This is a genomic window from Streptomyces sp. NPDC006207 (assembly GCF_040613835.1).
Taxonomy (GTDB): domain Bacteria; phylum Actinomycetota; class Actinomycetes; order Streptomycetales; family Streptomycetaceae; genus Actinacidiphila.
Genome location: NZ_JBEXSX010000010.1, coordinates 1 through 56,454, shown reverse-complemented (window position 1 = coordinate 56,454; position 56,454 = coordinate 1). Strand labels below are relative to the sequence as shown.

At 71.8% G+C, this 56,454-nt stretch carries 54 protein-coding genes and 1 pseudogene (1 of these 55 only partly in view); 14 read left to right on the top strand and 41 right to left on the bottom strand.

The genetic code is table 11. The features are described 5' to 3' along the window. From ABZ312_RS10395 to ABZ312_RS10385, 3 genes are all read left to right on the top strand, one after another. On the top strand, window positions 1-988 hold the 3' portion of the coding sequence (locus ABZ312_RS10395) for a radical SAM protein (protein ID WP_500328188.1). Its footprint begins 335 nt before the window's first position; the window shows 988 of its 1,323 coding nt (coding positions 336-1,323); its start codon lies beyond the left edge, outside the window; its stop codon occupies window positions 986-988. Further along, the gene (locus ABZ312_RS10390) at window positions 989-1,441 is read left to right on the top strand and encodes a flavodoxin family protein (RefSeq protein WP_500328189.1); all 453 of its coding nucleotides are present in this window, start codon (window positions 989-991) and stop codon (window positions 1,439-1,441) included. Window positions 1,442-1,517: 76 nt separating this feature from the next. Further along, window positions 1,518-2,900 (top strand): FAD-binding oxidoreductase, encoded by a 1,383-nt coding sequence (locus ABZ312_RS10385; protein WP_500437214.1) that lies wholly within the window; start codon window positions 1,518-1,520, stop codon window positions 2,898-2,900. Between the two features lie 26 nt (window positions 2,901-2,926). On the opposite strand, the gene ABZ312_RS10380 is transcribed toward ABZ312_RS10385, so the two are convergent. The 12 genes from ABZ312_RS10380 to ABZ312_RS10325 all read right to left on the bottom strand — a co-directional run bounded on the left by ABZ312_RS10380 (window position 2,927) and on the right by ABZ312_RS10325 (window position 14,056). Next, window positions 2,927-3,328, bottom strand: a complete 402-nt coding sequence (locus ABZ312_RS10380; RefSeq protein WP_500328192.1) for a YccF domain-containing protein — start codon at window positions 3,326-3,328, stop codon at window positions 2,927-2,929. Between the two features lie 117 nt (window positions 3,329-3,445). Then, window positions 3,446-4,306, bottom strand: a complete 861-nt coding sequence (htpX, locus tag ABZ312_RS10375) for a zinc metalloprotease HtpX (protein ID WP_500328193.1) — start codon at window positions 4,304-4,306, stop codon at window positions 3,446-3,448. Between the two features lie 119 nt (window positions 4,307-4,425). Then, a complete protein-coding gene (locus ABZ312_RS10370) occupies window positions 4,426-5,934 on the bottom strand; it encodes an NADH-quinone oxidoreductase subunit N (RefSeq protein WP_500356553.1) in 1,509 nt (502 codons plus the stop codon). Continuing rightward, window positions 5,934-7,505: a complex I subunit 4 family protein gene (locus ABZ312_RS10365; protein WP_500356555.1), complete on the bottom strand. Its 1,572-nt coding sequence runs from the start codon at window positions 7,503-7,505 to the stop codon at window positions 5,934-5,936. Before ABZ312_RS10365 ends, ABZ312_RS10370 begins: the two co-directional genes overlap by 1 nt. A 3-nt stretch (window positions 7,506-7,508) precedes the next feature. Further along, window positions 7,509-9,509 carry an NADH-quinone oxidoreductase subunit 5 family protein gene (locus tag ABZ312_RS10360; RefSeq protein ID WP_500437212.1) on the bottom strand — a complete coding sequence of 667 codons (2,001 nt, stop codon included), beginning with the start codon at window positions 9,507-9,509 and terminating at the stop codon, window positions 7,509-7,511. Then, a complete protein-coding gene (gene nuoK / locus ABZ312_RS10355; protein WP_500437210.1) occupies window positions 9,506-9,892 on the bottom strand; it encodes an NADH-quinone oxidoreductase subunit NuoK in 387 nt (128 codons plus the stop codon). The genes ABZ312_RS10360 and nuoK (ABZ312_RS10355) overlap by 4 nt, the downstream gene beginning before the upstream one ends. Then, window positions 9,892-10,452 (bottom strand): NADH-quinone oxidoreductase subunit J family protein, encoded by a 561-nt coding sequence (locus ABZ312_RS10350; protein ID WP_500328199.1) that lies wholly within the window; start codon window positions 10,450-10,452, stop codon window positions 9,892-9,894. The genes nuoK (ABZ312_RS10355) and ABZ312_RS10350 overlap by 1 nt, the downstream gene beginning before the upstream one ends. Then, window positions 10,449-11,009, bottom strand: coding sequence for a NuoI/complex I 23 kDa subunit family protein (locus ABZ312_RS10345; protein ID WP_500328200.1), 561 nt, complete (start codon window positions 11,007-11,009; stop codon window positions 10,449-10,451). The genes ABZ312_RS10350 and ABZ312_RS10345 overlap by 4 nt, the downstream gene beginning before the upstream one ends. Further along, on the bottom strand, window positions 11,009-11,971 hold the full coding sequence (nuoH, locus tag ABZ312_RS10340; protein WP_500328201.1) for an NADH-quinone oxidoreductase subunit NuoH: 963 nt from the start codon (window positions 11,969-11,971) through the stop codon (window positions 11,009-11,011). The genes ABZ312_RS10345 and nuoH (ABZ312_RS10340) overlap by 1 nt, the downstream gene beginning before the upstream one ends. Further along, a complete protein-coding gene (locus ABZ312_RS10335) occupies window positions 11,968-13,083 on the bottom strand; it encodes an NADH-quinone oxidoreductase subunit C (RefSeq protein ID WP_500437208.1) in 1,116 nt (371 codons plus the stop codon). The genes nuoH (ABZ312_RS10340) and ABZ312_RS10335 overlap by 4 nt, the downstream gene beginning before the upstream one ends. Next, window positions 13,080-13,697, bottom strand: a complete 618-nt coding sequence (locus ABZ312_RS10330) for an NADH-quinone oxidoreductase subunit B (RefSeq protein ID WP_500437206.1) — start codon at window positions 13,695-13,697, stop codon at window positions 13,080-13,082. Before ABZ312_RS10330 ends, ABZ312_RS10335 begins: the two co-directional genes overlap by 4 nt. Further along, complete coding sequence (locus tag ABZ312_RS10325) at window positions 13,688-14,056, bottom strand: NADH-quinone oxidoreductase subunit A (RefSeq protein WP_326572910.1); 369 nt, start codon at window positions 14,054-14,056, stop codon at window positions 13,688-13,690. The genes ABZ312_RS10330 and ABZ312_RS10325 overlap by 10 nt, the downstream gene beginning before the upstream one ends. Window positions 14,057-14,258: 202 nt before the next feature. Between ABZ312_RS10325 and ABZ312_RS10320 the strand changes: the two genes are divergently transcribed. Next, complete coding sequence (locus ABZ312_RS10320; RefSeq protein ID WP_500437204.1) at window positions 14,259-15,422, top strand: sensor histidine kinase; 1,164 nt, start codon at window positions 14,259-14,261, stop codon at window positions 15,420-15,422. Between the two features lie 57 nt (window positions 15,423-15,479). Here the strand turns inward: ABZ312_RS10320 and ABZ312_RS10315 are convergent, their stop codons facing one another. After that, window positions 15,480-16,979 carry an MFS transporter gene (locus tag ABZ312_RS10315; protein ID WP_500437202.1) on the bottom strand — a complete coding sequence of 500 codons (1,500 nt, stop codon included), beginning with the start codon at window positions 16,977-16,979 and terminating at the stop codon, window positions 15,480-15,482. Between the two features lie 159 nt (window positions 16,980-17,138). On the opposite strand from ABZ312_RS10315, the gene ABZ312_RS10310 reads away from it, so the two are divergent. From ABZ312_RS10310 to ABZ312_RS10290, 5 genes are all read left to right on the top strand, one after another. Next, complete coding sequence (locus ABZ312_RS10310) at window positions 17,139-17,870, top strand: TetR/AcrR family transcriptional regulator (RefSeq protein ID WP_500329532.1); 732 nt, start codon at window positions 17,139-17,141, stop codon at window positions 17,868-17,870. A gap of 152 nt (window positions 17,871-18,022) precedes the next feature. Next, a complete protein-coding gene (locus ABZ312_RS10305; protein ID WP_499516914.1) occupies window positions 18,023-19,336 on the top strand; it encodes a sensor histidine kinase in 1,314 nt (437 codons plus the stop codon). 242 nt (window positions 19,337-19,578) lie between these two features. Further along, the gene (locus ABZ312_RS10300; protein WP_500329546.1) at window positions 19,579-20,238 is read left to right on the top strand and encodes a response regulator; all 660 of its coding nucleotides are present in this window, start codon (window positions 19,579-19,581) and stop codon (window positions 20,236-20,238) included. Window positions 20,239-20,496: 258 nt separating this feature from the next. Next, window positions 20,497-22,422, top strand: coding sequence for a 2-oxoacid:acceptor oxidoreductase subunit alpha (locus ABZ312_RS10295; RefSeq protein ID WP_500357911.1), 1,926 nt, complete (start codon window positions 20,497-20,499; stop codon window positions 22,420-22,422). Then, window positions 22,415-23,500, top strand: coding sequence for a 2-oxoacid:ferredoxin oxidoreductase subunit beta (locus ABZ312_RS10290; RefSeq protein ID WP_500329528.1), 1,086 nt, complete (start codon window positions 22,415-22,417; stop codon window positions 23,498-23,500). Before ABZ312_RS10295 ends, ABZ312_RS10290 begins: the two co-directional genes overlap by 8 nt. Window positions 23,501-23,564: 64 nt before the next feature. Here the strand turns inward: ABZ312_RS10290 and ABZ312_RS10285 are convergent, their stop codons facing one another. Then, window positions 23,565-23,960 (bottom strand): winged helix-turn-helix transcriptional regulator, encoded by a 396-nt coding sequence (locus ABZ312_RS10285; protein WP_499513353.1) that lies wholly within the window; start codon window positions 23,958-23,960, stop codon window positions 23,565-23,567. Between the two features lie 105 nt (window positions 23,961-24,065). Between ABZ312_RS10285 and ABZ312_RS10280 the strand changes: the two genes are divergently transcribed. Together ABZ312_RS10280 and rarD are read left to right on the top strand one after the other, a co-directional pair. Continuing rightward, entirely contained in the window at window positions 24,066-24,923 is an 858-nt protein-coding gene (locus tag ABZ312_RS10280; protein ID WP_500329526.1) for an SDR family oxidoreductase, read from the top strand. A 146-nt stretch (window positions 24,924-25,069) separates the two neighbouring features. Further along, window positions 25,070-26,065, top strand: a complete 996-nt coding sequence (gene rarD / locus ABZ312_RS10275) for an EamA family transporter RarD (protein WP_500329524.1) — start codon at window positions 25,070-25,072, stop codon at window positions 26,063-26,065. 61 nt (window positions 26,066-26,126) lie between these two features. Here the strand turns inward: rarD and ABZ312_RS10270 are convergent, their stop codons facing one another. Continuing rightward, the gene (locus ABZ312_RS10270; protein WP_500329522.1) at window positions 26,127-26,741 is read right to left on the bottom strand and encodes a CGNR zinc finger domain-containing protein; all 615 of its coding nucleotides are present in this window, start codon (window positions 26,739-26,741) and stop codon (window positions 26,127-26,129) included. 65 nt (window positions 26,742-26,806) lie between these two features. Here ABZ312_RS10270 and ABZ312_RS10265 point away from each other — a divergent pair, with 65 nt between their 5' ends. Beyond that, the gene (locus ABZ312_RS10265) at window positions 26,807-27,256 is read left to right on the top strand and encodes a VOC family protein (protein ID WP_500357909.1); all 450 of its coding nucleotides are present in this window, start codon (window positions 26,807-26,809) and stop codon (window positions 27,254-27,256) included. A gap of 105 nt (window positions 27,257-27,361) precedes the next feature. Next, complete coding sequence (locus ABZ312_RS10260; protein WP_500329519.1) at window positions 27,362-27,919, top strand: flavodoxin family protein; 558 nt, start codon at window positions 27,362-27,364, stop codon at window positions 27,917-27,919. A gap of 10 nt (window positions 27,920-27,929) precedes the next feature. Here ABZ312_RS10260 and ABZ312_RS10255 read toward each other — a convergent pair whose 3' ends face one another. From ABZ312_RS10255 to ABZ312_RS10170, 18 genes are all read right to left on the bottom strand, one after another. After that, the gene (locus ABZ312_RS10255) at window positions 27,930-28,802 is read right to left on the bottom strand and encodes an ABC transporter permease (RefSeq protein ID WP_500329517.1); all 873 of its coding nucleotides are present in this window, start codon (window positions 28,800-28,802) and stop codon (window positions 27,930-27,932) included. Next, window positions 28,789-29,754, bottom strand: a complete 966-nt coding sequence (locus ABZ312_RS10250) for an ABC transporter ATP-binding protein (RefSeq protein ID WP_499513346.1) — start codon at window positions 29,752-29,754, stop codon at window positions 28,789-28,791. Before ABZ312_RS10250 ends, ABZ312_RS10255 begins: the two co-directional genes overlap by 14 nt. 40 nt (window positions 29,755-29,794) lie before the next feature. Further along, window positions 29,795-31,081, bottom strand: coding sequence for a LolA family protein (locus tag ABZ312_RS10245; RefSeq protein ID WP_500437200.1), 1,287 nt, complete (start codon window positions 31,079-31,081; stop codon window positions 29,795-29,797). Between the two features lie 264 nt (window positions 31,082-31,345). After that, window positions 31,346-32,332 (bottom strand): polyprenyl synthetase family protein, encoded by a 987-nt coding sequence (locus ABZ312_RS10240; protein WP_500329545.1) that lies wholly within the window; start codon window positions 32,330-32,332, stop codon window positions 31,346-31,348. A gap of 389 nt (window positions 32,333-32,721) precedes the next feature. Continuing rightward, a complete protein-coding gene (gene nuoN / locus ABZ312_RS10235; protein WP_500329514.1) occupies window positions 32,722-34,374 on the bottom strand; it encodes an NADH-quinone oxidoreductase subunit NuoN in 1,653 nt (550 codons plus the stop codon). Further along, entirely contained in the window at window positions 34,371-35,966 is a 1,596-nt protein-coding gene (locus ABZ312_RS10230; protein ID WP_500329512.1) for an NADH-quinone oxidoreductase subunit M, read from the bottom strand. The genes nuoN and ABZ312_RS10230 overlap by 4 nt, the downstream gene beginning before the upstream one ends. Next, window positions 35,966-37,864: an NADH-quinone oxidoreductase subunit L gene (nuoL, locus tag ABZ312_RS10225; RefSeq protein ID WP_500329510.1), complete on the bottom strand. Its 1,899-nt coding sequence runs from the start codon at window positions 37,862-37,864 to the stop codon at window positions 35,966-35,968. The genes ABZ312_RS10230 and nuoL overlap by 1 nt, the downstream gene beginning before the upstream one ends. Window positions 37,865-37,876: 12 nt before the next feature. Next, window positions 37,877-38,176, bottom strand: coding sequence for an NADH-quinone/ubiquinone oxidoreductase subunit 4L family protein (nuoK, locus tag ABZ312_RS10220; protein WP_499513341.1), 300 nt, complete (start codon window positions 38,174-38,176; stop codon window positions 37,877-37,879). After that, the gene (locus tag ABZ312_RS10215) at window positions 38,173-38,979 is read right to left on the bottom strand and encodes an NADH-quinone oxidoreductase subunit J (RefSeq protein WP_500357905.1); all 807 of its coding nucleotides are present in this window, start codon (window positions 38,977-38,979) and stop codon (window positions 38,173-38,175) included. The genes nuoK (ABZ312_RS10220) and ABZ312_RS10215 overlap by 4 nt, the downstream gene beginning before the upstream one ends. Further along, window positions 38,976-39,632 (bottom strand): NADH-quinone oxidoreductase subunit NuoI, encoded by a 657-nt coding sequence (gene nuoI, locus ABZ312_RS10210; protein WP_500329508.1) that lies wholly within the window; start codon window positions 39,630-39,632, stop codon window positions 38,976-38,978. The genes ABZ312_RS10215 and nuoI overlap by 4 nt, the downstream gene beginning before the upstream one ends. Continuing rightward, entirely contained in the window at window positions 39,625-40,923 is a 1,299-nt protein-coding gene (nuoH, locus tag ABZ312_RS10205; protein ID WP_500329544.1) for an NADH-quinone oxidoreductase subunit NuoH, read from the bottom strand. The genes nuoI and nuoH (ABZ312_RS10205) overlap by 8 nt, the downstream gene beginning before the upstream one ends. 35 nt (window positions 40,924-40,958) lie before the next feature. Next, window positions 40,959-43,460: an NADH-quinone oxidoreductase subunit G gene (locus tag ABZ312_RS10200; protein WP_500329506.1), complete on the bottom strand. Its 2,502-nt coding sequence runs from the start codon at window positions 43,458-43,460 to the stop codon at window positions 40,959-40,961. Beyond that, window positions 43,457-44,788, bottom strand: a complete 1,332-nt coding sequence (gene nuoF, locus ABZ312_RS10195; protein WP_500329543.1) for an NADH-quinone oxidoreductase subunit NuoF — start codon at window positions 44,786-44,788, stop codon at window positions 43,457-43,459. Before nuoF ends, ABZ312_RS10200 begins: the two co-directional genes overlap by 4 nt. 2 nt (window positions 44,789-44,790) lie before the next feature. Then, window positions 44,791-45,618: an NADH-quinone oxidoreductase subunit NuoE gene (gene nuoE, locus ABZ312_RS10190; protein ID WP_500329541.1), complete on the bottom strand. Its 828-nt coding sequence runs from the start codon at window positions 45,616-45,618 to the stop codon at window positions 44,791-44,793. Window positions 45,619-45,644: 26 nt separating this feature from the next. Beyond that, window positions 45,645-46,979, bottom strand: coding sequence for an NADH-quinone oxidoreductase subunit D (locus ABZ312_RS10185; protein WP_500329505.1), 1,335 nt, complete (start codon window positions 46,977-46,979; stop codon window positions 45,645-45,647). After that, window positions 46,976-47,713, bottom strand: coding sequence for an NADH-quinone oxidoreductase subunit C (locus ABZ312_RS10180; RefSeq protein ID WP_499513336.1), 738 nt, complete (start codon window positions 47,711-47,713; stop codon window positions 46,976-46,978). Before ABZ312_RS10180 ends, ABZ312_RS10185 begins: the two co-directional genes overlap by 4 nt. Next, window positions 47,710-48,264, bottom strand: coding sequence for a NuoB/complex I 20 kDa subunit family protein (locus ABZ312_RS10175; protein WP_018558792.1), 555 nt, complete (start codon window positions 48,262-48,264; stop codon window positions 47,710-47,712). The genes ABZ312_RS10180 and ABZ312_RS10175 overlap by 4 nt, the downstream gene beginning before the upstream one ends. Before the next feature lie 15 nt (window positions 48,265-48,279). Beyond that, complete coding sequence (locus tag ABZ312_RS10170; protein WP_089226370.1) at window positions 48,280-48,639, bottom strand: NADH-quinone oxidoreductase subunit A; 360 nt, start codon at window positions 48,637-48,639, stop codon at window positions 48,280-48,282. 555 nt (window positions 48,640-49,194) lie between these two features. Between ABZ312_RS10170 and ABZ312_RS10165 the strand changes: the two genes are divergently transcribed. Beyond that, the gene (locus ABZ312_RS10165) at window positions 49,195-49,977 is read left to right on the top strand and encodes a C40 family peptidase (protein ID WP_500437197.1); all 783 of its coding nucleotides are present in this window, start codon (window positions 49,195-49,197) and stop codon (window positions 49,975-49,977) included. A gap of 318 nt (window positions 49,978-50,295) precedes the next feature. On the opposite strand, the gene ABZ312_RS10160 is transcribed toward ABZ312_RS10165, so the two are convergent. The 8 genes and pseudogenes from ABZ312_RS10160 to ABZ312_RS10125 all read right to left on the bottom strand — a co-directional run. Beyond that, a complete protein-coding gene (locus tag ABZ312_RS10160; RefSeq protein ID WP_500437195.1) occupies window positions 50,296-50,694 on the bottom strand; it encodes a hypothetical protein in 399 nt (132 codons plus the stop codon). A 303-nt stretch (window positions 50,695-50,997) separates the two neighbouring features. Further along, the gene (locus tag ABZ312_RS10155) at window positions 50,998-51,357 is read right to left on the bottom strand and encodes a DUF4180 domain-containing protein (protein ID WP_500437193.1); all 360 of its coding nucleotides are present in this window, start codon (window positions 51,355-51,357) and stop codon (window positions 50,998-51,000) included. Continuing rightward, window positions 51,350-51,814, bottom strand: a complete 465-nt coding sequence (locus ABZ312_RS10150; RefSeq protein WP_500357902.1) for a helix-turn-helix domain-containing protein — start codon at window positions 51,812-51,814, stop codon at window positions 51,350-51,352. Before ABZ312_RS10150 ends, ABZ312_RS10155 begins: the two co-directional genes overlap by 8 nt. 129 nt (window positions 51,815-51,943) lie before the next feature. Further along, window positions 51,944-53,233 (bottom strand): geranylgeranyl reductase family protein, encoded by a 1,290-nt coding sequence (locus tag ABZ312_RS10145; RefSeq protein WP_499513331.1) that lies wholly within the window; start codon window positions 53,231-53,233, stop codon window positions 51,944-51,946. Window positions 53,234-53,367: 134 nt separating this feature from the next. Further along, window positions 53,368-54,057 (bottom strand): class I SAM-dependent methyltransferase, encoded by a 690-nt coding sequence (locus ABZ312_RS10140; protein ID WP_499513330.1) that lies wholly within the window; start codon window positions 54,055-54,057, stop codon window positions 53,368-53,370. Window positions 54,058-54,139: 82 nt separating this feature from the next. After that, window positions 54,140-54,544, bottom strand: a complete 405-nt coding sequence (locus ABZ312_RS10135) for an imidazolonepropionase-like domain-containing protein (RefSeq protein WP_500329495.1) — start codon at window positions 54,542-54,544, stop codon at window positions 54,140-54,142. A gap of 8 nt (window positions 54,545-54,552) precedes the next feature. Continuing rightward, entirely contained in the window at window positions 54,553-55,752 is a 1,200-nt protein-coding gene (gene mqnC, locus ABZ312_RS10130; protein WP_500329493.1) for a cyclic dehypoxanthinyl futalosine synthase, read from the bottom strand. A 53-nt stretch (window positions 55,753-55,805) separates the two neighbouring features. After that, a pseudogene (locus tag ABZ312_RS10125) lies at window positions 55,806-56,454 on the bottom strand (hypothetical protein); the annotation flags it as partial.

Below are 56,454 nucleotides of genomic sequence, written 5' to 3'. Positions count from 1 at the left end.
CGGCCTCTACCTCGACGGGGTGCGCATCGCGGACGTCGGCCTGCCGCCGATGCCGGCGTACTACCGGCACACGCTGGAGAACGGCAAGTCGGTGATGGAGGTCGCGCCGACGATCCAGTGGGGCTACCTGATCTATCTGACGGTCTTCCGCGTGTGCCAGTACTTCGGCGCCAAGGAGGAGTGCCAGTACTGCGACATCAACCACAACTGGCGCCAGCACAAGGCGGCCGGACGCCCCTACACGGGTGTGAAGCCGGTCGAGGAGGTGCTGGAGGCGCTGGAGATCATCGACAAGTACGACGAGACGAAGTCCTCCACCGCCTACACCCTCACCGGCGGGGCGATCACCTCCAAGGTCGCCGGGCGGGACGAGGCGGACTTCTACGGCCACTACGCGAAGGCCATCGAGGAGCGCTTCCCCGGCCGCTGGATCGGCAAGGTCGTCGCGCAGGCGCTGCCCAAGGGGGACGTGCAGCGCTTCAAGGACTACGGCGTGCAGATCTACCACCCCAACTACGAGGTGTGGGACCGCCGTCTGTTCGAGCTGTACTGCCCGGGCAAGGAGCGTTACGTCGGCCGGGACGAGTGGCACCGCCGCATCCTGGACTCCGCGGAGATCTTCGGCCCGCGCAACGTGATCCCCAACTTCGTCGCGGGCGTGGAGATGGCCGAGCCGTTCGGCTTCGGCAGCGTCGGGGAGGCGATCGACTCCACGGCGGAGGGCCTGCGCTTCTTCATGTCGCGGGGCATCACGCCGCGCTTCACCACCTGGTGCCCGGAGCCGACGACCCCGCTGGGCAAGGCGAACCCGGAGGGCGCGCCGCTGGAGTACCACATCCGCCTGCTGGACGTGTACCGCGCGACGCTGGAGGAGTACGGGCTGAGCTCGCCGCCCGGGTACGGCCCGGCCGGCCCCGGCAACGCGGTGTTCTCGGTGAGCTCGTTCATGGACAGCCTGCCGGCGTCCGCGCCGGTCGGAGTGAGCTGAGTGCCGACCCTGCTGATCGTGCATCACACGCCGTCGCCGAACCTCCAGGCGATGTTCGAGGCGGTGGTCGCCGGCGCGACCACCGACGAGATCGAGGGCGTGGACGTCGTGCGGCGGGCCGCCCTCGCGGCGACCGCCTCCGACGTGCTCGCGGCGGACGGCTACGTGCTGGGCACGACGGCGAACCTCGGCTACATGTCGGGGGCGCTCAAGCACTTCTTCGACCAGGTCTACTACCCGTGCCTGGACGGCACGCGGGGCCGCCCGTTCGGCTACTACGTGCACGGCGGCAACGACGTGACGGGGACGGTGCGGGGGATCCGGTCGATCACCACGGGCCTGGGCTGGGAGCAGGCGGCGGCCGAGGTGACGGTCACCGGGGAGCCGTCCAAGGCCGATCTGCAGGCCTGCTGGGAGCTGGGCGCGACCCTGGCAGCCGGGTTGGCGGACTGACCGCGCGGGCCCGGCGCCGACGTGCCGGGCCCCTGCCCCCGTCCTACCGTGGAGGTGGAGAGAGGGGGCAGCACCGATGGCACCCCGGGTCCTGGACGACGCGACCCTGGACGCCCTGCGCTCCGGCTTCACGGGCGAGGTCGTCGCACCGGGCGACCCGTCCTACGACGAGAGCCGCACGCTCTTCAACGCGATGATCGACCGCAGGCCGTCCGTGATCGCCCTGTGCGAGACGGTGGAGGACGTCGCCGCGGCGATCCGCTTCGGACGGGAGCGCGGGCTGGAGGTCGCCGTCCGCGGCGGCGGGCACGGTGTCGCCGGGAATGCCCTGACGGACGGCGGCGTCGTCGTCGACCTGCGGCGCATGCACGCGGTCGTCGTCGACCCGGGGGCGCGCACGGCACGGGTCGGCGGGGGCGCCACGATGAGCCACCTGGACCGGGCGACGCAGCCGTACGGCCTGGTCACCACCGGGGGCCGGGTGTCCACCACGGGCGTGGGCGGCTTCACCCTCGGCGGCGGATCGGGGTGGCTGGAGCGCGCGTTCGGGCTGGCCTGCGACAACCTGGTGGAAGTCGAGCTGATGACGGCGGACGGCACCATGGTGCGGGCCGCCGAGGACGAGAACCCGGAGTTGTTCTGGGGGTTGCACGGGGGCGGCGGCAACTTCGGCGTCGCCACCTCTCTCACGTTGCGGCTGCACCCGCTGCCCGCGGTCACCGTGGCCCTGCTGCTGTGGCCGCCGGACGCCGGCCCCGAGGTGCTGTGCGCCTACCGCACCCTGCTGGCGTCGGCGCCGGACGAGATGGGCGGGGGCCTGCTCTTCCTCACCGGGCCTGCGGAGGAGTTCGTCCCGGAGCACATGGTGGGCGCGCTCACCTGCGCCGTCCTGGTGACGTACGCGGGCACCGGGGACGCGGCGCGCGAGGTGCTGGAGCCGCTGCTCGCGCTCGGCCCGCAGGGCCGGCTGGTGACGGAGCTGCCGTACGCGGACCTCCAGTCCATGTTCGACGACCCGCCGGGCTACCGGAACTACTGGTCGGCGGAGTACCTGGACGACTTCCCCGACGAGGCCGTGGACCGCTTCTGCGCCCGGGCCCGGGACATGGTGGTCCCCTCCCCCTCCCAGCACGTGCTGTTCCCCGTGGGCGGCGCCGTGGCGCGTCCTCCGGCCGACTACCCGCTGCCCTGGCGCCGGGCGCCGTGGGTCGTGCACCCGTTCGGCCTGTGGGCGGACCCGGCGGACGACGAGCGGGCCCGGCGGTGGGCGCACGGCATCCGCGCCGACGTGCGGCAGTGGTCCTCCGGCGCGGTCTACCTCAACTTCATCGGCGACGAGGGCGAGGGCCGCGTGATCGCCGGGTTCGGCGCGCACAACCTGGGGCGGCTGGCCCGGGTCAAGAGGGAGTACGACCCGCAGAACGTCTTCCGCCTCAACCACAACATCGAGCCGGACTGACCCAGGCCGCCGGGAGCGAGGGCGGCTCAGCGGGTGGCGTACGGGGCGTCGACGGGGACGATCTCGCGGCCGAGCGGCACCAGGGAGATCGGCACCATCTTGAAGTTCGCGATGCCGAACGGGATGCCGATGATCGTCAGGCAGAAGCCGATGCCCGCGAGCACGTGGCCGATGGCGAGCCAGATCCCCGCGAGGATCAGCCAGATGATGTTCCCGAGCAGCGACCCGACGCCCGCGTCACGGCGTTCCACCGTGGTGCGGCCGAAGGGCCACAGCACGTAGTTGGCGATCCTCAGGGACGCGATCCCCCAGGGGATGGTGATGATGAAGATGAACATCAGCAGGCCCAGCAGGGCGTAGCCGATGGCCATCCACAGGCCCCAGATGATCAGCCACACGACGTTCAGGACGATGTTGACCGCCTTCATTGCCCAAGCCTCCCATGCGTCCGGGGGCCCCGCCCGTCAGGAGGACGGGAGCCGCCGCTCCGTCAGCCGTCCTGCACAGGGCCCGTACCCGCGGGCGGGCCGGGCCGCACGTGGGCGTCAGCGGCGGTGGCCGGCCATCTCCTCCAGGCGGGCGATGCGCTCGCCCATCGGGGGGTGGGTCGAGAAGAGCTTGGACACGTCGCCGGGGCGGAACGGGTTGGCGATCATGAGGTGGCTGGTGGTCTCCAGCCGGGGTTCGGGCGGCAGCGGGGCGCGCTTGGTGCCCGTCTCCAGCTTGCGCAACGCCGAGGCGAGGGCGAGCGGGTCGCCGGTGAGGCGGGCACCGGAGGCGTCGGCCTCGTACTCGCGGGAGCGGCTGACGGCGAGCTGGATGAGGGAGGCGGCGACCGGGCCGAGGATCATCATGAGGAGCAGGCCGAACAGGCCCGGGCCCTCGTCGTCGTCGGAGCGGCCGATGGGGATCAGCCAGGCGAAGTTGACGAGGAACATCACCACGGAGGCCAGGGCACCGGCGACGGACGAGATGAGGATGTCGCGGTTGTAGACGTGGCTCAGCTCGTGGCCGATGACGCCGCGCAGCTCGCGCTCGTCGAGGAGGCGCAGGATGCCCTCGGTGCAGCACACGGCGGCGTTGCGCGGGTTGCGGCCGGTGGCGAAGGCGTTGGGGGCCTCGGTCGGGGAGATGTAGAGCCGCGGCATGGGCTGCCGCGCGGAGGTGGAGAGTTCGCGCACCATGCGGTACAGCGCCGGCGCCTCGAACTCGCTGACCGGGCGGGCGCGCATGGAGCGCAGTGCGATCTTGTCGCTGTTCCAGTAGGCGTAGGCGTTGGTCCCGAGGGCTACGACGAGTGCGACGATCAGTCCCGTACGGCCGAAGAAGCTGCCGATGACCAGGATGAGAGCCGACATTCCGCCCAGGAGCGCGGCGGTCTTCAGGCCGTTGTGCCGGCGGTGCACGGTACACCCTCCAAGGTGTGCATCGGGAGGACCTTCTCTCCTCGTCCAAGGAGAACCTCCCGTAGGGGCCAACGCCACCGGAGGGGCGTTAGTTCCCTTGTGCACCTTCTTCGGGGTGCTCAGAGCAGGGTGTCGGAGGCGAAGCGGAGGATGAGCTGGGGTGCGCCGGACAGGACGATCCCGACGACGGCGGTGAGCGCGATGGCGGCGCCGAGCGGGCGCGGGGTGCCGGCCGGGCGGGCGGTGGCGGCCGGTTCCGTCCCGGGCTTCGCGAAGAGCAGGACCGTCCACCGAAGGTAGTAGACGAGTGCGATGACGACGTTGACGGCCATGACGGCGGCCAGCCAGCCGAGGTCCGCGTCGACGGCCGAGGAGAAGACGGCGACCTTGGCGAACAGGCCGATGACGCCGGGCGGCAGGCCGGCCAGGCAGAGCAGGAAGAAGGCCATGGCCAGTGCGGCGAGCGGGTGGCTGCTGTGGAGGCCGCGGTAGTCGGTGAGGCGGTTCTGCGGCGCGGTGCGGGCGACGAGCGCGGCCACGCCGAAGGCGCCGAGGTTCACCGCGCCGTACATCAGCGCGTACGCGAGGGTGGTGCCGACCTGGTGGTCGGGGTCGGTGTACGCCGCGGCGGCGATCGGGACCAGCAGGTAGCCCGCCTGGCCGATGGACGACCAGGCCAGCAGACGGACCGCGCTGCGCGGGCGGTCGGGGCGCTGCACCAGGGCGGCGACGTTGCCGACGGTCATGGTGAGGGCGGCCAGGACGGCGACGGCGGGGCCCCAGACGTGCGCGTACGGCCGGAAGGCGACGACGGTCACGAGGATGAGGCCGGCGAACCCGGCGGCCTTGCCGACGACCGACAGGTAGCCGGCGACCGGGAGCGGGGCGCCGGTGTAGGTGTCGGGCACCCAGAAGTGGAAGGGCGCGACGGCGAGCTTGAAGGCGAAGCCGACGACGGTGAGGGCGGCGCCGGCGGCGGCGAGGGTGTCCAGGCGGGGGTCGACGCCCTGCAGTCCCTTGGCCATGGCCTCCAGGTGGAGGGTTCCGGTGGCGGCGTAGACGAAGCTGACGCCCAGCAGGGTGACGGCGGTCGCGGCGACCGAGGACAGGAAGAACTTCAGGGCCGCCTCGCTCGACAGCCGGTCGCCGCGGCGCAGGCCGACCAGGGCGAACGACGGGAGGGTGGTCACCTCCAGGGCGATCACGAGGGTCGCCAGGTCGCGGGAGGCGGGCAGCAGCGCGGCCCCGGAGGCCGAGGAGAGCAGCAGGAACCAGAACTCGCCGGCCGGCAGCTCGTCGAGGGTGTGCACCGACAGCAGGGCCGCGACGAGCGCTCCGGCCAGGACCAGCAGCTGCACCACGAGGGTGAAGTGGTCGGCGACGTAGGAGCAGTCGGCGGGGCTGCCGACGAGGCAGAAGGTGGTGCGGTCGCCGTCCAGCAGCGGCAGCAGGCTCAGCCCGGCCAGCACGAGGCCGGCCAGGGTGATCCCCACCAGCGGCTGCTTGCGGCCGTCGGGCAGGAAGAGGTCGGCGACCAGTACGACGAGCGCGGCCGCCGCCACGATGGCGGGCGGGGCGATCGCGGCCCAGTCGACCGACTGGACGACGGAGGTGGCGAGGGTGCTCATCAGCTGCCTCCGAGCAGGGTGCGCACGGCCGGGTCGGTGAGGCCGAGCAGGGCGGCGGGCCAGAGGCCCGCGAGGACGGTCAGGACGACCAGCGGGGTCCAGGCCGCGAACTCGTAGCCCCGGACGTCGGCGAGGGCCGGCGCGGCGTGGACGGTGTCGCGTTCGCCCATGCAGACGCGGCGCACGACGAGGAGGAGGTACGCGGCGGTGAGCAGGGTGCCGAAGGCCGCGACCGCGGTGAAGACGAGGTAGGCGCCGCGGTCCAGGCCCGGGGCGGGCTTGAAGGAGCCGAACATCGCGAGCATCTCGCCCCAGAAGCCTGCCAGGCCCGGCAGGCCGAGGGAGGCGACGGCGGCGAAGGCCAGCAGGCCGCCCATGCGGGGGGCCTTGCCGTACAGCGCGGCGCCGGTCTGCCCCGCGAGGCCGTCGAGGTCGGTGGTGCCGTAGCGGTCCTTGAGGGCGCCGACCAGGAAGAAGAGCAGGCCGGTGATGAGTCCGTGGGCGATGTTGGCGAAGAGTGCGCCGTTGACACCGGTGGTGGTCAGGCTGGCGATGCCGAGCAGCACGAAGCCCATGTGGCCGACGGAGCTGTACGCGATGAGGCGCTTGAGGTCGCCTCCGGCGCCGCGGCGGGCCAGGGCCAGGCAGGCCAGCGACCCGTAGACGATGCCGACGACCCCGAAGGCGGCCAGGTAGGGCGCGAAGGTCTGCATGCCCTCGGGGGCGATGGGCAGCAGGATCCGCACGAAGCCGTACGTGCCCATCTTGAGCAGGACGCCGGCCAGGAGCACCGAGCCGACCGTGGGGGCGGCGGTGTGGGCGTCGGGGAGCCAGCTGTGCAGCGGCCACATCGGGGTCTTGACGGCGAGGCCGAGGCCGATGGCGAGGACGGCGACCAGTTGCGTGGAGTGACTGAGAGCTGCTCCGGGGCCACTGTCAGTGGCGAGTGCCACCATGTCGAATGTGCCCGCCTTCAACCCGATGAGGAGCAGGCCGAGCAGCATGATCACGGAGCCGAGCAGTGTGTAGAGGATGAAGCGCAGGGCGGACTTCTCCCGGTTCTCGCCGCCCCAGCGGGCGATGAGGAAGTACATCGGGATGAGGACCGTCTCGAAGGCGAGGAAGAAGAGCAGCAGGTCGAGCACGGCGAAGGTGGCGAGCGTGCCCGTCTCCAGGAGGAGCAGGAGCGCCACGAAGGCCTTCGGGGACGGGCCCGCGGGCATCTTGAAGTAGCTGTAGAGCGCGCAGAGGAAGGTCAGCAGCGCGCTCAGGACGAGGAGGGGGAGGCTGATGCCGTCGATGCCGAGGTGGATGCGGATGCCGAGGGCCGGGATCCAGCTGATGTCGGTGCTCGCCTGCATCGTCGCGGGGTGGTCGTGGTCGAAGCCCACGGCGAGGACGATGCTCAAGGCGAGGACGAGACCGGTGACGGTGACGCCGTGGCGCAGCACGGCCTGGTCGGGGTCCTTCCCCCGCAGACCGGGCGGAGGCGGCAGCAGGGCCGCCGCGGCGCCGAGCAGCGGCAGGACGACGGCGGCCGCGAGGACGTACTGGAGGACGGTGTCGTTCACGGCTCACGCTCCGACGGCGACGAGGACGGCGAGGATCACGGAGCCGGCCAGCAGCACGCTGATGTAGGTCTGCACGTTGCCCGTCTGGGTGCGGCGCACGAGCGCCCCGAGCAGCCGGGGCAGTCCGCCCGCGCCGCGGACGTACGTCTCGACGACCTCGCGGTCGAGGAAGCGGACGAGGCCGGAGGCGGCGAGCACGGGACGGACGAAGAGCGCCGCGTACAGGGCGTCGAGGCGGAAGCCGTGCGCGGCGGGCTCGAAGAGCGGGCCGAGGAGCAGGCGTCCGGGGTCGCCGGGGTCCCGGGCGGCGGCGACGTCACCGTAGACCTGTTCGTGGGTCTGCGAGGCGGCGGCCTCGGTGAGCGCCGGCTCCTCGTCGGCCGCCGCGGGGACCAGGGCCCCCATGGGCGCGCCGCGGCGGGTCGCGGTGGCCTGCCAGGCGCCGTAGGTCGCCAGGATGCCGACGACGCCGAGGCCGACGCCGAGGATCGAGGTGACCAGGGTCGGGGCGAGCTCGTTGCCGTCGAGCCAGGCGGGGAGGTCGAAGAACTTCGGCACGAGGGAGACGGCACCGAAGGCGAGGGTGGGGATCGCCAGCACCCACAGCACGGCGGTCATGACGGCCGGTTCCTTGCCGTGGGCCTGGGGGGCCGCGGCGCCCTGGCCGCGGAAGGCCAGGAGGAACAGGCGCGTGGCGTAGCCCGCGGTGAGCACGGCGGTGACCAGCGCGGCGACCAGGACGAGCCAGCCGACGGCCGACGGGACGCCCTCGGCGTGGCCGGAGGCGGCGTGCTCGGCCGCCCGCAGCACCGACTCCTTGGAGAAGAAGCCGGAGAAGGGCGGGATCGCGGCCAGGGCGGCCAGCGCGATGCCCATGGTCCACATGGCGTCGGGGACGCGCTTGCCGAGGTCTCCCATGCGGGACATCGCGGCCAGCGAGTTGGTGCCGGCGGCGTGGATGACGACGCCGGCGGCGAGGAAGAGGAGGGCCTTGAAGGCACCGTGCGAGACCAGGTGGAACACGGCGGCGCTGCGGTCGCCGACGGCGAGGGCAGCGGCCATGTAGCCGAGCTGACCGATCGTCGAGTAGGCGAGCACGCGTTTGATGTCGTCCTGGGCGAGCGCGGCCAGACCGGAGCCGATCATGGTGACGGCGGCCAGCACGCCGAGCACCGCGAGGGTGACGGTGGAGGCCTCGAAGACCGGCAGCAGCCGGGCGACGAGGTAGATGCCGGCCGCGACCATCGTGGCGGCGTGGATCAGCGCGGACACCGGGGTGGGGCCGGCCATCGCGTCGGGCAGCCAGGTGTGCAGCGGGAACTGCGCCGACTTGCCGGCGACACCGGCGAGCAGCAGCAGGCCGACGAGGGTCGGGTGCGCGATCCCGCCGTGGGTGGCCGTGGTGAGGATGCCGTTGATCCGGAACGTCCCGGCGTCGGCGGCGAGCGCGAAGACGCCGATCAGGAAGGGGACGTCGCCGAGCTTGGTGACCAGGAAGGCCTTGAGCGAGGCGGCCCGGGCGACCTCGGTCTCCCAGTAGTGGCCGACCAGGAAGTACGAGCAGATGCCCATGACCTCCCAGCCGACCAGCAGCACCATCAGGTCGCCGGTGTAGACGACCAGGAACATGGCGGCGGTGAAGAGGGAGACCAGGGCGGAGTAGGAGGCGTAGCGCGGGTCGTGGCGCAGGTAGGCCGTGGAGTACAGCTGCACGCAGGTGGCGACCAGGCCGACGAGGACGGCGATGAGGACCGCGAAGCCGTCGAGGTGCAGGGCGAGGTCGATCGGTACCGAGCCGGTCGGCGTGAGCCGGGTCGCGGCGTCGGTGGCCGGGCCGCTGCCCTGGCGTACGGCGACGACCACCGCCAGCACGAAGGCGGTCGCGGTGGGCAGCACGGCCAGCGGCCGGACGAAGCCGGGGGCGGTGCGGCCGAGCAGCAGACCGCCGACGGCGCCGAGGAAGGGGAGGAGGGGGACGAGGACGGCGAGGGTCGTCAGGGTCACGCTGCGGCCTCGGCCTTCTCTTCGGGTGCGGAGGGCCCGTCCCCTTCGCCCTGCGGGTCGTGCGGGTCGTGCGGGTCGTGCTCGGCGAGGTCGGTGAGGCGGTCGACGTCCGAGCTGCCCCGGTTGCGGTACACCAGCAGGACGATGGCGAGGCCGATGCCGATCTCGGCGGCGGCGATGACGATGACGAACAGCGTCAGCGCCTGCCCGGCGTGGAGGGTGTCGCGGAGCCAGACGTCGAAGGCGACCAGGTTGAGGTTGACCGCGTTCAGCATCAGCTCGACCGACATCAGGACGAGGATCGCGTTGCGCCGGGCGAGGACGCCGTACAGGCCGACGGAGAACAGGAGGACGGCGAGGACGGCGGGATAGGCGAGATGCATCAGCGCTGCTCCCCCGGCTGCTGACGGGACTGCTTGCGGGACAGGACGATCGCACCGACGAGCGCGGCGAGCAGGAGCACCGACAGCGCCTCGAACGGCAGCACCCAGTGCTGGAAGAGGATCCGGCCGGTGACCTTGGTGGAGCCCTGCGCGGCGCCGTCCACGTCGATCCAGGTGGCCCGGAAGGCGTCCACCACGACCCACACCAGCGTGCCCGCGGCGGCGACGGCCACGGCCAGCGCCGCGATCCGGTTGCCCGAATCGGCGTCCGGGGAGCGGCCGATGGGCGCCTTGGTGAGCATCAGCCCGAACAGGACGAGCACCACGACCGACCCGACGTAGATCAGCACCTGCACCCAGGCGATGAACTCGGCGGTGAGCAGCAGGTATTCGACGGCGACGCCGCCGAGCGCGACGACCAGCCACAGCGCGGCGTGCACCAGCTGCTTGGTGGTGACGCTGACGACGGCGGCGGCGAGGGTCGCGACGCCGACGAGGAGGAAGACGATCTCGACCCCGGTCGGGGACAGGAAACCGGGGTGGGCCGCGGAGAGGTTCACGCGTCTCCCCCCGGCTGCCCGGCCTCGGCGGCGGCGACCGCGGCGGCGGCCTTCTCCGCGGCCTTGCGGGCGGCACCGAGCTCCTTGGGCTCCTCGGCGGCCGGGTCGAGCGGCGGCGGGGCCGGCACCGTCCACATCCACTCGCGCAGCTTGTCGCGCTCGTGGGTGAGGTCGAGGATGTCGGTCTCCGCGTACTCGAACTCCGGCGACCAGAACAGGGCGTCGAAGGGGCACACCTCGATGCAGATGCCGCAGTACATGCAGAGCGAGAAGTCGATGGCGAAGCGGTCCAGCACGTTGCGGCTGCGCTCGCGGCCGCCGGGGGTGACGGCGGGCACCGTCTCCTTGTGGGAGTCGATGTAGATGCACCAGTCGGGGCACTCACGGGCGCACAGCATGCAGACCGTGCAGTTCTCCTCGAACAGCGCGATCACACCGCGGCTGCGGGGCGGCAGCTCGGGCTGCACCTCGGGGTACTGCGCGGTGTGCGAGCGCCGGGTCATCGTGCGCAAGGTGACGGCGAGGCCCTTGGCCAGGCCGGAACCGGGGATGCCCATCAGGAGATCACCACCTTCACCACGCCGGTGAGCGCGATCTGGGCCAGGGCGAGCGGGATGAGGACGGTCCAGGCGAACCTCTGCAGCTGGTCCTCGCGCAGGCGCGGGTACGTGACCCGGAGCCAGATGACGACGAAGGCCAGGACCGCGGTCTTGAGCAGCGTCCACAGCCAGCCGAGGCTGCCGGACCAGGGGCCGTGCCAGCCGCCGAGGAACAGGACGGTGGTCAGGCCGCACAGCACGACGATGCCGGCGTACTCGGCGAGCAGGAACAGGGCGAAGCGCATGCCCGTGTACTCGGTGTAGGCACCGAAGATGATCTCGGAGTCCGCGACGGGCATGTCGAAGGGCGGCCGCTGGAGTTCGGCGAGGCCGGCGGTGAAGAACACGAAGGCGCCGATCAGCTGCCACGGCGTCCACCACCAGGCGTACGCGTCGACGATGCCGGGCAGCGAGAGCGTCCCGGCCGCCATGGCGACGGACGCGGCGGCGAGCAGCATCGGCAGCTCGTACGACATCAGCTGCGCGGCGGTGCGCAGACCGCCGAGGAGGGAGAACTTGTTGGCGGAGGCCCAGCCGGCCATGAGGGAGCCGAGCACGCCGACGCCCATGACGGCGAGCACGAAGAACAGGCCCGCGTCGATGTCCTGGCCGACGAGTCCGCCGGGGCCGACCGGGATCGCGACGATGACCAGGAGGTAGGGCAGCAGCGCGACGGCGGGCGCGAGTTGGAAGATCTTCCGGTCCGCGTCGGCCGGGACCACGTCCTCTTTCTGCGCGAACTTCACGCCGTCGGCGACGAGCTGGGCCCAGCCGTGGAAGCCGCCGGCGTACATGGGTCCGAGGCGGCCCTGCATGTGGGCCATGACCTTGTGCTCGGTCTGGCCGACGACGAGGGGCAGGACGAGGAAGGCGACGAGCACGGCGAGCAGCCGGAGGATCACTTCGAGGGCGTCGCTCACGGTGTGCTGCCTCCTTCTGCGTCGTCGTTGCCGGGGGTGTCCGGGGTGGTGCCGGGGGTGTCGGCGTCCGCGGTGGGCCGAGCGGGTCCGCCGTCCCGGCCCTCGTCCGGTGCGGTCGCGGGTTTCGCCGGTTCCGGCTGCGCTTCCGCTGCCGGGGCGGGTTTGGCGTCGGGCTGCGCTTCCGCTGCCGGGGCGGCGGCCGGTTCGGGGTCGCGGGGGACGTCCCAGGGCGCGTCCGGGGTGCGCTTGCGGGGCGTCGCGGGCTCCGCAGGAACCGCGGAGGTCCCGGGAGCCGCCGGGCTCCCGGCGGTGCCGGCCTGGCTGACGGAGCCGTCGCCCGCCGAGCGGGTGCGGCGCGGGGTGGCGGCAGGGGCCGCGGCGGGGGTCTGGCTCGCGGAGCCCTCGGTGACGCTGCGGGTGCGCCGGGCGGGACGCTCCGCGCCGCCCGCCGCACCGGCGGCTCCGGCGGCACCGGCCGCGCGCGGGGTCCGGGCGGGCCTCGCCGGGGCGGGCGGCAACTGCCCCTTCAGCGGTCCCCACTCGTTGGGGTCGGGCACGCCCGGCGGCAGCATCTGGCGGCGCTTGGGGCCGCCGTGCGCTGCTCCCGCCGCAGGCTCCCCCGGCTCCTTGGCGCCCGGCCACGCCTTCGCCACACGCGCCGCCAGCACGAAGTCCTTGCGCAGCGGATGCCCCTCGAAACCCTCGGGCAGCAGCAGCGGCACCAGGTGCGGGTGGCCGGTGAAGTCGACACCGAACATCTCGTGCGTCTCGCGCTCGTGCCAGGCGGCGCCCGCGTAGACGCCGACGGCGGTCGGCAGGGCCGGGGCCTCGTGCGGGACGGTCGTACGGATCATCAGGCGCCGAACGGAGCCGACCGCGGGGGCCACCACGTGGGCGCAGACCCGGAACCCGGTGCCGCCTTCGTCGACGGCGCTGAGCCAGTCGAAGAAGGTGCAGCCGAGGGTGTCCCGGGCGGCCCGCAGGGCGTCGGTCCAGGAGGCGGCGGGGACGTCGACGGTCAGCAGGCCGTACGCCTCCTCCGCCGTGGCCTCGGCGCCGAAGACCTCGGCGACGGCGTCCGGCTCGGGGAGCCGGTCGAAGGGCGTGGTCACTTCGCGGCCTCCCCGGGCGGCGGCGGGGCCTGGACCAGGCCGCTGCGCAGCGCTGCGGTGGACGCGGGCGGGGTGCCCCCGTCGCTGTAGCGCTCGCCGAGCGACTCGCGGGCGATCTTCTCCTGGAGCTTGAGGATGCCCTGGAGCAGCGCCTCGGGCCGCGGCGGGCAGCCGGGCACGTAGACGTCGACGGGGATGATCTGGTCGACGCCCTTGGTCACGGAGTACGAGTCCCAGTAGGGGCCGCCGCAGTTGGAGCAGGCGCCGAAGGAGATGACGTACTTCGGCTCGGGCATCTGCTCGTACAGGCGCTTCACGGCCGGGGCCATCTTGTCGGTGACGGTGCCCGAGACGATCATGAGGTCGGCCTGGCGCGGGCCGGGCGCGAAGGGGATCACGCCGAGCCGGATGAAGTCGTGCCGGGCCATGGACGCGGCGATGAACTCGATGGCGCAGCAGGCGAGCCCGAAGTTGAAGACCCACAGGCTGTAGCGGCGGCCCCAGTTCAGGACCACCTTCATCGGCTCGGGTGCCAGCCGCGCGAGCGTACCGAGGCGGCGCGGCTCCGGCAGGTACTCGGGAGTGCTCACATCGGTCACATCGGTCACGTCCATTCCAGGACGCCCTTCTTCCAGGCGTAGAGCAGACCGACGGCGAGGAAGCCGAGGAAGACGAACATCTCGACCAGCGTGGTGCCGCCGTACCCCTCGGCGGCGAACACCGTCGCCCAGGGGAAGAGGAAGATCGCGTCGACCGCGAAGACGACGTACAGGAAGGAGTAGACGTAGTAGCGGATCTGGGTGTGCGCCCAGCCCTCGCCGACGGGGTCGACGCCGCACTCGTACGTGAGCATCTTCTCCTGCGTCGGCACGACGGGCCGCAGCAGGCGACCGGCCCCGAAGGCCACGGTCACGAAGAGCACCCCGAGCACCGCGACCAGTCCGACGACCGAGTAGCCGTGGAAGTAGTCCACGTCCGTCCGCCCCTCGTTTCTCGTCGTAAGCGCGTTGTCCAGCGATCCCGGTGGATCTTTAGACGATCTGTACGAACGGAGTCTAGGCCCTGCCTCCCGGAGCGGAACCACCCGTCCTGACCGGTGGTACGGATAACCCCACCTTTTCCTGGCAGGCGCACCCCATGGCGGTGGCCGCCCGGTCCCCGGCAGGCTTGGCGTCATGACCATCAACTCCCAGCGCGGGGAAGCCGCCCCGCTGCCGCCGGCGCGCTTCGCCTTCGACGCCGTGACGTGGAAGGAGATCGCGTATCTCCTGGCGAACCTGCCCGTGGACCTCGTGGGCTTCGTCTACGTCGCCGTCGTGCTCTACCTCGGCGTCGGGCTGTCGGTGACCGTGGTCGGCCTGCCGCTGCTGGCGCTGGGACTGGCCGGGTGCCGGCTGCTGGGGCGGCTGGAGCGGATACGGGCGCGCGGCATGCTCGGGGTGGCCGTGGACGAGCCCCGGTCGCTGCGTCCCGGGCGGATGGGGTTCTTCCCCTGGCTGTGGACCTCGCTGAAGGACCCCGTGGGGTGGCGGCACGCGCTGTACTTCTTCATCCGGCTGCCGTGGGGGATCGCGACCTTCACCGTCGCCTTGACCTCGCTCTTCGTGGCGTGGCCCGTGCTGCCGTTCATCGCCCGGGGGCTGGCCAACGCGGACCGCGCGATGGTCCGCGGCCTGCTGTCGCCCTCCGACGAGCTGGAGCGGCGGATCGCCGAGCTGGAGTCGGACCGCGGCACGGTGGTGGACACCGCCGCCGCCGACCTGCGCCGCATCGAGCGCGACCTGCACGACGGGGCCCAGGCCCGGCTCGTGGCGCTCGCCATGGACCTGGGCCTGGCCAAGGAGAAGCTGCAGGAGGACCCGGAGGCGGCGGCGAGGATGGTCGGCGACGCCCACGGCGAGGTGAAGCTGGCCCTCCAGGAGCTGCGCGACCTGGCCCGCGGCATCCACCCGGCCGTCCTCACCGACCGCGGCCTGGACGCCGCCCTGTCCTCGGTGGCCGCCCGGTGCACGGTGCCGGTGCAGGTCCAGGTGGACCTGGCGGGCCGGCCGGCGCCGGCGATCGAGGGCATCGCGTACTTCACCGTCTCCGAGCTGCTGCAGAACATCAGCAAGCACAGCGGGGCGCGCCGGGCCGTCGTCGAGCTGTGGCGCTCGGACGGCCGGCTGATGATCCAGGTCCGCGACGACGGGCGGGGCGGGGCGAGCGCGTCGGACGGCGGCGGGCTGGGCGGTCTGGCCGAACGGCTGGACGCGGTGGACGGCCTGCTGGTGATCGACTCCCCGGCCGGCGGCCCGACGACGGTGACGGCCGAGCTGCCCTGGCGCGACCGGGGCTGAGCCGCGTGCGGGAAGGCCGGTGCCCTCCAGCGACGGCACCGGCCTGCCGTGCTTGCGTCAGGCGGCGAGTTCCGCCTCCTGCGCCGGGGTGGTGGAGGGCTCGGGCCTGCTGTCGCGCATGACCAGGGCAGCCAGCAGGGCGGCGGCGAGGACGCCGATCGCGCTGATGGTGAAGGTGGCCGACATCGAGGCGGTGAACGCCTCCCGGGCCGCGCGGACCATCCCGCTGTCGCCCTGGGCGACGGCCAGCGCGCCGGCGATGGAGTGCCTCGCCTCCTCGGGGGTGCCGGCGGGCATCTGGCGGGCGAAGCCGCTCGCCAGCAGCGAGCCGAGGATCGCGATGCCGAGCGCGGTACCGGCCTGCTGGATGGTGTCGTTCAGGGCGGAGCCGACCCCCGCCTTCTCCGGGGGGATGGTGGCCATGAGGGCGCCGACGGCGGCCGGCATCGCCAGGCCCGCGCCGAGGCCGAGCAGGCCGAGGGCGGCCGCCGGGACGGCGAAGCCGGTGCCGGCCGAGACGGTGGTCAGCAGCGCAAAGGAGGAGGCCATGACGAGCATGCCGCCAAGGATCAGCAGGCGGTTGCCGATCCGCGCGGCGAACGTGGTGCCCAGGACGTTGCCGGCCAGCGCGGCGACGGCCAGCGGCACGAAGGCGACACCCGCCTTGACCGGCGAGTAGCCCAGCACGAACTGCAGGTACTGGGTGAGCACCAGCAGCAGGCCGCCGTTGCCGATCTGGACCAGGGTCAGCGAGAGCGAGCCGCCGCTGAAGTTGCGGTGCCGGAACAGGACCAGGGGGACCATCGGCGCGGAGGTGACGTTCTCCCAGACCACGAAGGCGCCGAGGGCGAGGACGGCGACGGCCAGGGTGATCCCGGAGCGGCCGCCGAAGGCGCCGTGCTGCGGGAGCTCGATGATCCACCAGACCAGGGCGGTCATGCCGGCCGCGGACAGCACCGCGCCGAGCGGGTCGGGCTTGCTCCACGGGCCCTTGGACTCCGGCATGAGGGTGACGCCGGCGGCGACGGCGAGCGCGAGCACCGGGACGTTGATCAGGAAGATCGCGTGCCAGGAGAAGTGGTCGATCAGCACGCCGCCGAGCACCGGGCTGCCGACCAGGCCGAGCATCGACACCGAGCTCCACGCCGCCATGGCCCTGCCGCGCTCCTCCTCGTCGAAGACGGTGATGAGGATCGACAGCGTCGAGGGCATGATCAGCGCGCCGCCGACGCCCATCGCGACCCGTACGGCGATGACCTCTCCGGGGCTGGTGCAGAAGGTGGCCGCCAGGGAGGCCGCCCCGAAGAGCAGCAGCCCGACGAGCATCACCTTCCGGCGCCCGAACCGGTCCCCGAGGCTTCCCGAAGCCAGCAGGAGACCGGCGAAGACCAGGATGTAGGAGTCGAGGATCCACTGCGTGTCCTGGGCGCTCGCGCCGATGTCCCCGGTCATCGCGGGCACCGCCACGGTCAGCGCCATGCTGTCGACCACCAGCACCAGCGAGCTGAGGCACAGCACGATCAGGATCCACCAGCGGCGGGGGTTGCGGGTCTCCATGGGGCGTCCTTTCGGGCATCGGCTCCGATGCGTACACCGTTCCTTCGGTGCGAACACTGTACGCACGGCGGAACGGTGTGCGCAACACTCGCTCCTGTACGCTGAATGCGAACGCCGTACGCAGCAATCCGCCCGCACCCCGGTACCCCAAGGAGCGCCATGGCCGCCAGGACGAAGCCGAGCCCGATCCCGTCCGTGTGGGCCCGGCAGCAGCGCGAGGCCGACCAGCCCGCGCTCAGCCGCGGCGCGATCGTCCGCGAGGCGATCGCCATGCTGGACGCCGAGGGCGTCGAGGCCCTCAGCATGCGCAAGCTGGGGGCCCGACTGAACGCCGGCGCGACCTCCCTCTACCGGCACGTCGCGACCAAGGACGAGCTGATGGAGCTGGCCGTCGACGAGGTCGCCGCCGAGATCGCCGTCCCCGCCGCCGGCGGGGCGGACTGGCGCGCCGCGGTCACCGAGGCCGCCGGGTCCTTCCGCGCGACGGCGCTGCGCCACCCGTGGCTGTCCTCGGTCCTGGGCCAGGCGGGCCTCGCCTACCTCGGCCCCAACCTCATGTCGTACTCCGAGCGGCTGGCCGCCCTGTTCGCCGCCGCCGGCTTCCCCGAGCCGAGCCGGGCGATCGACACCCTCCTGAGCTACGTGATCGGCATGAGCACCACGGAAGCCGCCTGGCTCACCACGGTCGCCCGCTCCGGCGAGACCGAGGCCGGCTTCATCGCCCGTCTCATGCCCGCCGCCCAGGCCGCCGCGGCCCCCCACGACCACCTGTCCGGCTCCTACGCCGACCCCACGGCCGCCCTCGAGGACCCGGTCGCGCTGCGCGAGGCCAAGTTCGCCTACGGCCTGGACGTCGTCCTCGACGGGCTGGCGCTGCGGCTCCCCCGCTGACACCGCCCGGGTCCCGGCCGCCGCACCGCGGGGGTGGGGTTTTCCCCAGGTCCAAGACGCCGATCCGCACCATGGGCGCGAGGGCCCCGCAGGACGAGGCTGGAGGCATCACCAGCGGACGCAGAGGTACGACGAAGAGGACGGACGTGACCATGGCATACGGTTTCCCGGAGCCGCGCGAGCACCGGCTGCCCGCGGCGCTGCGCGCGCCGATCGAGGCCCGCACCTGGCGCGAGTTCCTGTATCTCCTGCTGAACCTGCCGATGGGCATCATCGGCTTCGTCTTCACGGTGACGATGCTGTCGCTGGGGGCGGGCCTGCTGGTCACCTTCCTCGGACTGCCCGTCCTCGCCGTGATGCTGGCCGGGTGCCGGGGGCTCGGCGTCGTGGAGCGCGAGCGGGCCCGCCAGTGCCTGCGCATCGACGTGGCCGCGCCGGAACCGCTGCGCCGGCGGCCGGGCCAGGGCTTCATGTCGTGGCTCGGCGGCCAGCTGACCAGCGGCGCCTCCTGGCGGCACATCCTGTACTTCTTCGTGCACTTCCCGTGGGGCGTGTTCACCTTCTCCGTGGCCATCTCCTTCTTCACCTACGGCTGGGGGCTCCTCACGTACCCGCTGTGGCAGTGGGTGTTCCCGGCCTACACCGACCAGCCCGGGCTCCAGCTGTACGGGGACGGCAACGGCAACGGCTGGTGGCTGGACTCGCCGTTCGAGGTGGCCATGACCTCCGTGCTGGGGCTGCTGCTGGTCCTGGCCACCCCCTGGCTGATCCGGGGCATGGCGTACGTCGACCGGGGCCTGGTCGCCGGGCTGCTGGGGCCCTCGCGGCTGGCCAGCCGCGTCACGGAACTGGAGTCGGACCGCGGCACGGTGGTGGACACCGCCGCCGCCGACCTGCGCCGCATCGAGCGCGACCTGCACGACGGGGCCCAGGCCCGGCTCGTCGCGCTCGCCATGGACCTGGGCCTGGCCAAGGAGAAGCTGCAGGAGGATCCGAAGGCGGCCGCCACCATGGTCGAGGAGGCGCACGGCGAGGTGAAGCTGGCCCTCCAGGAGCTGCGCGACCTGGCCCGCGGCATCCACCCGGCTGTCCTCACCGACCGCGGCCTGGACGCCGCCCTGTCCTCCCTCGCGGCGCGCTGCACCGTGCCGGTGCAGGTGAGCGTGGACCTGCCGGGGCGGCCGGTGCCGGCGATCGAGGGCATCGCGTACTTCACCGTCTCCGAACTGCTGCAGAACATCAGCAAGCACAGCGGCGCCTCGCGCGCCACGGTCGACCTGTGGCGCTCCGGGGACCGGCTGATGATCCACGTCGTCGACAACGGGCGCGGCGGCGCCTCCACGGCGCGCGGCTCCGGCCTGGCCGGGCTCGCCGAGCGGCTGGGGGCGGTGGACGGCGTCCTCGCGGTGGACTCCCCCGCCGGCGGCCCGACCACCGTCGCGGCCGAGCTGCCCTGGCGGACCTGACCCCGCGGGGGACCGCTGGGCAGCTCGGCCGCAGGAGCCGGAAGCGCCGGGAGAACCGCAAGAACCAGTAGGACCGGGAAGACCGGAAGAACCGAGAGGACGCTGACCGCGCCCCCGTCCGTCCCTCCCCCGCACTCCGCCCCCGGCGGCAAGGCCGTGTGCCCGCCGCCGGAAGCTGGAATGCTGGGGAGGGACAGCACGTCGACGTCGACACGGGGGAGCCGGTAGCGGTGGAGGACAGGGTGCGGGTGGTCATCGCCGAGGATTCGGTGCTGCTGAGGGAGGGACTGACCCGCCTGCTGACCGACCGCGGGCACGAGGTCGTCGCCGGGGTCGGCGACGGCGAGGCCCTGCTGAAGGTGATCGGCGAGCTCGCCGCGGAGGGCGCGGTGCCCGACGTGGTCGTGGCCGACGTGCGGATGCCGCCGACCCACACCGACGAGGGCGTGCGCGCCGCGGTGCGGCTGCGCCGCGACCACCCGCGGCTGGGTGTGCTCGTGCTGTCGCAGTACGTGGAGGAGCGGTACGCCACCGAGCTGCTGGCCGCCAGTTCCCGCGGGGTCGGGTATCTGCTCAAGGACCGGGTAGCCGATGTCCGGGAGTTCGTCGACGCGGTCGTACGGGTGGCCGGCGGCGGTACCGCCCTGGACCCGGAGGTGGTCGCGCAGCTGCTGGGACGCAGCCGCAAGCAGGACGTACTGGCCGGCCTCACCCCGCGGGAGCGCGAGGTGCTGGGGCTGATGGCGGAGGGACGGACGAACTCCGCGATCGCCAAGCAGCTGGTGGTGAGCGACGGCGCGGTGGAGAAGCACGTCAGCAACATCTTCCTCAAACTGGGGCTGGCCCCCAGCGAGGGCGACCACCGGCGTGTCCTGGCCGTGCTCACGTACCTCAATTCCTGATCCTCTGACGTATCGTCAGAGGATCCCGCGGAGGCGTAGAACCGGAGCGGCGCCGGAAGGCGTCCCATATGGAGGAAGCAGGCAGCACGGGCTCCGGGGGGCGGTGACCGTGACCCATCAGGGCACAAAGGGAGCCCAGCGCGGCGTTCACGATGCGGGAAGACCCGGGAAGGCGACCCTTACCCACGTACGATGGCGCGTGGGACACAAGGTCACGGCCCCGGTCGTGAGCCGCCGCCTCGAAGGAGGTCCGATTCAGTGACCAGCCAGGTCAGCAGCCCGACAACCCCCGATCATCCCGTTCTGGGAGAGCAGCGGAAACCGGCCAAGGAGACCAGGAAGCTCGATCGGGTGGTGATCCGTTTCGCCGGGGACTCCGGCGACGGCATGCAGCTCACGGGAGATCGGTTCACCTCGGAAACGGCGTCGTTCGGCAACGATCTGTCCACCCTGCCGAACTTCCCGGCCGAGATCCGGGCTCCGGCAGGCACCCTGCCGGGCGTGTCGAGCTTCCAGCTGCACTTCGCCGACCACGACATCCTCACCCCGGGTGACGCCCCGAACGTCCTGGTCGCGATGAACCCGGCGGCACTGAAGGCGAACATCGGGGACCTGCCGCGCGGCGCGGAGGTCATCGTCAACACGGACGAGTTCACCACCCGCGCGATGGCCAAGGTCGGCTACGCGGCCTCGCCGCTGGAGGACGGCTCGCTGTCGGCCTACGCGGTGCACCCGGTGCCGCTGACCACCCTGACGGTCGAGGCGCTCAAGGACTTCCCGCTGACCCGCAAGGAGGCCGAGCGCAGCAAGAACATGTTCGCGCTCGGGCTGCTGTCGTGGATGTACCACCGGCCCACCGCGGGCACCGAGGACTTCCTGCGCAAGAAGTTCGCGAAGAAGCCCGAGCTGGCCGAGGCGAACGTCGCGGCCTTCCGCGCGGGCTGGAACTTCGGCGAGACGACCGAGGACTTCGCAGTCAGCTACGAGGTGGCCCCGGCCGAGGCGGCCTTCCCCGCGGGCACCTACCGCAACATCTCGGGGAACCTGGCGCTGTCGTACGGCCTGGTCACCGCGAGCCGCCAGGCGGACCTGCCGCTCTTCCTGGGCTCGTACCCGATCACCCCGGCCTCGGACATCCTGCACGAGCTGAGCAAGCACAAGAACTTCGGCGTGCGCACCTTCCAGGCCGAGGACGAGATCGCCGGCATCGGCGCCGCTCTGGGCGCGGCCTTCGGCGGCTCGCTGGCCGTCACGACCACCTCCGGCCCGGGTGTCGCGCTGAAGTCGGAGACCATCGGCCTCGCGGTCTCGCTCGAGCTGCCGCTGCTGGTCGTCGACATCCAGCGCGGCGGGCCCTCGACGGGCCTGCCGACCAAGACCGAGCAGGCCGACCTGCTGCAGGCGATGTACGGGCGCAACGGTGAGGCGCCGGTCCCGATCGTGGCGCCGAGCACCCCCGGCGACTGCTTCGGCGCGGCGCTGGAGGCGGCCCGCATCGCGCTGACCTACCGCACCCCGGTCCTCCTGCTCTCCGACGGCTACCTGGCCAACGGCTCCGAGCCGTGGCGGGTCCCCGAGCTGGACGAGCTGCCGGACCTGCGGGTGCAGTTCGCGACGACGCCCAACCACGTCGCGGAGGACGGCACCGAGGAGTTCTGGCCGTACCTGCGCGACCCCGAGACCCTGGCGCGCCCCTGGGCGGTGCCGGGCACCCCCGGTCTGGAGCACCGGATCGGCGGCATCGAGAAGCAGGACGGCACGGGGCACATCTCGTACGACCCGGCCAACCACGACCTGATGGTGCGCACCCGGCAGGCCAAGATCGACGGCATCGAGGTGCCCGACGTCGTCGTCGACGACCCGGACGGCCAGGCGCGGACGCTGGTGATCGGCTGGGGCTCGACGTACGGGCCGATCACGGCGGCCGTACGGCGCATCAGGGGCGCAGGGGGCGCGGTCGCGCAGGCCCATCTGCGCCATCTGAACCCCTTCCCGAGGAATCTCGGGGAGGTCCTCGGGCGTTACCAGAAGGTAGTGGTCCCGGAGATGAACCTCGGCCAGCTCGCCCACCTGTTGCGGGCGAAGTACCTGGTCGACGCCCGCTCGCACACCCAGGTCACCGGCCTGCCCTTCAAGGCCGAGCAACTCGCTGCCGCCATCCAGGAGGAGAGCGCAGATGTCTGAGGCGCCTGCCGTCGAACACCGCACGCCGGGGCTGCCGGCGCTGTCCCTGGTCCCCAAGGCCGAAGCCAAACAGTCCATGAAGGACTTCAAGTCGGACCAGGAAGTGCGCTGGTGCCCCGGCTGCGGTGACTACGCGATCCTCGCCGCCGTGCAGGGCTTCATGCCCGAACTGGGCCTGGCCCGGGAGAACATCGTCTTCGTCTCCGGGATCGGCTGCTCCTCCCGCTTCCCGTACTACATGAACACCTACGGGATGCACTCCATCCACGGCCGTGCCCCGGCCATCGCGACCGGGCTCGCCGCCTCGCGGCGCGACCTGTCGGTGTGGGTCGTCACGGGTGACGGCGACGCGCTGTCCATCGGCGGCAACCACCTGATCCACGCGCTGCGGCGCAACGTGAACCTCAAGATCCTGCTCTTCAACAACCGGATCTACGGCCTGACGAAGGGGCAGTACAGCCCGACCTCCGAACTCGGCAAGATCACCAAGTCGACGCCTATGGGCTCGCTGGACGCGCCCTTCAACCCGGTCTCGCTGGCGCTGGGCGCGGAGGCCTCCTTCGTGGCGCGCACCGTCGACTCCGACCGCAAGCACCTGACGGGCGTGCTGCGGGCGGCCGCCGCGCACCCGGGCACGGCCTTCGTGGAGATCTACCAGAACTGCAACATCTTCAACGACAACGCCTTCGAGGTGCTGAAGGACCGGGCCTCCGCCGAGAACGCGGTGATCCGGCTGGAGCACGGGGAGCAGATCCGCTTCGGCGCGGACAACGCCAAGGGGGTCGTACGCGACCGGGCCACCGGCGACCTGAAGGTCGTCGACGTCGACGCCTCGAACGAGGACGAGGTCCTGGTGCACGACGCGCACGCCGCGTCGCCCACGACGGCCTTCGCCCTGTCCAGGCTCGCCGACCCCGACACGCTGCACCACACGCCGATCGGCGTGTTCCGCAGCGCCGAACGGCCGGTCTACGACGTGCTGATGTCCGAGCAGCTGGAGCAGGCCGTCGAGCAGCACGGCAAGGGCGACATCGCCGCACTGCTGGCCGGCAACGACACGTGGACGGTCGTGGGCTGACCCACCGCGTCCTTCACGCCGACCGCACTCACCGCAGCGGCCGTACGGGGCCCGGGCCTGACGATCAGGTCCGGGCCTCGTCGTACGCCCGGCGGGCCGCCATCACCTGCTCCGTGCGGCCCTCGGTCCAGCGGGCCAGGGCCCAGACCTGGTCCGCGGCCTCCTTGCCGAGCGGGGTGAGGGAGTACTCCACGCGCGGCGGGATGACGGGGTGCGCCTCGCGGTGCACGAAGCCGTCGCGCTCCAGGGTCTGCAGGGTCTGGGCGAGCATCTTCTCGCTGACCCCGCCGACCGTGCGGCGCAGCTCGCTGAAGCGCAGGGTGCCGTCGGTCAGTGCGGCGAGTACCAGCACGCCCCAGCGGCTGGTGACGTGTTCGAGGATCACCCGCGAGGGGCAGTTGCGCGCGTTCACGTCCGGGGGCGCCTGCAGCACGGCGGTGAGCTCTTCCCTTACGTCCATACCACTAGCTTACTTTGAAGTGGGTACTTTCTGGAAGTTAGTACTGGCCCTAGGGTTAGTCCCGTCATCACGCACAAGGACACCAGGGACTGGAGTGAACCCGTCATGAGCATCGTCGTCACCGGAGCCACCGGACAGCTGGGCCGGCTGGTCGTGGAGCGGCTGCTGGCCGACCTCCCGGCCGAGCAGGTCGTGGCCGTCGTACGGGACGCGGACAAGGCCGCGGACCTCGCCGCCCGGGGCGTGGAGCTCCGGGTGGCCGACTACGACGCGCCCGCGACCCTCAAGGACGCCTTCCGCGCGGGCGACGTGGTGCTGCTGATCTCGGGCAGCGAGGTCGGGCAGCGCGTCGCGCAGCACACCGCCGTGATCGAGGCCGCCAAGGAGGCGGGGGTCGCCCGGCTCGCGTACACCAGCGTCCTCGGCGGGCCGGCCGCCGACTTCCGGCTCGCCGCCGAGCACCAGGCCACCGAGCAGGCCCTGCTGGACTCCGGGCTGACCTACACGCTGCTGCGCAACGGCTGGTACACCGAGAACTACACCGCGCAGATCGCCGTCCAGCTGGAGCACGGCGTCGCGGGCAGCGCGGGCGAGGGCCGCATCGGCTCCGCCACCCGCGAGGACTACGCGGCGGCCGCGGCCGCCGTGCTGACCGGCGAGGGGCACGAGGACGCGGTGTACGAGCTCAGCGGGGACGAGGCCTGGACGCTGGCCGAGTACGCCGCCGAGCTGGCCCGGCAGTCCGGCCGCCCGGTCGCCTACGCCGACCTGCCCGCCGAGGCCTTCCTGGCGGTCCTGACCGGCGCCGGGCTGCCCGAGGCGGTGGCCGGGATCTACGTCGACGTGGACGTCGCCGGCGTCTCCCGCGGGCTCCTCCAGGGCGGCAGCGGCGACCTCGCCCGGCTGATCGGACGTCCCACCACCCCGCTCGCGGACACGATCGCGGCGGCGCTCAAGGGCTGACCCCGGCCGCCCGCCGGACGGCGGGGCCCCCGCGGCGGATCCCCTCCGGCCGCGGGGGCCCCGCCCCGTGTCCGTCCGGTCCCGGTGCGTTCCCGGTCCGCGGCGAGGGTGTCATGACCGTCATGCGATACGCAGATGACGGGAGAATGCCCCGCACGCTACCTTCGAGCGGTCGGCCAGCGCCCCGGGAGGAACGAGTGAACGAGCAGCGTGCCGGTCTGCTGTACGGATTCGCCGCCTACGGGCTCTGGGGGCTCTTCCCCCTCTACTGGCCGCTCCTCGAACCGTCCGGCGCGGGCGAGATCCTCGCCCACCGCATGGTCTGGTCGCTGGTCGTCGTCTCCCTCGTGCTGCTGGTGATGCGCCGCTGGGCGTGGGTCCCCGAACTCCTGCGCCAGCCGCGGCGGCTGGCGCTGCTGGCCGTGGCGGCGGCCGTCATATCCGTGAACTGGGGCCTGTACATCTGGGGCGTCAACAGCGGCCACGTCGTCGAGACCTCGCTGGGCTACTTCATCAACCCGCTCGTCACCATCGGCCTCGGCGTCCTCGTCCTGCACGAGCGGCTGCGCCCCGCGCAGTGGGCCGCCGTGGGCGTCGGCGCCGCCGCCGTCCTGGTGCTGACCCTGGGCTACGGGCGGCTGCCCTGGATCGCACTGACCCTGGCCTGCTCCTTCGCCACCTACGGCTTCATCAAGAAGAAGGTCGGCATGGGCGGCCTGGAGTCGCTGGCGGCCGAGACGGCCCTCCAGTTCCTGCCGGCGCTCGGCTACCTGGCCTTCCTCGGCACCCGCGGCGACACCACCTTCGCCTCGCACGGGGCCGGCCACGCCGCCCTGCTCGCCGCGTGCGGCGTCGTCACCGCCGTGCCGCTGATCTGCTTCGGCGCGGCGGCCATCCGCATCCCGCTGAGCATGCTGGGGCTGCTGCAGTACCTCGCGCCGGTCTTCCAGTTCGGGCTCGGACTGCTCTGGTTCCACGAGGAGATGCCGGCCGAGCGCTGGGCCGGCTTCGCCCTCGTCTGGCTCGCCCTGGCCCTGCTGACCTGGGACGCGCTGCGGACCGCACGGCGCGGCCGGATCGCGGTGCGCGACGCCGCGGTGGTGCCCGACGAGGCGGCGCCGCGCGGGGCCGTCACCGGCTGAGCGGCGGCGTCCACACGCACGCGCACACGGGCGCACGGACGCACGGGCACACGCACGGGCACTAGCCTTCCGGCGCCTCGTACGCCTCCCTGCGGGAGCGGTGGGCACGGACCTTGTGGCGGTTGCCGCAGTGCTCCATGGCGCACCAGCGACGCCGGCCGGGGCGCGAGGTGTCCACGAAGACCAGTCGGCAGTCGTGGGCGGAGCATTCGCGGACGCGGTCGGCGTGGGGGCCGGAGAAGAGCTCCACCGCGTCCCGTGCGACGGCCGCCAGCACCTGGGTGCCGGTGACCGGGGTACGCCAGGAGCTGCCCCCGTCGGGGGCGAGACGCAGGGTGGGGGGACGCCAGGCGGCGGCCTCGTTCAGGACGACGAGGTCCGGGGCGGGGAGGGGTTCCCCGTGGACGCGGGCGACGGCGATGTGCCAGAGCGCGTCGCGCAGGTAGCGGGCCGCGGCGACGTCCTCCGGGGAGACGGCGAGGCCGCCCGGGTCGGGGCGCAGCCGGGACGCCACCGCCCAGCGGACCAGGTCGGCGGGCTCGTGGAGGACCTCGTGGCGCGCGTAGGCGCCGGGGCCGCCCGTCGGCAGCAACTCAAGGGCGAGCGCGCCCGGATCGAAGCGGTAGGCGACTCCTTCGGATGAATGGAGGACCAGACCGATTGCGGGCTCCGTCATGTAACCAATATAACTGGTTACAGGCCGGCCAAAGGCCGGAGGAGACGCGAACGAGGGGGCACGGCATGGCAGTTCACTGGAAGCTCGTGGTCGACGCGGCGGATCCGCACCGGCAGGCCGCCTTCTGGGCGGAGGCCCTGGAGTACACGCTCGAGGACCACAGCGTGCTGATCGAGAAGCTGCTGGGGTTCGGCGCCGTGACGCAGGACGTCCTGACGGAGGCGGCCGGCCGCAAGGCCTGGCGGGACCTGGCCGCCGTGCGCCACCCCGACGACCCCTACGACGACGAGAAGGGCTCGGGCCTGGGGCGGCGCATCCTCTTCCAGCGGGTGCCCGAGACCAAGACGGTGAAGAACCGGCTGCACATCGACCTCCACCCGGGCACCGGACGGCTGGAGGCGGAAGTGGCCCGGCTGGAAGGGCTCGGCGCGATGGTGCTGCGGCGGATAGCGGAGCCCTCCGGCACCTGGGTCACCATGGCCGACCCGGAGGGGAACGAGTTCGACGTCGAGTAGCCCGCCGGCCCTCTGGGCCTCCGGCACTCGCCTTGACGGCGGGGGCGGCGCGGTGACAACATCTCCATGCGTACGCAACTAATGCATACGCAAGGAGATGACGGGGTGTCGGACTCAGAGCGGTCCTTCCTATTCCTGGTGGGAAGCAGCCGCGCCGACGGCAACACCGAGGCGTTGGCGCGGCACGCCGCCGAGCAGCTTCCGCCCGTGGTGGACCGGCGCTGGCTGCGGCTGAAGGACCTGCCGCTGCCGCTCTTCGAGGACCTCCGGCACGACGGCGACGGCCGCTATCCCGCACCGTCGGGGCACGCCGCGACGCTCCTGGAGGCCACCTTGGCGGCCACCGACATCGTGGTGGTCTCCCCCCTGTACTGGTACAGCGTCTCGACCAGCACCAAGCTCTACCTGGACCACTGGTCGGGCTGGATGCGGGTGCCGGGGCTGGACTTCCTGGAGCGGATGCGCGGCAAGACCCTGTGGTCGGTGACCGTGCACGGAGGCCAGGACCCGGCGACGGCCGCCCCGCTGGTGGGGACGCTGCGCCACACGGCCGACTACGCCGGGATGCGCTGGGGCGGGGCGCTGCTGGGCTACGGCACCCGGCCGGGCGACGTGCTGAGGGACACGGCGGCCCTGGGCCGGGCCAAGACCTTCTTCAGCTGACCGGCGGCGGTCAGGCCGTGATGTCGCGGGTGGTGAAGCGGGCCCAGGCCGCGGAGCCGAACACGGCCACGTAGAGCGCCTGGAGCTGGAAGTTGCTGCGCATCTCGTCCCAGTAGACGGGGTCGCGGACCAGGTCGGCGAAGCTCAGCCAGTAGTGGGGGAAGAGGTAGGGCTGCACGGCGTGCAGTTGGGGGATGGTGTCGACGATCTGCACGGTGATCAGCAGGCCCACGGTGGTGGCCATGGCGGCGATGCCGCTGTCGGTGAGCGTGGAGATGAACAGGCCCAGCGCGGCGATGCCGGTGAGCGAGGCGGCCACGACCAGGGCGACCAGCAGGGCGCGCCACAGCCCCTCGGAGAAGGGGACCGTCGTGCCCGACAGCAGGGTGACGTCGCCGAGCGGGAAGAGCAAGGCGCCGGTCACCAGTGCCGAGACGGCCACGACGAGGGCGCCGATCAGGCAGAAGGCCAGGACGGAGGCGTATTTGGAGACCAGCAGACGGGTGCGCCCGGCCGGGGCCACCAGCAGATAGCGCAGGGTTCCCGCGTTGGCCTCGCCGGCGACGGCGTCACCGGCCACGACACCGATCGCCATGGGGAGGAAGAAGGGCAGCGTCGCGGCGAGCGAGGCGAAGACCAGGAAGAGACCGTTGTTGGTGATCAGCGCGACGAAGGCCGGGCCGTCACCGCCCCCGCCGCCGGCCGAGCCGCCGTCACCGGTCTCGATCCGCACCGCGATCCCGATGAGCACCGGGACCCCGGCCAGGACGGCCAGCAGCGCCAGGGTGCGCCAGCGGCGCAGCACGGTCACCAGTTCGCTGCGGAACAGCCCGAGCGAGCGGATCGGCCACACCGACCTGGTCAGGGTGTCAGCCTGCGACATCGAATCCCTCTCCGGTCAGCGCGACGAACGCGTCCTCCAGTGACGCCCGTTCGACGCCGAAGCCGCGGACGCGGACCCCGGCGGCGACCAGTGCGGCGTTGAGGTCGGCCAGTTCGGGAAGTGCCGCGGGGTCCTGCGGCAGTTCCCCGGTGACCCGGTCGCCGTCGGCGGCCAGGCCGGTGACCCCCTGCTCCTTCAGCACCCGCACCGCCTCGGCGGGGTCGGGGGTGGTGACCACCAGGCGTCCGGCGGAGGAGAGCGCCTCCACCGGGCCCTGGGTGATCAGCCGGCCGCGGGACATCACGGCGGCGTGGGTGCAGACCTGTTCGATCTCGTCGAGGAGGTGGGAGGAGAGGAAGACCGTGGTGCCGTCCGCCGCCAGCTCGCGGACGAGCGAGCGGATCTCCCGCATGCCCTGCGGGTCCAGGCCGTTGGTGGGCTCGTCCAGCACCAGCAGGTCGCGGGGCCGCAGCAGGGCGGCGGCCAGGCCGAGCCGCTGCTTCATGCCGAGGGAGTAGGCACGCGCCTTCTTGCCCGCGGCGGCGGCCAGGCCGACCCTCTCCAGGGCCGCGTCGACCCGGTCCCCGCGGGTGCGGGGACCGGCGGTCGGATCGGCCGCGTCGAAGCGCAGCAGGTTGTCACGGCCGGAGAGGAAGCCGTACAGGGCGGGGCCCTCGATCAGCGCGCCCACGCGCGGCAGGACGCTGCGCACCGCGCGCGGCATGGGCTCGCCAAGGACCCGCGCCGTGCCGGAGGTCGGGGCGATGAGCCCCATGAGCATGCGGATCGTCGTCGTCTTCCCGGAGCCGTTGGGCCCCAGGAAGCCGAAGACGCTGCCCCGGGGGACGGCCAGGTCGAGGCCGTCGACGGCGAGCTGTCCGCCGCGGTACCTCTTGGTGAGTCCGCTCGTGGAGATCGCGTGCTCACCGGTCTCGGCGGACGGCTCCCCCATCGGCGCTCCTTCGCTCTGTGCCGGTGCCTTGCTCCGTGCCCTACTCGGCGGCCGCGTCGGCGGCCTTGATCAGGGCGCCCTGGGTCACGGTGCCCACGTAGACCTTGCCGCTGTCGGTGATCAGGGCGTTCACCAGGCGGGTGCCGACCACCGTGCCCGTGCCGAACTCGCCCTTGACCTCCTTGCCGAAGGTGCCGAGCAGCCCCTGTCCGCCGAGGCCGGGGGCCTTGGCCCCGCCCTCGGACGGGCCGGCGTTCAGCGCCTCCTGAGGCAGCTTCAGCTCGGCGATCGAGTCCCAGCCCTTGCCGAGGACGCCGAGGCCCTCCAGGCCGTCCAGGCCGTCCAGGCCGCCGAGGTCACCGAACTCCTCGTGCGCCCCGCGGGCGTCCTGCCCGGCCTTCCCGTCCGCCTTCCCGTCCGCCTTCTCGCCGGCCTTCTCCGTCGTCACCTTCGCGCCCTTCGGCGGGGTGAAGTCGAAGACCGAGGCGGCGGGCCGGGAGAAGTCGACCTTGGTGAAGGCGACGTCGACGATGGCCTTGCCGCCGCCCCTCGGGGCGAGGGTGAACTTCAGCGGCACACCGGTGCCGGCGTCCACGCCGATCCTGATCGACCCGACCGTGGAGTCGGTGGCCTTGGGCCTGACCACCAGCTGGTAGGCGTCCCGCCCGGCGATGCGCGCGGTGCCGTCCACCGTGACGGTGGAGCTGTCGTCCGCCGCGTCGAGGATCTTCTTCGCGGCTTCCTGCGGGGTGGCCGGCCAGCCCTCGGGCAGTTCGCGGTCGCCCTTGGCCCGGTCCTCACCCTGTGCCTCCCGCGGGAGACCGGTGAGGTGGTAGGCCTGGTTGCTGCCGCTGTCGTAGGCCCAGACCTCGTCACCGTTGTGGATGAGGCTGTACTCCGCGGCGTTCCGGACGATCGACACCTTCTGCTTCTGCGGGCCGTCGGCCGCGACGCGCAGGGTGTGGGAGCCGGCCAGCAGCTGGGTCAGCTGCTCCTTCGGGTCGGCCGAGGAATCCCCGCGGCCGCCACCGCCACCGCCGAACGGCCCACCGGCGCCCGTGGCGCCGGTCAGCAGGGCCGGCAGGCCGAAGTCCGTGCTGATGCGGACCGAGCCGGAGATCGTCTGGGTGTCCGAGGCCGCGACCTTCGCGATCAGCTCCTCGGCCGTGATCCCGGGCAGATCCGGGCTGCCCGCGTTCGCGAGCGCCGGTACGAGCCCGATGGTCGCCGCGGCGACTCCCGCCACCGCCACCGGGACCGCGTAACGTATCGCCTTGGTGCGGCGCCGGGGTTCCCGGTCGTCGTCCATGGGCTGGATGGGTGCCATTACGTCCCTACCTCCGTCGTCAACGGCGGGTTCCCGTCATCGTCGCACTCGTCCACCTCGGGCCATTGTCACCCGATCCGCCGTGTGGTGGTGCCTCTTATCCCATCAATCAGGCCGCTCGGGCGCATCGCCCGCCGGGATCAACTCGGCGTACACCTCTGGGATGACGATCCCTGACAACGGTTCAGGGCGGAAGGCACCCCTCGCCCCCGGTGACCGCACGGGCGCCGGGAGGACGGCCGTCCGGGTCACCTCCGGGCCGACCTAGCCCGCGCGGTGCACCACGGCCTCGCAGAGCCCCTCCAGGGCCTGCTTGGCGGCACAGTCGGGGAGCGGCGCCAGCAGCACCCGCGCCTCGTCCGCGTAGCGCACGGTGTCGCGCCGGGCCTGCTCCAGCGCCGGATGGGCACGCATCAGCTCCAGCGCCTCGGCGTGCCGCCGGTCGTCCGTCAGATCGCCGTCCAGCAGTTCGCACAGCCGCAGGTCGTCCGCCGACGCGAAAGCGTTGGCCTTGGCCACGGCCGAACGCAGGTGCAGCACCGGCAGGGTCGGCACGCCCTCGCGCAGGTCCGTGCCCGGGGTCTTACCGGACTCGTGCGAGTCGCTGGCGATATCCAGCACGTCGTCGGCGAGCTGGAAGGCCGTGCCGACGCGCTCCCCGTACTGGGTGAGGATGTCGACGACGCTCTCGTCCGCGCCGGACATCATGGCGCCGAAGCGGCACGAGACGGCGATCAGCGAACTCGTCTTGCCGGCGATCACTTCCAGGTAGTGGTCGATCGGGTCGCGTCCGTCGCGCGGGCCGACGGTCTCCAGGATCTGTCCGGTGACCAGCCGCTCGAAGGCCTCGGCCTGGATGCGTACGGCCTCCGGCCCGAGGTCGGCCAGTATGTGCGAGGCCTTGGAGAACAGGAAGTCGCCGGTCAGCACGGCGACCGAGTTGTCCCAGCGGGCGTTGGCGCTCGGCACGCCGCGCCGCACCGCGGCCTCGTCCATGACGTCGTCGTGGTACAGCGTCGCCAGGTGCGTCAGTTCCACCACCACGGCCGACGGCACGATGCCGGGCGCGTGCGGGTCGCCGAACTGGGCAGCCAGCAGCGACAGCAGCGGACGGAACCGCTTCCCGCCCGCGTGCACGAGGTGGCGGGCCGCCTCCGTGATGAACGGCACATCGCTCTTGGTGGCCTCCATGAGGCCTGCCTCGACGGCGGACAGCCCGGCCCGGACGGCGGACTCGAGGTCCTCGTCCATTACGCTCAGCCCGAAGGGCCCGACGACGGTCGTCACCTGGGATTCTCCTGTCGCTGAGATCACTTCTGCGGCTTGCGGCGTGGCGCTGCACTACACCTGGCAGAGTAACCGGTCGCCTCTCGATCACTGCGAGGGCATGGCCCCCGCGGGCCACTACGCCCGGTTTTGCCCGCGTGTACGGCCGGTCCTTTCCGGTGCCGCGCCCGGCCGTGGGGCCTCACCGCCGCCCCGCACACCCCCCGGACGGCACCCGGAGCGGGCTGCGCGAGGAGTCTGCGCCGCTGTTCCGCCTTCCCCGCGAGCCGCCCGCCATGCCGAACGGCGCGGCCCCCGCCAAGTGCGGGGAGCCGCGCCGTGGATGGCCGCACGGGCCGGGCCGTGCGGTGGGGTCAGCGGACGAAGACGCCCGCCTGGTTCGCGAGGTCCAGGAAGTACTGGGGCGCGACACCCAGCACGAGGGTGACCGCCACGCCCAGTGCGATGGCCGTGGACGTCAGCGGCGAGGGCACGGCGACCGTGGGGCCGTCGGCCTTGGGCTCGCTGAAGAACATGAGCACGATGACCCGGATGTAGAAGAACGCCGCGATGGCGGACGAGATCACACCCACGATCACCAGCGGCACCGCCCCGCCCTGCGCGGCGGCGCTGAAGACCGCGAACTTCCCGGCGAAGCCGGACGTCAGCGGGATGCCGGCGAAGGCGAGCAGGAAGACCGCGAAGACCGCGGCCACCAGTGGCGAACGCCGTCCCAGGCCCGCCCAGCGCGACAGGTGTGTGGCCTCCCCGCCGGCGTCGCGCACCAGCGTGACGACGGCGAAGGCGCCCAGCGTCACGAAGGAGTACGCCGCCAGGTAGAAGAGCACCGAGGAGATGCCCTCCGGCGTGGCCGCGATGACACCGGCCAGGATGAAGCCGGCGTGCGCGATCGAGGAGTAGGCGAGCAGGCGCTTCACGTCGGTCTGGGTGACCGCGACGATCGCGCCGACCAGCATCGTGAGGATCGCGACGCCCCACAGCACCGGCCGCCAGTCCCAGCGCAGCTCCGGCAGGACCACGTAGAGCAGTCGCAGCAGCGCGCCGAAGGCGGCGACCTTGGTGGCCGCGGCCATGAAGCCGGTGACCGGGGTCGGAGCACCCTCGTAGACGTCCGGCGTCCACATGTGGAACGGCACGGCGCCCACCTTGAACAGCAGGCCCATGCCGACCAGCGCGGCGCCGATCAGCAGCAGCGCGTCGTTGCCCGCGGAGTCGGCCAGCGCCGGGTTGAGCTTGGCGGTGCCGTCCACGACCGACGCGATGCCGGAGTAGGAGACGGTGCCCGCGTAGCCGTACAGCAGGGCGATGCCGAACAGCAGGAAGGCGGAGGAGAAGGCGCCCAGCAGGAAGTACTTGACCGCCGCCTCCTGCGACATCGCGCGCCGCCGCCGGGCGAGGGCGCAGAGCAGGTAGAGCGGGAGGGAGAAGACCTCCAGGGCCACGAAGAGCGTCAGCAGGTCGTTGGCCGCCGGGAAGATCAGCATGCCGCCGACGGCGAACATCAGCAGCGGGAAGACCTCGGTGGTGGTGAAACCGGCCTTGACGGCGTTCTTCTCCTGGTCGCTGCCCGGCACCGCGGAGCCCTGCGCGGCGAAGGAGTCGACGTGCCGGCCGTGCGCCTTGGGGTCGAGCCGACGCTCGGCGAAGGTGAACACCCCGACCAGGCCCACCAGCAGGATCGTGCCCTGCAGGAAGAGGGCCGGACCGTCGACGGCGACCGCGCCCATGGCGGCGATGTGGGCCTTCGTCGTGGCGTAGCCGCCCGCCGCGAGCGCCACGACCGCGGCGAAGGCGGCGGCCATGCCGACGACCGCGAGGCCGACCTGCCCGGTGTAGCGCAGGCGCCGCGGCAGGAACGCCTCGATGAGGATGCCGAGGACGGCCACACCGAAGACGATCAGGACCGGAGCCAGCTGGGCGTACTCGATCTTCGGCGCGTTGATCTTGTCGGCGGCGAGCGGTGCCGCCGTTGTCCACAGGCTGTGGACAGCAACTGTGCTGCTCACTTGGATGCCTCCAGCGCCGGCTTGGGGTCGGTCTTGTGCACGTCGGAGAGCGTCTGCTGCACCGCCGGGTTGACGACGTCGGTAAGCGGCTTCGGGTACACGCCGAGCACGATCAGCAGCGCGATCAGCGGCGCCACGACGGCGAGTTCCCGGACCTTCAGGTCGGGCATCCCCTGCACCTCGGCCTTCACCGGGCCGGTCATCGTCCGCTGGTACAGGACGAGGACGTACAGCGCGGCGAGGACGATGCCGGTGGTGGCGACGATCCCGACGGCCGGGTAGCGGCTGAACGTCCCGACGAGGACGAGGAACTCGCTGACGAAGGGCGCGAGCCCCGGCAGCGACAGGGTGGCCAGACCGCCGATCAGGAAGGTGCCGGCCAGCACCGGGGCCACCTTCTGCACCCCGCCGTAGGACGCGATGAGACGGGAGCCGCGACGGGAGATCAGGAAGCCCGCGACCAGCATCAGCGCGGCGGTGGAGATGCCGTGGTTGACCATGTACAGCGTCGCCCCGCCCTGGCCCTGGGAGGTCATCGCGAAGATGCCCAGGATGATGAAGCCGAAGTGGGAGATCGACGCGTACGCGACCAGCCGCTTGATGTCGCGCTGGCCGACGGCGACCAGGGCGCCGTAAACGATGCTGATCAGCGCCAGCACCAGGATCACCGGCGTCGCCCACTTGCTGGCCTCGGGGAAGAGCTGGAGGCAGAAGCGGAGCATCGCGAAGGTGCCGACCTTGTCGACGACCGCGGTGATGAGCACCGCGACCGGCGCCGTGGCCTCGCCCATGGCGTTGGGCAGCCAGGTGTGCAGCGGGAACAGCGGGGCCTTGACCGCGAACGCGAAGAAGAAGCCGAGGAACAGGGCGCGTTCCGCGGTGGTGGACATGTCGAGCTTGCCGGCCGCCCGGGCCTGCAGGATCTCCTGGAGGGAGAAGGTGCCCTGGCCGAGCTGGTCGGCGGTGACGGCGTAGAGCCCGATGACCGCGGCCAGCATGATGAGCCCGCCGGCCAGGTTGTAGAGCAGGAACTTCACCGCCGCGTAGGAGCGCTGCCGGGCCGCCTCCTCCTCACCGTGCTCGTGGGCACGGTCCCCGAAGCCGCCGATGAGGAAGTACATCGGGATGAGCATGGCCTCGAAGAAGATGTAGAAGAGGAAGACGTCCGTGGCCTCGAAGGAGATGATCACCATCGCCTCGACCAGCAGGATCAGCGCGAAGAAGCCCTGGGTGGGCCGCCAGCGGCGGTTGGGGTTCTTCTCCTCCAGCGGGTCGGCGTCGTGCCAGCCCGCGGCGATGACGAACGGGACGAGCAGCGCGGTCAGCCCGATGAGCGCGACGGCGATGCCGTCCACGCCGAGTTCGTAGCGGACCCCGAAGTCGGCGATCCACGCGTGGGACTCGCCGAGCTGGTACCGGGCCCCGCCCGGGTCGAAGCGGACGAACACGATCGCGGCCAGCACGAGCGTCGCCAGTGAGACGGCCAGCGCCAGCCACTTGGCGGCCTCGCGCCGCGCCGCCGGCACGGCGGCGGTGGCGATCGCGCCGAGCGCCGGCAGGCCGGCGGTCAGGGTGAGCAGGGGGAAGGACATCAGGCAACACCCCTCATCAGCAGCGTCGCGGCGACCAGCACCGCGGTGCCCGCCAGCATCGACACGGCGTAGCTGCGCACATAACCGTTCTGGAGGCGGCGCATCCGGCCGGAGAGGCCGCCGACGGCGGCCGCGGTGCCGTTGACGACGCCGTCCACACCCTTGTGGTCCACGTAGACCAGACCGCGGGTGAGGTACTCGCCGGGCAGCACCAGGGCGACGTGGTTGAAGTCGTCCTGGAGCAGGTCGCGCCGGGCGGCGCGGGTGAGCCAGCTGCCGCGCGGGGCGACGGACGGCACCGGGCGGCGTCCGTACACGGCCCAGGCCAGGGCGACGCCGAGCACCATCACCACCATCGTGGCGCCGGTGACGGCGGCCGCGCCGATCGGCGGGTGACCCTCCTCGTGACCGGTGACCGGCTCCAGCCACTTCACGAAGGCCTCGTTCCAGCTGAACAGGAAGCCCGCGAAGACCGAGCCGAAGGCCAGGACGACCATGGGGATCGTCATCGACTTCGGCGACTCGTGCGGGTGCGGCTCGTGACCGTCCGCGTCGGGCTGCCAGCGCTTCTCGCCGAAGAAGGTCATCAGCATCACGCGGGTCATGTAGAACGCGGTGATCGCCGCGCCCAGCAGGGCCGCGCCGCCGAGGATCCAGCCCTCGGTGCCGCCCTTGGCGAAGGCGGCCTCGATGATCTTGTCCTTGGAGAAGAAGCCGGACAGTCCCGGGAAGCCGATGATCGCCAGGTAGCCGAGGCCGAAGGTGACGAAGGTGACCGGCATGTACTTCCGCAGGGCCCCGTACTTCCGCATGTCCACCTCGTCGTTCATGCCGTGCATGACCGATCCGGCGCCGAGGAAGAGCCCGGCCTTGAAGAAGCCGTGGGTGACCAGGTGCATGATCGCGAAGACGTAGCCGATCGGGCCGAGGCCGGCGGCCATCACCATGTAGCCGATCTGCGACATCGTGGAGCCGGCCAGTGCCTTCTTGATGTCGTCCTTGGCGCAACCGACGATCGCACCGAAGAGCAGCGTGACCGCGCCGACCGTCACCACGGCCACCTGCGCCGTGGGCGCGGCGTTGAAGATCACGCCGGAGCGGGTGATCAGGTAGACGCCGGCGGTCACCATCGTCGCCGCGTGGATGAGGGCCGAGACCGGGGTCGGGCCCTCCATCGCGTCGCCGAGCCAGGACTGCAGCGGGACCTGGGCCGACTTGCCGCAGGCGGCGAGCAGCAGCATCAGGCCGATGCCGGTCAGGACGCCCTCGCCCGCCTTGTCCACCTGGCCGAAGAGCGGCTCGAAGGTGAAGGTGCCGAAGGTGGTGAACAGCAGCATGATCGCGATCGACAGGCCGACGTCACCGACGCGGTTGACGATGAAGGCCTTCTTGGCCGCGGTCGCCGCGCTGGGCTTGTGCTGCCAGAAGCCGATCAGCAGGTACGAGGCCAGGCCCACGCCCTCCCAGCCGACGTACAGGAGCAGGTAGTTGTCGGCGAGGACCAGCAGGAGCATCGCCGCGAGGAAGAGGTTGAGGTAGCCGAAGAAGCGGCGGCGCCGCTCGTCGTGCTCCATGTAGCCGATCGAGTAGATGTGGATGAGCGTGCCCACACCGGTGATCAGCAGGGCGAAGGTCATCGACAGCTGGTCGAGCTGGAAGGCCACGTCCGCGTGGAAGCCGCCGACGGAGATCCAGGTGAAGGCGGTCGAGTGCAGCGCGCGGTCCTCGCCGCCGCGGCCCAGCATGTCGAAGAAGAGCACCGCCGCGCCGACGAAGGACGCCCCCGCGAGCGTGGTGCCGATCCAGTGGCCCGTGCGGTCCAGCCTCCGTCCGCCGGTGAGCAGCACGCCGGCGCCCAGCAGCGGCAGGAGGACGAGCCATCCGATCAAGTAGTCCACTTTCGCTACCCCTTAGAGCTTCATCAGGCTGGCGTCGTCGACCGAGGCCGAGTGGCGGGAGCGGAAGATCGTCACGATGATCGCCAGGCCCACGACCACCTCGGCGGCGGCGACGACCATCGTGAAGAAGGCGATGATCTGGCCGTCGAGGTTGCCGTGCATGCGGGAGAAGGTGACGAACGCCAGGTTGGCGGCGTTCAGCATCAGCTCGACGCACATGAAGACGACGATCGCGTTGCGCCGGATCAGCACCCCGGCCGCGCCGATGGTGAACAGCAGCGCCGACAGGTACAGGTAGTTGACCGGATTCACTTCGACGCCTCCTCGGAGCGCTGTTCCAGCTCGGCGACCCTGTCGACCGCCTCCGCGGACACGTCCCGGTACTGGCCGCGGCCGCGCAGCGTCGGGCTGACGCTGAGCTCCGAGACCGTGCCGTCCGGCAGCAGGCCGGGGACGTCGACCGCGTTGTTGCGGGCGTAGACGCCGGGCGCGGGGAGCGGGGTGATCTGCTTGCCCTCGCGCACGCGCCGCTCGGCGAGTTCGCGCTGGGTGGCACGGGCCTCGGTGCGCTCGCGGTGGGTGAGGACCATCGCGCCGATCGCGGCGGTGATGAGCAGCGCGCCGGTGATCTCGAAGGCCCACACGTACTTGGTGAAGATCAGCGAGGCGAGTCCCTCGACGTTGCCGCCGGCGTTGGCCTGGCCGAGCCCCTGGAAGTTCTTGATCGAGGCGTTGGCGATGCCGGCGATCAGCAGCACGCCGAAGCCGATGCCGGCTCCGGCGGCCAGCCAGCGCTGCCCCTTCAGCGTCTCCTTGAGCGAGTCGGCGGCGGTGATGCCGACCAGCATGACGACGAAGAGGAAGAGCATCATGATCGCGCCGGTGTAGACGACGATCTGGACGACGCCGAGGAAGTACGCGCCCTGGGCCAGGTAGAAGACCGCCAGGACGATCATCGTCCCGGCCAGCGACAGTGCGCTGTGCACGGCCTTCTTCATCAGCACGGTCGAGAGCGCGCCGAGCACCGCGACGGTGCCGAGCACCCAGAACTGGACCGCCTCCCCGGTGGAGGTGGTGTACGCGGCCAGCGTCGTCAGCGTGGTCACGTCGTTCATGCCTCGCCTCCCGTCCCGGCCGGAGCGGCGCCGCCCGTCGCGGGGACCTGGGTGCCCGCCGTGCCGTCGCCGTCCCGCTCGCCCTCCACCGTCTCGTCCGGCTTCTCACCCTTGGAGACCGCGACCTGACGCTCGGTCCCGGGGGCCGCGTGCGTCACCGCGCCGCGGTAGTAGTCGCCCTCGTCCATGCCGGGGAAGATCGCGTGGGGGCTGTCGACCATGCCCTCCTCCAGGCCCGCGAGCAGCTGCTCCTTGGTGAAGATCAGCGACTCGCGGCTGCTGTCGGCGAGCTCGTACTCGTTGGTCATGGTCAGCGCGCGCGTCGGGCAGGCCTCGATGCACAGCCCGCACAGGATGCAGCGGGCGTAGTTGATCTGGTAGACGCGGCCGTAGCGCTCACCCGGCGAGTAGCGCTCCTCGTCGGTGTTGTCGGCGCCCTCGACGTAGATCGCGTCCGCCGGGCAGGCCCAGGCGCACAACTCGCAGCCCACGCACTTCTCCAGCCCGTCCGGGTGACGGTTGAGCTGGTGGCGGCCGTGGAACCGCGGCGCGGTCGGCTTCTTCTCCTCGGGGTACTGCTCGGTCAGCCGCTTCTTGAACATGGCCTTGAAGGTCACGCCGAAGCCCGCCACCGGGCCCAGGAACTCAGGCATCGTCGGCCTCCTTGCCTACGAGTTGACGCTCCGCGCGGGACGGCCGCCGCGGGACGGGCGGCAGCTCCTGGCCGGGCAGCGGCGGCACGGGGTACCCGCCCGCCATGGGATCGAACGGCTCCTGCGGCCCGGCCTGTTCGGCCGCCTCCTTCGCCTTCTCGCCGCGGTCGCGGAAGACGTCGAAGACCAGCGAGACCAGGAGCAGCAGGACGATTCCTCCGCCGACGTAGAGCACGATCGACTGGAAGTCGTAGTTCTCGTTGCGCAGTGCCCGGACGGTGGCGACCAGCATCAGCCACACCATCGAGACCGGGATCAGGACCTTCCAGCCCAGCTTCATCAGCTGGTCGTAGCGGACGCGGGGCAGCGTGCCACGCAGCCAGATGAAGAAGAAGAGCAGCAGCTGCACCTTCACCACGAACCACAGCAGCGGCCACCAGCCGTGGTTGGCGCCCTCCCAGAAGGTGCTGATGGGCCACGGGGCCCGCCAGCCCCCCAGGAAGAGGGTGGTCGCCACCGCCGAGACGGTCACCATGTTCACGTACTCGGCGAGCATGAAGAGCGCGAACTTGATCGACGAGTACTCGGTGTTGAAGCCGCCGACCAGGTCGCCCTCGGACTCGGGCATGTCGAAGGGGGCACGGTTGGTCTCGCCGACCATCGTGCCGATGTAGATGATGAAGGAGACCGGCAGCAGCAGGACGTACCAGCGGTCCTCCTGCTGGGCGACGATCTGCGAGGTCGACATCGAGCCGGAGTAGAGGAAGACCGACGCGAAGGCGACGCCCATCGCGATCTCGTACGAGATCATCTGCGCGCAGGAGCGCAAACCCCCGAGCAGCGGGTACGTCGAGCCGGACGACCAGCCGGCCAGCACGATGCCGTAGATGCCGACGGAGGCGGTGGCCAGGATGTAGAGGACACCGATCGGCAGGTCGGTGAGCTGCATCGGCGTACGGTGACCGAAGATCGAGATCTCGTTGCCCGCCGGGCCGAAGGGGATCACCGCGACCGCCATGAAGGCCGGGATGGCCGCCACGATCGGGGCCAGCACGTAGACGACCTTGTCGGCCTTCTTGACGACGAGGTCTTCCTTGAGCATCAGCTTGATGCCGTCGGCGAGCGACTGGAGCATGCCCCAGGGGCCGTGCCGGTTGGGGCCGATGCGCAGCTGCATCCACGCGACGACCTTGCGCTCCCACACGATGGAGAAGAGCACGGTCACCATCAGGAACGCGAAGCAGAAGACCGCCTTGATGGCGATCAGCCACCACGGGTCCCGCCCGAACATGGACAGGTCCTCGGCGGCGAGGGTCGTCAGTCCCGTCACGGGGTCACCTCCGGTGCGGCAGCGGCGTCCACGGCGGCCGGGGCGATCCGGACGACCTGGCCCGGCAGGGCGCCGGTGTCCGAGACGACTCCCCCGCCGGCCGAGTTGAGGGGCACCCACACGACCCGGTCGGCCATCGCCGTCACCTGCAGCGGCAGCCGGACCGAGCCCAGCGGGCCGGTCACCTCCATCAGCTCGCCCTCGGCGACGCCGATCTCCTGAGCGGTCGTCGCCGAGAGGCGGGCGACCGCCGGGTGGCGGGTGCCGGCGAGGGCCTCGTCACCCTGTTGCAGCAGGCCCCGGTCGAGCAGCAGCCGGTGGCCCGCGAGGACCGCCTCGCCACTGCCGGGCTTCGGCAGCGGCCGGCCGGTCTCCTGCGGCGCCTCGGCGCGCGGGCCCTCGTACGGGGCGAGCCGGGACAGCTCGGCGCGGGCCGAGCGGACGTCGGCGAGGCCCAGGGAGACGTCCATCGCGTCGGCCAGCATGGTCAGCACCCGGGCGTCCGGGTACTGGTGGCGCTGGACCTGCTGGGCCGGCTTGATCGCGGCCTCGAAGAGCCGTACCCGGCCTTCCCAGTTGAGGAAGGTTCCGGCCTTCTCGGCGACCGCGGCGACCGGCAGGACGACGTCGGCGCGGTCGGTGACCTCGCCGGGTCGCTGCTCCAGGCTGACCACGAAGCCCGCCGCGTCCAGGGCCGCGCGGGCCCGGGCCGGGTCAGGCAGGTCGGCCGGCTCGACGCCGCCGACCAGCAGTGCACCGAGCTCGCCGCTCGCCGCCGCCTCCAGGATCCGGCCGGTGTCGCGGCCGTGGCGGGACGGGAGCGTGGTCACGCCCCAGACCCCGGCGACCTCGTCGCGGGCCCGCGGGTCGGTGACCGGACGGCCGCCGGGCAGCAGCCCGGGCAGGGCACCCGCCTCGACGGCACCGCGCTCGCCCGCGCGGCGCGGGATCCACGCCAGCCGCGCGCCGGACGCCTGGGCGAACCGCACGACCGCGGTCAGCGCGCCGGGGACGGCCGCCAGCCGCTCGCCGACCAGGACGACCGCGCCCTCGGCGCGCAGCGCCTCGTGGGCGGTCAGGCCGTTGCCGTCCAGGCCGACGCCACTGGCCAGGGCGTCCAGCCACTCGGTCTCGGTACCGGGCGCGGCGGGCAGCAGGGTGCCGCCCGCCTTCTCCAGCCCGCGCGTGGCGAACGGCGCCAGCGCGAAGGTGCGCTGCTTGTGCTTGCGCCAGGCCTTGCGCAGCCGCAGGAAGACGCCGGGCGCCTCCTCCTCGGCCTCCAGTCCGGCCAGCAGGACGGCGGGGGCCTTCTCCAGCAGGGTGTAGGTGACGCCGTCGCCGGACAGGTCCCGGCCGCGGCCCGCCACGACGGCCGCCAGGAAGTCGGCCTCCTCCGCGGAGTGGGCGCGGGCCCGGAAGTCGACGTCGTTGGTGTCGAGGGCGACGCGGGCGAACTTGGCGTAGGCGTACGCGTCCTCGACGGTGAGCCGGCCACCGGTCAGCACGCCGGTGCGGCCGCGGGCCGCCGCGAGTCCGCGGGCCGCGGCCTCCAGGGCCTCGGGCCAGCTCGCGGGCTCCAGTTCACCGCTGTCGGCGTTGCGGACCAGCGGGGTGGTGAGCCGCTCGGGGCGCTGCGCGTAGCGGAACCCGAAGCGGCCCTTGTCGCAGATCCACTCCTCGTTGACCTCGGGGTCGTCCTGCGCAAGCCGGCGCATGACCTTGCCGCGCCGGTGGTCGGTGCGGGTGGCGCAGCCGCCCGCACAGTGCTCGCACACGCTCGGCGAGGAGACCAGGTCGAAGGGCCGGGAGCGGAAGCGATAGGCCGCCGAGGTCAGGGCGCCGACCGGGCAGATCTGGATGGTGTTGCCGGAGAAGTACGACTGGAAGGGGTCGCCCTCACCGATGCCGACCTGCTGCAGCGCGCCGCGCTCCACCAGCTCGATCATCGGGTCGCCGGCGATCTGCTGCGAGAAGCGGGTGCAGCGCGCGCACAGCACGCAGCGCTCGCGGTCCAGCAGCACCTGGGTGGAGATCGGGACCGGCTTCTCGTAGGTCCGCTTGCGGCCCTCGAAGCGGGTGTCGACCTGCCCGGCGGACATCGCCTGGTTCTGCAGCGGGCACTCGCCGCCCTTGTCGCAGACGGGGCAGTCCAGCGGGTGGTTGATGAGCAGCAGCTCCATCACCCCGCGCTGGGCCTTGTCCGCGACGTCGGAGGTGAGCTGGGTCCTGACGACCATCCCGTCGGTGCAGGTGATGGTGCAGGACGCCATCGGCTTGCGCTGGCCCTCGACCTCGACGATGCACTGGCGGCAGGCGCCCGCGGGGTCGAGGAGGGGGTGGTCGCAGAAGCGCGGGATCTCGATGCCGATCAGTTCGGCGGCACGGATCACCAAGGTGCCCTTGGGCACGGAGATCTCGACCCCGTCGATGCTGACGGACACCAGGTCCTCGGGCGGCACCGCCGCCTCACCGGAGGCGGCGTTGGTCGTGACGGTCACGCGTTCACCTCCAGGTGAGACTTGTCGGCCCAGACCGTGGACTTGGACGGGTCGAAGGGGCAGCCGCGGCCCTCCAGGTGCTCCACGTACTCGTCGCGGAAGTACTGGAGGGAGGAGAAGATCGGGCTGGCCGCTCCATCGCCGAGGGCGCAGAAGGACTTGCCGTTGATGTTGTCGGCGATGTCGGCGAGCTTGTCGAGGTCCGCCAACGTGCCGGCCCCGCTTTCGATGTCCCGCAGCAACTGGACGAGCCAGTAGGTGCCCTCGCGGCAGGGGGTGCACTTGCCGCAGGACTCGTGGGCGTAGAACTCGGTCCAGCGCGTGACGGCCCGCACCACGCAGGTCGTCTCGTCGAAGCACTGCAGCGCCTTGGTGCCGAGCATGGAGCCCGCGGCGCCGACGCCCTCGTAGTCCAGCGGGACGTCGAGGTGCTCGTCGGTGAACATCGGCGTCGAGGAGCCGCCCGGGGTCCAGAACTTCAGCCGGTGGCCGGGCCGCATGCCGCCGCTGAGGTTCAGCAGCTGGCGCAGCGTGACGCCCAGCGGGGCCTCGTACTGGCCGGGGTTGGCGACGTGGCCGCTGAGCGAGTACAGCGTGAAGCCCGGGGACTTCTCGCTGCCCATCGAGCGGAACCAGTCCTTGCCCTTGAGCAGGATCGACGGCACCGAGGCGATGGACTCGACGTTGTTGACCACCGTCGGGCAGGCGTACAGGCCCTCGACCGCCGGGAAGGGCGGGCGCAGCCGGGGCTGGCCGCGGCGTCCCTCCAGGGAGTCCAGCAGCGCGGTCTCCTCACCGCAGATGTACGCGCCGGCGCCGGCGTGCACGGTCAGCTCCAGGTCGAAGCCGCTGCCGAGGATGTCCTTGCCGAGGAGTCCGGCCTCGTACGCCTCGGCCACCGCGTGGTGCAGCCGCCGCAGCACGGGGACGACCTCGCCGCGCAGGTAGATGAAGGCGTGGTTCGAGCGGATCGCGTGGCAGGCGATCACCATGCCCTCGATGAGCGAGTGCGGGTTGGCGAAGAGCAGCGGGATGTCCTTGCAGGTGCCGGGCTCCGACTCGTCCGCGTTGACGACGAGGTAGTGCGGCTTGCCGTCGCCCTGCGGGATGAACTGCCACTTCATCCCGGTGGGGAAGCCCGCGCCGCCGCGGCCGCGCAGGCCGGACTCCTTGACGAGGGCGATCACGTCGTCCGGGGGCAGGGCCAGCGCCTTGCGCAGGCCCTCGTAGCCCTCGTGGCGGCGGTACGTGTCGAGGGTCCAGGACTGCGGATCGTCCCAGAAGGCCGAGAGAACGGGTGCCAGCACCTTCTCCGCCGAGTCGACCATGGTCACCGGTCCTCCTCACCTTCCGTCGGGCGCTCCTGCGTGACCGGTCCCGCCGGGTGCTCCGGGTCGGAGACCGCGGAGTCCAACGGAGCGTCGTGGGAGCTGGGGTGGGCCGGGGGCGTCTCGTCCTGCGGCGGGGCGGAGGTCTGCCGGGGCACGCCGGCCCCGGAGCCCGGCAGCGACTCGCCGCGGGCGAGCCGCAGGCCCGCCAGCGAGGCGGGGCCGGCGCCGCCGCTCGCCTCGACGGCGCCGGGGCGCTCGTCGGGGAACCCGGCGAGGATCCGCGACGTCTCCTTGTACGTGCACAGCGGAGCGCCGCGGGTGGGTTCGACGGTGCGGCCGGCGCGGAGGTCGTCGACGAGCCGCTTGGCCGACGCGGGGTCCTGGTTGTCGAAGAACTCCCAGTTGACCATCACCACGGGGGCGAAGTCACACGCCGCGTTGCACTCGATGTGCTCCAGCGTGATCTTGCCGTCGTCGGTGGTCTCGCCGTTCCCGACGCCGAGGTGCTGCTTGAGCTCGTCGAAGATCGCGTCGCCGCCCATGACCGCGCACAGGGTGTTGGTGCAGACCCCGACCTGGTACTCGCCGGAGGGCCCCCGCCGGTACATCGAGTAGAAGGTGGCCACCGCGGTGACCTCGGCCGTGGTCAGCCCCAGCTGTTCGGCGCAGAAGCGCACCCCGGTGCGGGAGACGTAGCCCTCCTCCGCCTGCACCAGGTGCAGCAGCGGCAGCAGGGCGCTGCGGCTGCCGGGGTAGCGCGCGATGACCTCCGCCGCGTCCGCGTCCAGTTGTTGCCGTACGTCGGCCGGGTAGTCCGGCGCGGGCATCGCGGGGATGCCGAGTGATACCTCAGTCACCGGTCGACGCCTCCCATCACGGGGTCGATGGACGCCACCGCGACGATGACGTCGGCGACCTGGCCGCCCTCGCACATCGCGGCCATGGTCTGCAGGTTGGTGAAGGACGGGTCGCGGAAGTGGACGCGGAAGGGGCGGGTGCCCCCGTCGCTGACCACGTGGACGCCGAGTTCGCCCTTGGACGACTCGACGGCGACGTACGCCTGGCCGGCCGGGACCCGGAAGCCCTCGGTCACCAGCTTGAAGTGGTGGATCAGGGCCTCCATGGAGGTGCCCATGATCTTCTTGATGTGGTCGAGCGAGTTGCCGAGCCCGTCCGGGCCGAGCGCGAGCTGCGCGGGCCAGGCGATCTTCTTGTCGGCGACCATGACCGGGCCGGGCTGCAGCCGGTCCAGGCACTGCTCGACGATGTCCAGCGACTGCCGCATCTCCTCCAGGCGGAGCAGGAACCGCCCGTAGGAGTCGCAGGTGTCGACGGTCGGGACCTCGAACTCGTAGGTCTCGTAACCGCAGTACGGCTGGGACTTGCGCAGGTCGTGCGGCAGGCCCGTGGAGCGCAGGATCGGGCCGGTGGCGCCGAGCGCCATGCAGCCGGCCAGGTCCAGGTAACCCACGTCCTGCATGCGGGCCTTGAAGATCGGGTTGCCGGTGGCGAGCTTGTCGTACTCGGGGAGGTTCTTGCGGAACTTCTTCACGAACTCGCGGACCTGGTCCACGGCGCCGGGCGGCAGGTCCTGGGCGAGGCCGCCGGGGCGGATGTACGCGTGGTTCATCCGCAGGCCGGTGATCAGCTCGAAGACGTCCAGGATCATCTCGCGGTCACGGAACCCGTAGATCATGATCGTGGTGGCGCCGAGCTCCATGCCGCCGGTGGCGATGGCCACCAGGTGCGAGGAGATGCGGTTGAGCTCCATCAGCATCACGCGGATGACCGAGGCGCGGTCCGGGACCGCGTCGGTGATGCCGAGCAGCTTCTCCACCGCCAGGCAGTACGCCGTCTCGTTGAAGAACGGCGTGAGGTAGTCCATGCGCGTCACGAACGTGGACCCCTGGGTCCAGGTCCGGAACTCCATGTTCTTCTCGATGCCGGTGTGGAGGTAGCCGATGCCGCAGCGGGCCTCGGTGACCGTCTCGCCGTCGATCTCGAGGATCAGCCGGAGCACGCCGTGGGTCGACGGGTGCTGCGGGCCCATGTTGACGACGATGCGCTCGTCGTCGGCCTTGCCGACGGTCTCGGACAGCTCGTCCCAGTCGCCGCCGGTGACCGTGAAGACCCGGCCCTCGGTGGTCTCCCGCTCCGATGCCTGCCGGGGTGCGTGGTGAGTGCTCACGAGTACGACCTCCGCTGGTCAGGAGCAGGGATCTGGGCGCCCTTGTACTCGACGGGGATGCCGCCGAGGGGGTAGTCCTTGCGCTGCGGGTGGCCCTGCCAGTCGTCCGGCATCATGATCCGCATCAGCGCGGGGTGGCCGTCGAAGACGATCCCGAAGAAGTCGTAGGTCTCGCGCTCGTGCCAGTCGTTGGTCGGGTAGACCTCGACGAGCGACGGGACGTGCCGGTCCGCGTCGGAGACGCTCACCTCCACCCGGATCAGCCGGTTGTGGGTGATCGAGCGCAGGTGGTACACGGCGTGCAGCTCGCGGCCCTTGTCCTCGGGGAAGTGGACGCCGCTCACGCCCGTGCAGAGCTCGAAGCGCAGCGCGGGGTCGTCGCGCAGGGTCCTGGCCACCAGCGGGAGGTGCTCGCGCGCGACGTGGAAGGTGATCTCGCCGCGGTCCACGACGACCTTCTCGATCGCGTTGTCCGGGACGAGCCCCTGCTCCTCGAGGGCGCCCTCGAGCTCGTCGGCGACGTCGTCGAACCAGCCGCCGTACGGCCGGCTCGCCGCCCCGGGCAGTCGCACGGTGCGCACCAGGCCGCCGTACCCGGAGGTGTCGCCGCCGTTGCGGGCACCGAACATGCCGCGCTGGACGCGGATCGCCTCCCCGTGGTCGCCGCGCTGGCCGGGCAGCCCGGCCGCGTTGACGTCCTTGTCCGGGTTCGGGGTGTCCGGGGAATCCGTCATCGGAGGAGCCCCTTCATCTCAATCGTCGGCAGCGCCTTCAGCGCCGCTTCCTCCGCCTCGCGCGCGGCCTCTTCGCGGTTCACGCCGAGCTTGCTGTGCTGGATCTTCTGGTGGAGCTTGAGAATCGCGTCCATCAGCATTTCGGGACGGGGCGGACATCCAGGGAGATAAATGTCAACAGGCACCACATGGTCAACACCCTGCACAATGGCGTAGTTGTTGAACATCCCGCCGCTCGATGCGCAGACCCCCATCGAGATCACCCACTTGGGATTCGGCATCTGGTCGTAGACCTGGCGCAGGACGGGGGCCATCTTCTGGCTCACCCGGCCGGCCACGATCATCAGGTCCGCCTGGCGCGGGGACCCGCGGAAGACCTCCATGCCGAAACGGGCCAGGTCGTACCGCCCGGCCCCGGTCGTCATCATCTCGATGGCGCAGCACGCGAGGCCGAACGTGGCCGGGAAGACCGAGGCCTTCCGGACCCAGCCGGCCGCCGCCTCGACGGAGGTGAGCAGGAAGCCGCTCGGCAACTTCTCTTCAATACCCATGGCTATTCTCCGCCCCTAGTCCCATTCCAGGCCGCCGCGACGCCAGACGTAGGCGTAGGCGACGAAGACGGTGAGCACGAAGAGGAGCATCTCGACGAGCCCGAAGACCCCGAGGGCGTCGAACGTGACGGCCCAGGGGTAAAGGAAGACGATCTCGATGTCGAAGACGATGAAGAGCATCGCCGTCAGGTAGTACTTGATCGGGAAACGGCCGCCCCCGGCTGGCTGCGGAGTCGGCTCGATGCCGCACTCATACGCCTCCAACTTGGCCCGGTTGTACCGTTTCGGGCCGATGATGGAGGCCATGACCACGGAGAAGATCGCGAAGCCGGCCCCGAGGCCGCCCAGCACGAGGATGGGCGCGTAGGCATTCACGTCCCCGCTCCTTCCAGTCGACGATGACTGATGACGGACCGTGCCCGGACGTGCACCCCGCGCCACCTAGATCGTCTCCATGTGAGGCAGTTCACAAGCCCAGACTGCCCGCATCCTATGCCTCCTGGTCTGTGATCTGCGACACGGGGTTCACTCTGACCTTTGTGATCTCCGACACCAGTCGAACGATCATGAACGGGGATGAGCGGTGATCTTCTCACTCAGTAATCCCAAACGATCACCAGAAGTCACATTTTCCTGCGTTTCCGCTGGTAAACAGGGGTGCCGCACTATCAGGCGCCGACGGTCGAAGGCAAATTGGAGCTGGACCGGGGGACGTGATAGCGCCCTGCCCCTCCTGCGGGTGAGCCGCGAAACACCCCGCTGACGGCGGCCGGAGGCACGTGAACGCGCGCACGAGGATATGGAGTTGAATGTCCAGAACGTCCCGAATAAGGAAGATCGAAAAAGGGACAATACCACTGCTCGACAGCCAACTGTGGCGCATCACACTTTTGTTGAACGGAACCGACCGGGCCTGATACCCAAGTCTTCATGTCCCTTCAGACCTCGCATATACGCCGCCGGCGACGCGCCGCGCAGAGCCCCAACTGGGTGCGCCGCGCAGGAGTCGCCGGCGGCGTCATCGGAACGCTCGCCCTGACCGGAATGTCGTCTTCGGCGAACGCCGAGCCCGCGGCCGCCGACCCGGCGACCACGGGGAGCATCCCCGTCATCCCCGCCCTCTCCACCACCGCCACCGCCGCGGAGGCCGCTGACGCCATCGACGAGACCGTCGTCGAGCAGCAGCTGGACGCCGCCCGTGCGGAGGCCCGCACCGAGGCCATGAAGGCCGCCCAGAAGAAGAAGGCCGCCGCCGACGCGCGCGACCGCGCCGCGGCCAAGGCCGCCAAGGCGCGCGAGACCGCGACCGCGTCGCGCTCCGCGGGACGCACCGCGCTGGCCTCCTCCTCCAGCGCGACGGGCAGCGTCGCCTCCGTCATAGGCTTCCTGAAGGCCCAGGTCGGCAAGCCGTACGTCTACGGCGCCACGGGCCCCAGCGCGTACGACTGCTCCGGTCTCACCCAGGCCGCCTTCCGCACCATCGGCGTCGATCTCCCGCGCACCTCGCAGGCGCAGTCGACCTTCGGCACCCAGATCTCCGTGAGCGCGGTCCAGCCGGGCGACCTCGTCTTCTGGGGCGGAGTCGGCTCCGCCTACCACGTGGCCGTCTACATCGGCGGCGGGCAGTACCTGGACGCGGCGAACCCGAGCAAGGGCGTCGTCATCCAGCAGATGTCCAACTACATGCCGACGTCCGCCGTACGCGTGCTCTGATCACGCGCCCCGTCCCCACGGAGGCCGCCGGCCCGCACCGGGCCGGCGGCCTCCTCCGTTCCGCCCCCGTGCGGTCCTCCGCGCCCCGGACAGGACCCACGCACCTGTGCGCCGGACCACCCGGCGCCCTCCTCCCCCGCCGCCGCGAGGGGGAGCCGCCGCACCGCGCCCGGCGGCGGGCGGCCGCAAACGAAAGTCCGGCCCCGCCGCAAGGAGACGTACCGCACACGGGGCCGGACGACCGGGGAGCCCCGGACGGGGCTCACGGGCCGGAGCCCGGCTCCGCCGTGGCGGCGGACCGGGCTCCGGACGCCGGGTTCATCGACGGTGGCAGTCACGGCCCCCGCTGTGCCAGACCCTGACCCATTGGCCCGGCGTGCGGACCCACTTGACGCGGCCGTGGCTGGACACCCGCACCAGGCGTCCGGGACGGTACTCCAGCTTCCAGGAACCCTGCCCGATCGAGCACTGCCCCTGCCGGTCGCCCCGCCGGTCGTCGTCGCGCCGGTCATCGCCCCGGCGGTCATCGCCCCGGCGGTCATCGCCCCGGCGGTCATCGCCCCGGCGGTCATCGCCCCGGCGGTCATCGCCCTGGCGGTCGCCCGGGCGGTGGTCCGTGGGGGCCGCCGAGGCCGGGCCGGCGGCGAGCACGCCCCCTCCGGCGAGCAGGACCGATGCGGCCGCGGCGGCCAGGACCTGGTGTATGCGCGTGCTCATGACTGCACCCTTCTCTTGATCACGGATCCCCGAGCAGTGATCAAAAGTATGAGCACAACGCCTCAAATCCCGCATTTCGGGCGCGAGCTGACTCCGGGGCAGACCCATCTGACATCGATGTCAACGACATCGATGTCAAAGGATCGGCGACCTGCCCGGCCCACGCCCCTTCCCGCCGGCCGGCGTCAACCGGGCCCGGCGACGGCGGAGTTCGCCGGTCCCGCCCGGCGGGCCGCGGCGCCGGCCGGGACGACGGGCGTCCTGACGCGGGGAGTTCGCCCCCGGGGGCGGGCCGGTGCCCGGTCAGCCGAGGCGGGCTTCGAGCGCCTCGAGGTCGTCGACGAACCAGGTGCGGTCGCCGCGGTTGCACTCGCGGACCAGGTCGCGAAAGGCCGTACTGGCCGCGGTGTACGCGGAGACGTCACCCACGATGGCGAGCCGGATGCGGTAGTTGACGAACTTCTGCAGGAGCTCCCCCGCCAGCCCGGTGCGCAGGGCGAAGAACCGCTCGTCGAACCGGCCGACGGGCACGGCCACCACCTCCGCCCGGGAGAAGGCGGATCCGATCACGTCGAGCGCGTCCTGGACGCCGGAGATCCTCGCGCCCTCCTCGCCGCAGACGAGGACGGGCACGCCCCCTCGCTCGGTCACCACGTCAGCCACGGCCCGCCTCCGGGTCCTCGGTGCGCTCCTCCGGGAACATGTCGTTCTCCCCTCCCAGGACGCCGTCGACGGTGCGCAGGACGTCCGCCGTCGCCGCGGCGCCGCCGAGCACCACGACCTTCAGCCGCGAGCGCTCGTCGTCGTACGCCGTCCGGACCCGGGCCAACTCGTGGGGTTCCCGCGCCATCTGGGCACCGGCCACGAGCAGGGTGCTCAGACGGTCCGCTGCGGCCGCCCCGATGCCGTCGACCTCGACGATGGCCGAGACCTCCACCCGGTGCCGGGCGGCTGCGGCCGGCGCACCGGTGAGGGCGTCCAGGTCGGCCCGGGCGACGCGGTACTGCTTGCCGATGCGCACGGCCTTCAGCCGGCCGTCGCGGATGTAGCCGCGGACCGTGCGCACGTGCAGGCCGAGCCGGTCCGCGACCTGCTCGACGGACAACCACTCCCTCTCCATAAGTACGCATCCTACCCTGTGAAGGGAACGATAGGGATGTTTGCCTATCCCCTCTCACGATGTGACGGCAGCAAAAAGCCGCGCCGGCCCGTACGGCACGGGCCGGCGCGGCGAGCGGATGCCGGGGCGTCAGGAGCGCGGCGCCACCTTCGACAGCCCGTTGATCACACGGTCCATCGCGTCGCCGCCCGACGGGTCGGTGAGGTTCGCCAGCAGCTTCAGCGTGAAGCGCATCAGCATCGGGTGCGTCAGGCCGCGCTGGGTCGCCAGCTTCATGACCTTCGGGTTGCCGATCAGCTTCACGAAGGCCCGGCCGAGCGTGTAGTAGCCGCCGTAGGTGTCCTTGAGGATCCGCGGGTACGACTGGAGCGCCAGCTCCCGCTGGGCCGCGGTGCCGCGCGCGTGCGCCTGGACGATGACGTCGGCGGCGATCTGGCCGGACTCCATCGCGTAGGCGATGCCCTCGCCGTTGAACGGGTTGACCAGGCCGCCCGCGTCGCCGACCAGCAGCAGGCCCTTGGTGTAGTGCGGCTGGCGGTTGAAGGCCATCGGGAGCGCCGCGCCGCGGATCGGCCCGGTCATGTTCTCCTCGGTGTAGCCCCACTCCTCGGGCATCGAGGCGCACCAGGCCTTCAGCACCTCGCGCCAGTCCAGCTCCTTGAAGGAGGCGGAGGTGTTGAGGACGCCCAGGCCCACGTTGGAGGTGCCGTCGCCCATGCCGAAGATCCAGCCGTAGCCGGGCAGCAGCCGCGGGTCGCCCGGGACGCGCCGGTCCCACAGCTCCAGCCAGGACTCCAGGTAGTCGTCGTCGTGCCGCGGCGAGGTGAAGTACGTGCGGACGGCCACGCCCATCGGGCGGTCCTCACGGCGGTGGAGGCCCATCTGGAGGGAGAGCCGGGTGGAGTTGCCGTCGGCGGCGACCACCAGCGGCGCGTGGAAGGTGACCGGGGTCTTCTCCTCGCCCAGCTTGGCCTCGACGCCCGTGATCCGGCCGGTGCGCTCGTCCCGGATCGGGGCGCCCACGTTGCAGCGCTCGTACAGCCGGGCGCCGGCCTTCTGCGCCTGGCCGGCGAGGAGTTCGTCGAAGTCCTCGCGCTTGCGCACGAGCCCGTAGTCCGGGAACGAGGCCAGGTCCGGCCAGTCCAGCTGCAGCCGGACCCCGCCGCCGATGATGCGCAGGCCCTTGTTGCGCAGCCAGCCGGCCTCCTCGGAGATGTCGATGCCCATCGCGACCAGTTGCTTGGTCGCCCGGGGCGTCAGGCCGTCGCCGCACACCTTCTCGCGCGGGAAGGCGGTCTTCTCCAGCAGCAGGACGTCGAGTCCCGCCTTCGCCAGGTAGTAGGCCGTCGTCGAACCGGCGGGCCCGGCACCCACGACGATCACATCGGCGCTGCGTTCCGAAGCGGCGGTCTCGGTCACGGTGCTCCTCGCTGCTCTGGGCCGATGCGGCCTGTCTGCGACCAGCCGGCGGCGGCCGGACCGGACCCGTGCAGTCTATGTGGCCGCTTTCGCGCGCGGGCCGGGCGCCCCCGGCTTGGAGGCCGCGCGGCCTCTCAACGCACCGCGCGGTGCAGTGCCACGATGCCGCCCGACAGGTTGCGCCACGCGACCTTCGACCAGCCGGCCTTCTGCAGTCGCGCGGCGAGGCCGGGCTGGTCGGGCCAGGCCCTGATGGACTCGGCGAGGTAGACGTACGCGTCGGGGTTGCTGCTGACCGCGCGGGCGACCGGCGGCAGCGCCCGCATCAGGTACTCGGTGTAGACCGTGCGGAACGGCGCCCAGGTGGGGTGGCTGAACTCGCAGATGACGACCCGGCCGCCGGGGCGGGTGACCCGCAGCATCTCGCGCAGCGCGGCGTCGGTGTCGTGGACGTTGCGCAGCGCGAAGGAGATGGTGACGGCGTCGAAGACCCCGTCGGCGAACGGCAGCCTGGTCGCGTCGCCCGCGGTGAGCGGGAGGAAGGGGTGGCGGCGCTTGCCCTCCCGCAGCATGCCCAGGGAGAAGTCGCAGGGCACCACGTGGGCGCCCGCCTCGGCGAAGGGCAGGGAGGAGGTGCCCGTGCCGGCGCCCAGGTCCAGCACGCGCTCGCCGGGACGGACGGCGAGGGCCTGTGCGACGACCTTGCGCCAGCGGCGGTCCTGGCCGAGCGACAGCACGTCGTTGGTCAGGTCGTAGTTGGCCGCGACGTCGTCGAACATCGCGGCGACTTCGTGCGGCTGCTTGTCCAGGGAGGCTCGGGTCACGCCCCCCATTGTTCACCCGGTGGCCCCGGGTCCCGCGCAGGGGCCCTGGCTACCGCCACGGGAGGCCGGGCGCGCGGGCCGGTCAGGCCCTGCGGTGCAGGAGCCGGCCGCCGACGACGGTGGCGAGGCAGGCGCCCCGCCCGTCGAAGACGGCGAAGTCCGCCCGGACGCCCGGTTCCAGGGGCGGGGCCTGGCGGGCCGGCAGCAGCCCGCTGCGGTCCAGGGCGGAGCGCAGCGCGGGGTCGGCCGGGGCGGTGGCGACGGCGGTGACCCCGCGCAGCAGCAGTGCGTGCACGCGTTCGCGCGGGGTGGGCGCCTGCGGGAGCCCGCCCTCGTGGGTCAGGCCCGGACGCAGCGCTCCCGGCCAGCTCCGGACACGGGCGCCCGGGTGGGCCGCCCGTAGCGCGTCGAGCGGGCCGACGGCAGCGACGAGGCCGCCGTCCACCAGCAGGGCCGTGCCGTCGGTCCCGGAATGGATCGTCAGCATCGGCGGCGTCAGGAGGTGCTGAGCAGCTTCAGCTCCGGGTGCGCCGTGCCGCCCTCGATGGCGGTCGACGACAGGTGGGAGACCACGTGGTCGTCGACCGGGTCGTTCGCGGGGTCGTCGTGGACGACGAGGTGCTCGTAGGTGGTGGCACGCTGGGCGGGGACCCGGCCGGCGGCGCGGATCAGGTGGATCAGCTCCATGCGGTTGGAGCGGTGCTTGGCGCCGGCCGAGGAGACCACGTTCTCCTCCAGCATCACCGAGCCGAGGTCGTCGGCTCCGTAGTGCAGCGACAGCTGGCCGACCTCCTTGCCGGTGGTGAGCCAGGAGCCCTGGATGTGGGCGACGTTGTCCAGGAAGATCCGCGCGATGGCGATCATCCGCAGGTACTCGAAGAGCGTGGCCTGCGTGCGGCCCTTCAGGTGGTTGTTCTCCGGCTGGTAGGTGTACGGGATGAAGGCGCGGAAGCCGCCCGTACGGTCCTGGACGTCACGGATCATGCGCAGGTGCTCGATGCGCTCGGCGTTGGTCTCGCCGGTGCCCATGAGCATCGTGGAGGTCGACTCGACGCCGAGGTTGTGCGCGGCCTCCATGATCTCCAGCCAGCGCTCGCCGCTCTCCTTCAGCGGGGCGATCGCCTTGCGCGGCCGGGCCGGCAGCAGTTCGGCGCCGGCGCCCGCGAAGGAGTCCAGGCCCGCGGCGTGGATGCGGGTGATGGCCTCCTCCACCGGCACCTTGGAGATGCGGGCCATGTGCTCGACCTCGGAGGCGCCGAGGGAGTGGATGACCAGCTGCGGGAAGGCCTGCTTGATGGCGCTGAAGTGCTTCTCGTAGTACTCGACGCCGTAGTCGGGGTGGTGGCCGCCCTGGAACATGATCTGGGTGCCGCCGAGTTCGACGGTCTCCGCGCAGCGGCGCAGGATGTCGTCGAGGTCGCGCGTCCAGCCCTTGGCGGTGTCCTTGGGCGGGGCGTAGAAGGCGCAGAACTTGCACGCCGTCACGCAGACGTTGGTGTAGTTGATGTTGCGCTCGATGATGTACGTCGCGATGTGCTCGGTGCCGGCGTAGCGGCGGCGGCGTACGGCGTCGGCGGCGGCGCCGAGGGCGTGCAGGGGCGCGGAACGGTAGAGGTCGAGCGCCTCCTCGGGCGTGATGCGGCCGCCGTCGGCCGCACGGTCGAGGACGGACTGCAGGTCGGCGTTCTCGCTCACCGGGGCATCCCTTCCGAGGGTCGTGACGGACTCGCCCAGCCTACGCCAGGGGGTCAGCCGCCCTGCTTCCTGAGGTCCCCTTCCGGCTGACCGGCCAGGGAGTCGCCCGAGCGGTAGTGCAGCGAGCCGTCCGCGTTGAGCGTGAACCGCTCGTCCGCCGAGCCGTCCGAGCAGACCCCGGGATGCGGGTTGGTGCCGCCGCTGGTGTCGAGCACGACGCTCTTGCGCGTGGCCTCGGCGAGCTTCCAGTCGCCGCTGCAGTCGTAGGACTGGCCGAGCAGGTCCAGCACGCTCTTGTCGCGCCCGACGACCGCGCCGACCTTGCCCTCGCGGAGGGTGATCTCCATCGTCCCCGGCACGCCGTGGGCGGTGACGGTGTCGCCCTTCCACGTGCCGACGAAGGCCTTGGGGAGTGCGTCCAGCCGCGGTTCCGAGGACGTGGCCGAGGACGTGGCCGAGGACGTGGCCGGGGACGCCGTCGGGGACCCGGAGCCCGCGCTCCGCGAGGGGGTGCGCTCACCGCCCTTGGCCTGGTCCGCGTCGTCGCCGAGCCCCGGCAGCACGAGTGCCAGGGTCACGGCGGCCGCGGCCAGCAGGATCGCCGTCACGGCCAGCGCGGCGGCGCGGCCGCGGCGGCGGGGGCGGGGGTGTGGCCCCGTGTGCCCTCCACTCCCCGCACCCCAAAACGCCTCTTCCGCTTTG

Bases quoted from the DNA above. Each gene is read 5' to 3' on its own strand.
- ABZ312_RS10385 (WP_500437214.1), top strand. From the start codon at position 1,518: ATGGCACCCCGGGTCCTGGACGACGCGACCCTGGACGCCCTGCGCTCC.
- ABZ312_RS10380 (WP_500328192.1), bottom strand. From the start codon at position 3,328: ATGAAGGCGGTCAACATCGTCCTGAACGTCGTGTGGCTGATCATCTGG.
- ABZ312_RS10370 (WP_500356553.1), bottom strand. From the start codon at position 5,934: ATGAGCACCCTCGCCACCTCCGTCGTCCAGTCGGTCGACTGGGCCGCG.
- nuoK (WP_500437210.1), bottom strand. From the start codon at position 9,892: ATGCATCTCGCCTATCCCGCCGTCCTCGCCGTCCTCCTGTTCTCCGTC.
- ABZ312_RS10345 (WP_500328200.1), bottom strand. From the start codon at position 11,009: ATGGGCATCCCCGGTTCCGGCCTGGCCAAGGGCCTCGCCGTCACCTTG.
- ABZ312_RS10330 (WP_500437206.1), bottom strand. From the start codon at position 13,697: ATGGACGTGACCGATGTGACCGATGTGAGCACTCCCGAGTACCTGCCG.
- ABZ312_RS10320 (WP_500437204.1), top strand. From the start codon at position 14,259: ATGACCATCAACTCCCAGCGCGGGGAAGCCGCCCCGCTGCCGCCGGCG.
- ABZ312_RS10315 (WP_500437202.1), bottom strand. From the start codon at position 16,979: ATGGAGACCCGCAACCCCCGCCGCTGGTGGATCCTGATCGTGCTGTGC.
- ABZ312_RS10310 (WP_500329532.1), top strand. From the start codon at position 17,139: ATGGCCGCCAGGACGAAGCCGAGCCCGATCCCGTCCGTGTGGGCCCGG.
- ABZ312_RS10305 (WP_499516914.1), top strand. From the start codon at position 18,023: ATGGCATACGGTTTCCCGGAGCCGCGCGAGCACCGGCTGCCCGCGGCG.
- ABZ312_RS10290 (WP_500329528.1), top strand. From the start codon at position 22,415: ATGTCTGAGGCGCCTGCCGTCGAACACCGCACGCCGGGGCTGCCGGCG.
- ABZ312_RS10285 (WP_499513353.1), bottom strand. From the start codon at position 23,960: ATGGACGTAAGGGAAGAGCTCACCGCCGTGCTGCAGGCGCCCCCGGAC.
- ABZ312_RS10280 (WP_500329526.1), top strand. From the start codon at position 24,066: ATGAGCATCGTCGTCACCGGAGCCACCGGACAGCTGGGCCGGCTGGTC.
- rarD (WP_500329524.1), top strand. From the start codon at position 25,070: ATGCCCCGCACGCTACCTTCGAGCGGTCGGCCAGCGCCCCGGGAGGAA.
- ABZ312_RS10270 (WP_500329522.1), bottom strand. From the start codon at position 26,741: ATGACGGAGCCCGCAATCGGTCTGGTCCTCCATTCATCCGAAGGAGTC.
- ABZ312_RS10265 (WP_500357909.1), top strand. From the start codon at position 26,807: ATGGCAGTTCACTGGAAGCTCGTGGTCGACGCGGCGGATCCGCACCGG.
- ABZ312_RS10255 (WP_500329517.1), bottom strand. From the start codon at position 28,802: ATGTCGCAGGCTGACACCCTGACCAGGTCGGTGTGGCCGATCCGCTCG.
- ABZ312_RS10250 (WP_499513346.1), bottom strand. From the start codon at position 29,754: ATGGGGGAGCCGTCCGCCGAGACCGGTGAGCACGCGATCTCCACGAGC.
- ABZ312_RS10245 (WP_500437200.1), bottom strand. From the start codon at position 31,081: ATGGCACCCATCCAGCCCATGGACGACGACCGGGAACCCCGGCGCCGC.
- ABZ312_RS10240 (WP_500329545.1), bottom strand. From the start codon at position 32,332: ATGGACGAGGACCTCGAGTCCGCCGTCCGGGCCGGGCTGTCCGCCGTC.
- ABZ312_RS10230 (WP_500329512.1), bottom strand. From the start codon at position 35,966: ATGTCCTTCCCCCTGCTCACCCTGACCGCCGGCCTGCCGGCGCTCGGC.
- ABZ312_RS10215 (WP_500357905.1), bottom strand. From the start codon at position 38,979: ATGAACGACGTGACCACGCTGACGACGCTGGCCGCGTACACCACCTCC.
- nuoI (WP_500329508.1), bottom strand. From the start codon at position 39,632: ATGCCTGAGTTCCTGGGCCCGGTGGCGGGCTTCGGCGTGACCTTCAAG.
- nuoH (WP_500329544.1), bottom strand. From the start codon at position 40,923: ATGTTCGGGCGGGACCCGTGGTGGCTGATCGCCATCAAGGCGGTCTTC.
- nuoF (WP_500329543.1), bottom strand. From the start codon at position 44,788: ATGGTCGACTCGGCGGAGAAGGTGCTGGCACCCGTTCTCTCGGCCTTC.
- nuoE (WP_500329541.1), bottom strand. From the start codon at position 45,618: ATGCCCGCGCCGGACTACCCGGCCGACGTACGGCAACAACTGGACGCG.
- ABZ312_RS10180 (WP_499513336.1), bottom strand. From the start codon at position 47,713: ATGACGGATTCCCCGGACACCCCGAACCCGGACAAGGACGTCAACGCG.
- ABZ312_RS10175 (WP_018558792.1), bottom strand. From the start codon at position 48,264: ATGGGTATTGAAGAGAAGTTGCCGAGCGGCTTCCTGCTCACCTCCGTC.
- ABZ312_RS10165 (WP_500437197.1), top strand. From the start codon at position 49,195: ATGTCCCTTCAGACCTCGCATATACGCCGCCGGCGACGCGCCGCGCAG.
- ABZ312_RS10160 (WP_500437195.1), bottom strand. From the start codon at position 50,694: ATGAGCACGCGCATACACCAGGTCCTGGCCGCCGCGGCCGCATCGGTC.
- ABZ312_RS10150 (WP_500357902.1), bottom strand. From the start codon at position 51,814: ATGGAGAGGGAGTGGTTGTCCGTCGAGCAGGTCGCGGACCGGCTCGGC.
- ABZ312_RS10135 (WP_500329495.1), bottom strand. From the start codon at position 54,544: ATGCTGACGATCCATTCCGGGACCGACGGCACGGCCCTGCTGGTGGAC.